51 protein-coding genes and 3 pseudogenes are annotated in these 56,089 nt (G+C 72.3%); 19 read left to right on the forward strand and 35 right to left on the reverse strand.

Annotated features, from left to right (window positions below; genetic code table 11):
- A pseudogene (locus ACIP94_RS23645) lies at positions 1-918 on the forward strand (hypothetical protein); the annotation flags it as partial.
- Positions 919-1,527: 609 nt separating this feature from the next.
- Here the strand turns inward: ACIP94_RS23645 and ACIP94_RS23650 are convergent.
- The gene (locus ACIP94_RS23650) at positions 1,528-2,322 is read right to left on the reverse strand and encodes an RNA polymerase sigma factor SigF (RefSeq protein ID WP_402428919.1); all 795 of its coding nucleotides are present in this window, start codon (positions 2,320-2,322) and stop codon (positions 1,528-1,530) included.
- 287 nt (positions 2,323-2,609) lie between these two features.
- On the opposite strand from ACIP94_RS23650, the gene ACIP94_RS23655 reads away from it, so the two are divergent.
- Together ACIP94_RS23655 and ACIP94_RS23660 are read left to right on the forward strand one after the other, a co-directional pair.
- Complete coding sequence (locus ACIP94_RS23655) at positions 2,610-2,981, forward strand: DUF2795 domain-containing protein (RefSeq protein WP_402428921.1); 372 nt, start codon at positions 2,610-2,612, stop codon at positions 2,979-2,981.
- A 271-nt stretch (positions 2,982-3,252) separates the two neighbouring features.
- Positions 3,253-3,783, forward strand: a complete 531-nt coding sequence (locus ACIP94_RS23660) for a type 1 glutamine amidotransferase domain-containing protein (RefSeq protein ID WP_402428924.1) — start codon at positions 3,253-3,255, stop codon at positions 3,781-3,783.
- 37 nt (positions 3,784-3,820) lie between these two features.
- Here the strand turns inward: ACIP94_RS23660 and ACIP94_RS23665 are convergent.
- Positions 3,821-4,191: pseudogene (locus ACIP94_RS23665) on the reverse strand (DUF6158 family protein).
- Between ACIP94_RS23665 and ACIP94_RS23670 the strand changes: the two are divergent.
- On the forward strand, positions 4,171-5,277 hold the full coding sequence (locus ACIP94_RS23670) for a Vms1/Ankzf1 family peptidyl-tRNA hydrolase (RefSeq protein ID WP_402428927.1): 1,107 nt from the start codon (positions 4,171-4,173) through the stop codon (positions 5,275-5,277). The pseudogene ACIP94_RS23665 and the gene ACIP94_RS23670 overlap by 21 nt on opposite strands.
- An 88-nt stretch (positions 5,278-5,365) precedes the next feature.
- On the opposite strand, the gene ACIP94_RS23675 is transcribed toward ACIP94_RS23670, so the two are convergent.
- Positions 5,366-6,985: an ABC-F family ATP-binding cassette domain-containing protein gene (locus tag ACIP94_RS23675; RefSeq protein WP_402428930.1), complete on the reverse strand. Its 1,620-nt coding sequence runs from the start codon at positions 6,983-6,985 to the stop codon at positions 5,366-5,368.
- Between the two features lie 145 nt (positions 6,986-7,130).
- On the opposite strand from ACIP94_RS23675, the gene ACIP94_RS23680 reads away from it, so the two are divergent.
- The 3 genes from ACIP94_RS23680 (at position 7,131) to ACIP94_RS23690 (ending at position 9,788) form a co-directional block, all read left to right on the forward strand.
- Positions 7,131-8,624, forward strand: a complete 1,494-nt coding sequence (locus ACIP94_RS23680; protein ID WP_402428932.1) for a bifunctional phosphatase PAP2/diacylglycerol kinase family protein — start codon at positions 7,131-7,133, stop codon at positions 8,622-8,624.
- Positions 8,625-8,754: 130 nt separating this feature from the next.
- Positions 8,755-9,576: a class I SAM-dependent methyltransferase gene (locus ACIP94_RS23685; RefSeq protein ID WP_402428935.1), complete on the forward strand. Its 822-nt coding sequence runs from the start codon at positions 8,755-8,757 to the stop codon at positions 9,574-9,576.
- Between the two features lie 41 nt (positions 9,577-9,617).
- Positions 9,618-9,788, forward strand: a complete 171-nt coding sequence (locus ACIP94_RS23690) for a hydrophobic protein (protein ID WP_402428938.1) — start codon at positions 9,618-9,620, stop codon at positions 9,786-9,788.
- A 54-nt stretch (positions 9,789-9,842) separates the two neighbouring features.
- Here ACIP94_RS23690 and ACIP94_RS23695 read toward each other — a convergent pair whose 3' ends face one another.
- The 14 genes from ACIP94_RS23695 to ACIP94_RS23760 form a co-directional block, all read right to left on the reverse strand.
- Positions 9,843-10,085, reverse strand: a complete 243-nt coding sequence (locus ACIP94_RS23695) for a gas vesicle protein K (RefSeq protein ID WP_402429086.1) — start codon at positions 10,083-10,085, stop codon at positions 9,843-9,845.
- Between the two features lie 164 nt (positions 10,086-10,249).
- Positions 10,250-10,438: a gas vesicle protein gene (locus ACIP94_RS23700; protein ID WP_402428941.1), complete on the reverse strand. Its 189-nt coding sequence runs from the start codon at positions 10,436-10,438 to the stop codon at positions 10,250-10,252.
- The gene (locus tag ACIP94_RS23705; protein ID WP_402428944.1) at positions 10,435-11,211 is read right to left on the reverse strand and encodes a GvpL/GvpF family gas vesicle protein; all 777 of its coding nucleotides are present in this window, start codon (positions 11,209-11,211) and stop codon (positions 10,435-10,437) included. The genes ACIP94_RS23700 and ACIP94_RS23705 overlap by 4 nt, the downstream gene beginning before the upstream one ends.
- Positions 11,208-11,534 (reverse strand): gas vesicle protein, encoded by a 327-nt coding sequence (locus ACIP94_RS23710; RefSeq protein WP_402428946.1) that lies wholly within the window; start codon positions 11,532-11,534, stop codon positions 11,208-11,210. Before ACIP94_RS23710 ends, ACIP94_RS23705 begins: the two co-directional genes overlap by 4 nt.
- A complete protein-coding gene (locus ACIP94_RS23715; protein WP_402428948.1) occupies positions 11,531-12,088 on the reverse strand; it encodes a hypothetical protein in 558 nt (185 codons plus the stop codon). The genes ACIP94_RS23710 and ACIP94_RS23715 overlap by 4 nt, the downstream gene beginning before the upstream one ends.
- Positions 12,085-12,351 carry a gas vesicle protein GvpG gene (locus tag ACIP94_RS23720; protein WP_402428951.1) on the reverse strand — a complete coding sequence of 89 codons (267 nt, stop codon included), beginning with the start codon at positions 12,349-12,351 and terminating at the stop codon, positions 12,085-12,087. Before ACIP94_RS23720 ends, ACIP94_RS23715 begins: the two co-directional genes overlap by 4 nt.
- A gap of 3 nt (positions 12,352-12,354) precedes the next feature.
- The gene (locus ACIP94_RS23725) at positions 12,355-13,113 is read right to left on the reverse strand and encodes a GvpL/GvpF family gas vesicle protein (protein ID WP_402428953.1); all 759 of its coding nucleotides are present in this window, start codon (positions 13,111-13,113) and stop codon (positions 12,355-12,357) included.
- Positions 13,110-13,529 carry a gas vesicle structural protein GvpA gene (locus ACIP94_RS23730; protein ID WP_402428956.1) on the reverse strand — a complete coding sequence of 140 codons (420 nt, stop codon included), beginning with the start codon at positions 13,527-13,529 and terminating at the stop codon, positions 13,110-13,112. Before ACIP94_RS23730 ends, ACIP94_RS23725 begins: the two co-directional genes overlap by 4 nt.
- Positions 13,530-13,609: 80 nt before the next feature.
- Positions 13,610-13,954 (reverse strand): gas vesicle protein, encoded by a 345-nt coding sequence (locus ACIP94_RS23735; RefSeq protein ID WP_402428959.1) that lies wholly within the window; start codon positions 13,952-13,954, stop codon positions 13,610-13,612.
- A gap of 58 nt (positions 13,955-14,012) precedes the next feature.
- Positions 14,013-14,933, reverse strand: coding sequence for a non-homologous end-joining DNA ligase (gene ligD, locus ACIP94_RS23740; RefSeq protein WP_402428962.1), 921 nt, complete (start codon positions 14,931-14,933; stop codon positions 14,013-14,015).
- 13 nt (positions 14,934-14,946) lie between these two features.
- Positions 14,947-16,818, reverse strand: a complete 1,872-nt coding sequence (locus ACIP94_RS23745; protein ID WP_402428965.1) for a transketolase — start codon at positions 16,816-16,818, stop codon at positions 14,947-14,949.
- Positions 16,815-18,152, reverse strand: a complete 1,338-nt coding sequence (locus tag ACIP94_RS23750) for an NAD(P)/FAD-dependent oxidoreductase (RefSeq protein ID WP_402428967.1) — start codon at positions 18,150-18,152, stop codon at positions 16,815-16,817. The genes ACIP94_RS23745 and ACIP94_RS23750 overlap by 4 nt, the downstream gene beginning before the upstream one ends.
- A gap of 177 nt (positions 18,153-18,329) precedes the next feature.
- Positions 18,330-19,415, reverse strand: coding sequence for an SDR family oxidoreductase (locus ACIP94_RS23755; protein ID WP_402428969.1), 1,086 nt, complete (start codon positions 19,413-19,415; stop codon positions 18,330-18,332).
- A 3-nt stretch (positions 19,416-19,418) separates the two neighbouring features.
- Entirely contained in the window at positions 19,419-19,922 is a 504-nt protein-coding gene (locus ACIP94_RS23760) for a phage holin family protein (RefSeq protein ID WP_402428972.1), read from the reverse strand.
- A gap of 133 nt (positions 19,923-20,055) precedes the next feature.
- Here ACIP94_RS23760 and ACIP94_RS23765 point away from each other — a divergent pair, with 133 nt between their 5' ends.
- Complete coding sequence (locus ACIP94_RS23765; protein ID WP_402428975.1) at positions 20,056-20,409, forward strand: VOC family protein; 354 nt, start codon at positions 20,056-20,058, stop codon at positions 20,407-20,409.
- A gap of 4 nt (positions 20,410-20,413) precedes the next feature.
- On the opposite strand, the gene ACIP94_RS23770 is transcribed toward ACIP94_RS23765, so the two are convergent.
- Positions 20,414-22,372, reverse strand: a complete 1,959-nt coding sequence (locus tag ACIP94_RS23770) for a DUF5107 domain-containing protein (RefSeq protein ID WP_402428978.1) — start codon at positions 22,370-22,372, stop codon at positions 20,414-20,416.
- A gap of 372 nt (positions 22,373-22,744) precedes the next feature.
- Here ACIP94_RS23770 and ACIP94_RS23775 point away from each other — a divergent pair, with 372 nt between their 5' ends.
- Positions 22,745-24,148 (forward strand): glutamine synthetase, encoded by a 1,404-nt coding sequence (locus ACIP94_RS23775; protein WP_402428981.1) that lies wholly within the window; start codon positions 22,745-22,747, stop codon positions 24,146-24,148.
- A 49-nt stretch (positions 24,149-24,197) separates the two neighbouring features.
- A complete protein-coding gene (locus tag ACIP94_RS23780) occupies positions 24,198-25,406 on the forward strand; it encodes an amidohydrolase family protein (protein ID WP_402428984.1) in 1,209 nt (402 codons plus the stop codon).
- A gap of 398 nt (positions 25,407-25,804) precedes the next feature.
- Here ACIP94_RS23780 and ACIP94_RS23785 read toward each other — a convergent pair whose 3' ends face one another.
- From ACIP94_RS23785 to ACIP94_RS23830, 10 genes are all read right to left on the reverse strand, one after another.
- Positions 25,805-26,368: a GNAT family N-acetyltransferase gene (locus tag ACIP94_RS23785; protein ID WP_402428987.1), complete on the reverse strand. Its 564-nt coding sequence runs from the start codon at positions 26,366-26,368 to the stop codon at positions 25,805-25,807.
- Positions 26,369-26,409: 41 nt separating this feature from the next.
- Positions 26,410-27,336: an LD-carboxypeptidase gene (locus tag ACIP94_RS23790; protein ID WP_402428990.1), complete on the reverse strand. Its 927-nt coding sequence runs from the start codon at positions 27,334-27,336 to the stop codon at positions 26,410-26,412.
- Positions 27,333-29,297, reverse strand: a complete 1,965-nt coding sequence (locus ACIP94_RS23795) for an LpqB family beta-propeller domain-containing protein (protein WP_402428992.1) — start codon at positions 29,295-29,297, stop codon at positions 27,333-27,335. Before ACIP94_RS23795 ends, ACIP94_RS23790 begins: the two co-directional genes overlap by 4 nt.
- Positions 29,298-29,310: 13 nt before the next feature.
- On the reverse strand, positions 29,311-30,633 hold the full coding sequence (locus ACIP94_RS23800) for a M20/M25/M40 family metallo-hydrolase (RefSeq protein WP_402428995.1): 1,323 nt from the start codon (positions 30,631-30,633) through the stop codon (positions 29,311-29,313).
- A complete protein-coding gene (locus tag ACIP94_RS23805) occupies positions 30,626-31,459 on the reverse strand; it encodes a M55 family metallopeptidase (RefSeq protein ID WP_402428998.1) in 834 nt (277 codons plus the stop codon). Before ACIP94_RS23805 ends, ACIP94_RS23800 begins: the two co-directional genes overlap by 8 nt.
- A 151-nt stretch (positions 31,460-31,610) precedes the next feature.
- Entirely contained in the window at positions 31,611-32,630 is a 1,020-nt protein-coding gene (locus tag ACIP94_RS23810) for a Gfo/Idh/MocA family protein (RefSeq protein ID WP_402429001.1), read from the reverse strand.
- Between the two features lie 24 nt (positions 32,631-32,654).
- Positions 32,655-33,557, reverse strand: coding sequence for a sugar phosphate isomerase/epimerase family protein (locus tag ACIP94_RS23815; protein ID WP_402429004.1), 903 nt, complete (start codon positions 33,555-33,557; stop codon positions 32,655-32,657).
- 1 nt (position 33,558) lies between these two features.
- On the reverse strand, positions 33,559-34,461 hold the full coding sequence (locus tag ACIP94_RS23820; RefSeq protein ID WP_402429007.1) for an ATP-binding cassette domain-containing protein: 903 nt from the start codon (positions 34,459-34,461) through the stop codon (positions 33,559-33,561).
- A 5-nt stretch (positions 34,462-34,466) separates the two neighbouring features.
- On the reverse strand, positions 34,467-35,543 hold the full coding sequence (locus ACIP94_RS23825; protein ID WP_402429009.1) for an ABC transporter permease: 1,077 nt from the start codon (positions 35,541-35,543) through the stop codon (positions 34,467-34,469).
- Positions 35,543-36,565, reverse strand: a complete 1,023-nt coding sequence (locus ACIP94_RS23830; protein WP_402429012.1) for a sugar ABC transporter substrate-binding protein — start codon at positions 36,563-36,565, stop codon at positions 35,543-35,545. Before ACIP94_RS23830 ends, ACIP94_RS23825 begins: the two co-directional genes overlap by 1 nt.
- A 319-nt stretch (positions 36,566-36,884) precedes the next feature.
- Here ACIP94_RS23830 and iolC point away from each other — a divergent pair, with 319 nt between their 5' ends.
- The 4 genes and pseudogenes from iolC to ACIP94_RS23850 all read left to right on the forward strand — a co-directional run.
- On the forward strand, positions 36,885-37,841 hold the full coding sequence (iolC, locus tag ACIP94_RS23835) for a 5-dehydro-2-deoxygluconokinase (RefSeq protein WP_402429015.1): 957 nt from the start codon (positions 36,885-36,887) through the stop codon (positions 37,839-37,841).
- Between the two features lie 92 nt (positions 37,842-37,933).
- Complete coding sequence (locus ACIP94_RS23840; protein WP_402429018.1) at positions 37,934-38,812, forward strand: deoxyribose-phosphate aldolase; 879 nt, start codon at positions 37,934-37,936, stop codon at positions 38,810-38,812.
- Between the two features lie 98 nt (positions 38,813-38,910).
- The gene (gene iolD / locus ACIP94_RS23845) at positions 38,911-40,818 is read left to right on the forward strand and encodes a 3D-(3,5/4)-trihydroxycyclohexane-1,2-dione acylhydrolase (decyclizing) (RefSeq protein ID WP_402429021.1); all 1,908 of its coding nucleotides are present in this window, start codon (positions 38,911-38,913) and stop codon (positions 40,816-40,818) included.
- Between the two features lie 28 nt (positions 40,819-40,846).
- A pseudogene (locus ACIP94_RS23850) lies at positions 40,847-41,057 on the forward strand (UTRA domain-containing protein); the annotation flags it as partial.
- 67 nt (positions 41,058-41,124) lie between these two features.
- Here the strand turns inward: ACIP94_RS23850 and ACIP94_RS23855 are convergent.
- Positions 41,125-42,279, reverse strand: coding sequence for a Gfo/Idh/MocA family protein (locus ACIP94_RS23855; RefSeq protein ID WP_402429024.1), 1,155 nt, complete (start codon positions 42,277-42,279; stop codon positions 41,125-41,127).
- Positions 42,280-42,389: 110 nt separating this feature from the next.
- Between ACIP94_RS23855 and ACIP94_RS23860 the strand changes: the two genes are divergently transcribed.
- On the forward strand, positions 42,390-43,403 hold the full coding sequence (locus tag ACIP94_RS23860) for a LacI family DNA-binding transcriptional regulator (protein WP_402429027.1): 1,014 nt from the start codon (positions 42,390-42,392) through the stop codon (positions 43,401-43,403).
- 28 nt (positions 43,404-43,431) lie between these two features.
- Here ACIP94_RS23860 and ACIP94_RS23865 read toward each other — a convergent pair whose 3' ends face one another.
- The 5 genes from ACIP94_RS23865 to ACIP94_RS23885 all read right to left on the reverse strand — a co-directional run bounded on the left by ACIP94_RS23865 (position 43,432) and on the right by ACIP94_RS23885 (position 51,201).
- Entirely contained in the window at positions 43,432-44,157 is a 726-nt protein-coding gene (locus ACIP94_RS23865; RefSeq protein ID WP_402429030.1) for a class I SAM-dependent methyltransferase, read from the reverse strand.
- 215 nt (positions 44,158-44,372) lie between these two features.
- Positions 44,373-46,856: a SpoIIE family protein phosphatase gene (locus tag ACIP94_RS23870; protein ID WP_402429033.1), complete on the reverse strand. Its 2,484-nt coding sequence runs from the start codon at positions 46,854-46,856 to the stop codon at positions 44,373-44,375.
- 172 nt (positions 46,857-47,028) lie between these two features.
- Positions 47,029-49,428, reverse strand: coding sequence for an MFS transporter (locus ACIP94_RS23875; protein WP_402429035.1), 2,400 nt, complete (start codon positions 49,426-49,428; stop codon positions 47,029-47,031).
- A 339-nt stretch (positions 49,429-49,767) separates the two neighbouring features.
- Positions 49,768-50,211 carry an SRPBCC family protein gene (locus tag ACIP94_RS23880; protein ID WP_402429038.1) on the reverse strand — a complete coding sequence of 148 codons (444 nt, stop codon included), beginning with the start codon at positions 50,209-50,211 and terminating at the stop codon, positions 49,768-49,770.
- Between the two features lie 45 nt (positions 50,212-50,256).
- Entirely contained in the window at positions 50,257-51,201 is a 945-nt protein-coding gene (locus tag ACIP94_RS23885) for an alpha/beta hydrolase (RefSeq protein ID WP_402429041.1), read from the reverse strand.
- 361 nt (positions 51,202-51,562) lie between these two features.
- Here ACIP94_RS23885 and ACIP94_RS23890 point away from each other — a divergent pair, with 361 nt between their 5' ends.
- The 4 genes from ACIP94_RS23890 to ACIP94_RS23905 all read left to right on the forward strand — a co-directional run bounded on the left by ACIP94_RS23890 (position 51,563) and on the right by ACIP94_RS23905 (position 55,385).
- Positions 51,563-52,633, forward strand: coding sequence for an Rv2578c family radical SAM protein (locus ACIP94_RS23890; protein ID WP_402429089.1), 1,071 nt, complete (start codon positions 51,563-51,565; stop codon positions 52,631-52,633).
- Between the two features lie 146 nt (positions 52,634-52,779).
- Positions 52,780-54,357, forward strand: coding sequence for an alpha/beta hydrolase (locus ACIP94_RS23895; protein ID WP_402429044.1), 1,578 nt, complete (start codon positions 52,780-52,782; stop codon positions 54,355-54,357).
- 55 nt (positions 54,358-54,412) lie between these two features.
- Positions 54,413-54,811, forward strand: coding sequence for a RidA family protein (locus ACIP94_RS23900; RefSeq protein ID WP_402429047.1), 399 nt, complete (start codon positions 54,413-54,415; stop codon positions 54,809-54,811).
- A gap of 40 nt (positions 54,812-54,851) precedes the next feature.
- The gene (locus ACIP94_RS23905) at positions 54,852-55,385 is read left to right on the forward strand and encodes a GNAT family N-acetyltransferase (RefSeq protein ID WP_402429050.1); all 534 of its coding nucleotides are present in this window, start codon (positions 54,852-54,854) and stop codon (positions 55,383-55,385) included.
- Between the two features lie 3 nt (positions 55,386-55,388).
- On the opposite strand, the gene ACIP94_RS23910 is transcribed toward ACIP94_RS23905, so the two are convergent.
- Positions 55,389-55,964 (reverse strand): adenylosuccinate lyase, encoded by a 576-nt coding sequence (locus tag ACIP94_RS23910; protein WP_402429052.1) that lies wholly within the window; start codon positions 55,962-55,964, stop codon positions 55,389-55,391.
- Positions 55,965-56,089 lie beyond the last annotated feature (125 nt).

The following is a 56,089-nucleotide window of genomic DNA, read 5'->3' on the forward strand; positions in this document are numbered from 1 at the left end:
CCCACCCCCACCCAGCTGCTGACCGTACAGCTGCGGCCCACCCCCACCCAGCTGCTGACCGAACTGCTGCGCCACGCTCTCGTCCAGCTGCTGACCGTACAGCTGCACCTGACCCGCCCCCGGCTGCTGGCCATACTGCTGCGCCAGGCCCTCGTCCATCCGCTGGCCATACTGCTGCGCCAGGCCCTCGTCCATCCGCTGGCCATACTGCTGCACCTGACCCACCCCCGGCCGCCGCCCGAACTGCTGCACCTGACCCACCCCCGGCCGCCGCCCATACTGCTGCGCCTGACCCACCCCCGGCCGCCGCCCATACTGCTGCACCTGACCCACCCCCGGCCGCCGCCCGAACTGCTGCACCTGACCCACCCCCGGCCGCCGCCCGAACTGCTGCACCTGACCCACCCCCGGCCGCCGCCCATACTGCTGCGCCGCGCCCGCCCCCGGCCTCCTGCCCTGCCCCCGCCCTTGCTGCGGCCCCGACCCGTCGCACCGGCCCTCATCCGCCCGCCACGCCGGCCCGTCGTCCAGCTCCGCACCCGGCTGCCGCCCGAACTGCTGGGACTCCCCCTCTCCCCGCTGCCCGTACTGCTGGACCTCGCCTCCCCCAGGCCGCCTCCCCTCCCCGTACTGCCTCCCGGGCCGCCGGTCCTGCTCCGACAGCCCGTCCAGGTACTCCCCTTCCGGGCTCGGCCTGGTGTAGCCCTGCTGCCCCGGTCCGGTCTTCGGCTGCCGCCGGCCCAGGGGCCGGTCCCGGCCGGCTGCCGGGCGGGTGCCGTCTTCGGTCTCCGTCAACGCGGTGTTCCCCGGCCTCTCGCCGCCGGGGGACCGCCGGCACCGTCCGTCCAAGCCGTGCTGCCCGTCACGGCGCTCGGCGGCGGCGCCGACGTAGGCGGCCCCGACGGCCGCAATCCGTGATGTGCCGCCGTGCCGTACAGCGGTGCCGCCCCCGCCTCGGCCGGCCGTCGCGTCGGCGCGGTCGGACGCGTCGTAGCCGTCGGGGCCGCTCGGGCCTCCGTCACCGCCGTAGGCACCGTGGCCGCCGTAGCCCCCGAGGCCCTCCGGCCTGCTCGGGCCTTCGTCACCGCCGTAGGCACCATGGCCCCCGTAGCCGTCATAGCCGCCGTAGTCGTCAGGTCGGTCGGCCGGGCCGCAGGACACCCCGGCCGTGGGCATGCCGCCGCGGTCTGCGGAGCGTGGGACGAGGGCGCCGGAGGAGTCGGCGGCGGGCAGAGATATCGCGCCCAGGGCGACCGCGGGCGGGCCGGCCACGCCCAGGGCGGCACCGGCCAGAGCAGTGGCGGACAGGACGCGCGTACTACGGCGCATACGAACTCCTTCGGCGGGGGGTGTTGCGGGCACGGTGGCCGTGCCCGCAAACCCATGACAGCCCGCCCGGCCCCGGCCCGCGCGCGGCCGTGCCCCATTCGCGCGACGGGGGCCTCCTCGCGGGTGACAACCGCGCGCCCGCGGGTCAGCCGGACGGCGAAGCCGGCCATCCCCTCCGGTACGGCTCTGCCGCGTCCGTCACGCGGCGTCCTTCATGACCTGATCCCTGAGACGGGAGCAGCAGCGGCTGATCAGGCGGGAGACATGCATCTGGGAGATGCCGAGCCGTTCGGCGATGCTGCTCTGCGTCATGTCGTCGAAGAACCGCATGTAGAGGATGGCGCGCTCCCGTTCGGGCAGGGCCTGCAGCCGCGGCTTGACTGCCTCGCGGTCGACGACGGTGTCGAGCGCCAGGTCGGGCGCGCCGAGGGAGTCGCCGAGCGAGTACCCGTCCTCGCTGCCCGGCACCTCGGCGTCCAGCGACAGCGCCGTGAAGCTCTCCAGGGCCTCCAGCCCCTCCCGGACGTCCTCCTCGCTCATCCTGGCGTGCTCGGCGATCTCGGCGATGGTGGGCCTGCGACCCGAGATGGTCCCCGACAGGTCCTGGCAGGCGAACCGGACCCGGTTGCGCAGATCCTGGACGCGGCGCGGCACATGCAGGGTCCACATGTGGTCACGGAAGTGCCGCTTGATCTCTCCGGTGACCGTGGGGACGGCATAGCTCTCGAACGCGTGACCGCGTTCCGGGTCGTACCGGTCGACGGCCTTGACCAGGCCGAGCGCGGCGACCTGGCGCAGATCCTCCAGGCTCTCACCACGGCTGCGGAACCGTACCGCGAGCCGATCGGCCATGGGCAGCCAGGCCTCGACGATCTCGTCGCGGAGCGCGTCGCGCTCGGGGCCTGCGGGGAGCGTGGCAAGCCTGCGAAAGGCCTCCGTGGTGTCGGGGGCGTCGTCGTGCGGGTGGTGCTTCACGCTCACTCGGTTGGGCATGGTGGATCGCAACTCCCTAGCTGGTGCCTTGGGTGGACGGTCAGCGTGGGAGGGCACCCGGGCCGGACGGGCACACCCGTGGCCGGTATCCACCGCTCCCACGGACGTGCCTCCTGTCCGAAGCACTGAGACAGCGCCTGCCCCGCCGCCTCCGCGGCAAACACCCGAGCACTCAGCGTCACCCGGATGGCCCCGGGGGACCGGGCCGCGGACCGGCTGCCGGGTTTCCGTGTCGATCGCGACCCACCGGGTACGCGACTGCCACCCCCGAACATCTGGAGGGAGTCATGCAGCGAGGCAGCGACCGGCTGAACGTTCACCGCGACGACGAGATGAAGCACGAACTGCAGGGACTGCTGCGGTCCGGTCACCCGACGCGGAGCGAGGAGTGGCACGACCCCGAGCCGGGTGCCGACGACGACCCGGCGATCTGGGCCGGTCCGGTGGTTCCGGGCGCCGGGCGCTCGGTGGCCGATGTGCGCTACGAGTTCGCACGGATCCTGGGGCGCACGGCCTTCCCGGCGCGTCGGGACGACCTGGTCGAGGAACTGCGCCGCAGGCACGCCCCGGACACCCTCGTCGAGACCGTGGCGCGGCTTCCGCGCTCGGCGCGCTACGCCAACGCCCAGCAGCTCGCCGAAGCCGTCGTGGAGGCATGAGGCGGCGAGGGAAGGCCAGGGTTCCCGGCCGGGGGCACTGCGGGCGTGGCCCCGCAGTGCCCCCGCGAGAGCCGGGGGACCCGGGAAAGGACCACAAGCACCACAGCGCATGGCTGATCCCGTCCGTCAGGACAGCCGACCGGCGCCGGACGGGTGCTACGCCGGATGGGTGCTACGAGGACAACCCGCTTCTGCCGTGCGTGCAGTTGGCCGGGGCCGAGGGGCACTGGGCCGCACGGCACGCGGAGGCAGAGAAAGGACAGTGAACATCATGCGTATCGCGTTCCTGACCGCACCCGAGGGTGTGGAGCAGGTCGAACTCACCGATCCCTGGAAGGCGGTGTCCGACGCCGGTCACGAGCCGGTCCTGGTCTCCACGGAGCCTGGCCACATCCAGGCGTTCAACCATCTCGACAAGGGGGACACCTTCCCGGTGGACGAGGTGGTCGGCCAGACGGACGTCGAGTCCTTCGACGGGCTCGTGCTGCCGGGCGGCGTGGCCAATCCGGACTTCCTGCGGATGGACGAGCGGGCCGTCTCGTTCGTCCGGTCCTTCTTCCAGCAGGGCCGTCCGGTCGCCGCGATCTGCCACGCGCCCTGGACCCTGGTCGAGGCGGATGTCGTACGAGGCCGGACGCTGACGTCGTGGCCGAGCCTGCGGACGGACATCCGCAACGCGGGCGGTACCTGGGTGGACGAGCAGGTGCGGATCGACCAGGGCCAGAACAAGCTGATCACCAGCCGCAAGCCGGATGATCTGAAGGCGTTCTGCGAGGCGATCCTGACGGAGTTCGGCGGTTAGGGCAGGGGGCCCGGCCGGGATACGGGGCCGGGCCGGCTCACCGAGCCGGTTCGGCTCCCTTGCACGGCTCGACATCGGCCGTTCCCCGCTCTCGCGCCCCGTTGCGCGTCCGGCTCGCCACGACCGGGCGGCGGGGATGGCGGCGCAGATACTCGCCCTCCAGCTGCGCCATGCGGTCGTTGTGCGCCCTCAGTGCGTCGTTCGAGCCGTGCAGCAGCGTGTCATGACGGGTGCGGTGGATCGTCTGCAGCTCCTTCATGAGCTGCTGGTCGGTCAGCCGGCCCGGGTCGACTCCGGTCATGGTGTACCCCGCTCGTCGTGTTCCTCGGTGCGGTCCGGGTACCCGCCCGGAAAGGCACTACCCCGAGCAGCATCCGGGAGGGAGCCATGGATCTCGCGTTCCTCCATCCACTCTACGAACATCCAGGCCCCTGGGCTTCCGTATACGTCGACACCTCCCGGCACACGGAGTCCACCCCCCATGAGCTCTCCCTGACCGCTCAGGCCCTCGCCCGGCGGCTGGCCGGACACGGCGCGGACGAGCCCACGTGCCGGGCCGTGCGGGAGGCGGTCGAGGATCTGCGCCACTCGCCGGAGCCGTACGGAAGGGCCATGTTCGCCCGTGCGGGGGAAGTGGTCCTGGACCCGCCCCTGGTCACCGCCCCGCCCGGCTCCTCGGCCGACTGGTCGCCACTGCCCCACACGGCGCCGCTGCTGGAGCTGGCCGGCGAGGATCCGGTGTGCGTGGTGGCGTACATCGACCGCAAGGGCGCCGAATTCGAGCTGCGCGGGGCGCTGGGCAGCCGGGAGGCCGGGCAGGTGGCCGGGCAGCAGTGGCCCCTGCACCGCGGAAGCACCGCGGACTGGTCGGTGCGTCACTTCCAGCTGCGGGTGGAGAACACCTGGGAGCACAACGCGGCCGAGATCGCGGACGCGCTCGCCGTCTGTGAGGAGGAGACCCGTGCCGACCTGGTGATCCTCGTGGGCGAGCAGCGCGAGCGCCACGCCGTGCGGGAGCGGCTGCCGCGACGGCTGAGGAACCGGGTGGCCGAGGCCCCGCACGGCGTGGGCAGCCGGCTGCTGGACGAGGACGTGGAGCGGATCCGGGACGAGCATGTGCGCCGGCGGGCGGACGAGGAGCTGGAGCGGTTCCTGGCGGCCCTGGCACCGGACGAGGAGGGACGGACGCGGGCGGTCGAGGGAGTGCCCGCGGTCGTCGAGGCGGCACGCGAACACCGGATCGACGAACTCCTGATCCGGCCGGACGGCCCGGACACCCGTCGTGAGGTGTGGGTCGGCGAGGACCCGGACCAGCTCGCGATGCGCCGCAAGGACCTCAGGGCGCTGGGCGAGCATCACGCCTGGCCGGCCCGCGCGGACGACGCCCTGGTGCGCTCCGTGGTGGAGACGCGGGCCGAGGCCGTGTCGGTGACGGGGCCGACGGCGGGCGAGGTGCCGACGGGCGGCGTGGGGGCGTTGCTGCGCGGGACCTAGACCGCGCGCCCCTTCCTACGGCGTACACCCCTGGCGCGCCCCCCCACGGCGTACACCCCCAGCGCGCCCCTCCCCACGGCGTACACCCCTAGCGCGCCCGCTCCACCCGCCGTTCGTCCCACACCGGCTCCGGCGTCTCGCGGAGCCGGCCGTCGCTGCCGAAGACCAGATAACGGTCGAACGAGCGGGCGAACCAACGGTCGTGGGTCACCGCGAGGACCGTGCCCTCGAACCCCTCCAGGCCCTTCTGGAGCGCCTCCGCGGACTCCAGGTCCAGGTTGTCGGTCGGCTCGTCGAGCAGCAGGGCGGTCGCCCCCTGAAGTTCGAGCAGCAGGATCTGGAAACGGGCCTGCTGTCCGCCGGAGAGCCGGTCGAAGGACTGCTCGGCCTGCGCGGTCAGCTCGTAGCGGCGCAGCCGGGACATGGCCGCTCCCCGGTCCTGGGAGTGCTCCCGCCACAGGATGTCGAGGAGCGTACGGTCCTCCAGCTCGGGGTGCGCGTGCGTCTGGGCGAAGTGCCCGGGCACGACGCGCGCCCCGAGCCGCCACTGCCCCGCGTGGGCCACGTCACCGCCCGCGAGCAGCCGCAGGAAGTGCGACTTCCCGGAGCCGTTGGAGCCGAGGACGGCGACGCGTTCGCCGTAGAAGACCTCCAGGTCGAAGGGCTTCATGAGGCCCGTCAGTTCAAGGCCCTCGCAGATGACGGCCCGGACGCCGGTCCGGCCGCCCTTGAGCCGCATTCTGATGTCCTGCTCGCGCGGCGGCTCGGGCGGCGGCCCGGCTTCCTCGAACCTCCGCAGCCGGGTCTGGGCGGCCTGGTAGCGGGAGGCAAGCTCATGGCTTACGGTCGCGGCCTGACGCAGATTCACCACCAGCCTCTTCAGCTGTGCGTGCTTCTCGTCCCAGCGTCTGCGCAACTCCTCGAAGCGCGCGAAGCGTTCCCGCCGGGCCTCGTCGTAGGTGGCGAAACCGCCGCCGTGCAGCCAGGCGTCGGCGCCGGCGGGGCCCGGCTCCAGCGACACGATCCGCTGTGCGGCCCGGGCCAGCAGCTCCCGGTCGTGGGAGACGAACAGGACGGTCTTGCGGGTCTCGGCGAGCCGCTCCTCCAGCCACCGCTTGCCGGGTACGTCGAGGTAGTTGTCGGGCTCGTCGAGGAGCAGGACCTCGTCGGTGCCACGCAGCAGCGCCTCCAGGACGAGCCGCTTCTGCTCGCCGCCGGAGAGGGTGCGCACCTGGCGCCACTGGGCCTTCTCGTAGGGGATGCCGAGCGCGGCCGTGGTGCACATGTCCCACAGCGTCTCCGCCTCGTAACCGCGCACCTCTGCCCAGTCGGCGAGGGCTTGCGCGTACCGGAGCTGGGCGGCCTCGTCGTCGACGGTCATGACGGCGTGCTCGGCGGCGTCCACGGCGCGGGCGGCCTCGCGGATACGGGGCGGAGCGACCGAGACCAGGAGGTCCCGCACGGTCGTCTCGTCCCGTACGGACCCTACGAACTGGCGCATCACACCGAGCCCGCCGCTGGTGGTGACGGTCCCGCCGTGGGGCCTGAGCTCACCGGACAGCAGCCGCAGCAGGGTGGTCTTCCCGGCCCCGTTGGGCCCGACGAGCGCGACGACGGCGCCTTCGCCGACCCGGAAGGACACATCACCGAGCAGTGCCCTCCCGTCCGGGAGGTGGTACTCGAGGTGCGCGGCTTCCAGATGACCCATGCGGCGCATTGTGGGCGGCCGCGAGGGGACCGGGCAAACGGATATCGCCCGCCCCCGGCCTCACCCCTGGTCCCTGCCGCCGGTATGTCACCCGGCCCCGGGCAGGGCCCCGCACGATTCGTTCATCCGGGGGTATCCGCGCCCCATGACCCCAGATGTCGACCTCACCACCCGCCCGCCGGGCCCGCATCCGTTCCGTGACCGGCTTCTCTCCCTGGACTGCCGTGTGTTCGAGGCCGTCGCCACCCGGCACTGGCCCGGGGCCGACCCCCTGCTCCCCCGCCTGAGCCGTGCCGCCAACCACGGTGTCCTGTGGTTCGCCACGGCGGCGGCCCTCGCCGCCACCCGGAGCCCCCGCGGACGGCGGGCCGCCGTCCGCGGTGTCGCCTCCCTCGCGCTCGCCTCCGCCACCATCAACACCGTCGGCAAGCGCTCGGTCCGTCGTCCCCGTCCCGTCCTGGACCCGGTACCGGCCGTCCGCCGGCTGAAGCGCCAGCCGATCACCACGTCGTTCCCGTCGGGCCACGCCGCCTCCGCCGCCGCCTTCGCCACGGGTGTCGCCCTGGAGTCGCGCGGCTGGGGTGCTGCGGTCGCGCCGCTCGCCGCCGCGGTCGCCCTCTCCCGCGTCTACACCGGGGTCCACTTCCCGAGCGATGTCCTCGCGGGAGCGGCCCTGGGCGTGGGGGCCGCCTATGCGGTACGGGCCCTTGTGCCCACCCGCGACCCGGTGCCGCCGCCCGGCCGCCCGCGTGTGGACGCGCCCGCGTTGCCGGACGGGGCGGGGCTGGTGGTCGTGGTGAACAAGGGTTCGGGGACCCCGGACCGTGTCCGTGCCCTGCAGGACGCCCTTCCGGCCGCGGAGACGGTGGAGTGCGAGCCCGCCGATGTGCGCGCCGGGCTGGAGAAGGCGGCCGCCCGTGCCCGCGTCCTCGGGGTGTGCGGCGGCGACGGCACGGTGAACGCGGCCGCCGATGTGGCCCTGCGCCACGGCCTTCCGCTCGCGGTCCTCCCCGGCGGCACACTCAACCACTTCGCGCTCGACCTCGGCATCGAGGAGGTCCATGACGCGGTGCGGGCGCTGAAACGGGGTGACGCGGTCCGCGTCGATGTGGGCCGGTTCTCCTCCGGCGAAACCCAGGGCTGCTTCCTCAACACCTTCAGCCTGGGCGTCTACCCGGAACTGGTGCGCGAGCGGGAGCGCTGGTCGTCGCGGATCGGCGGCTGGCCGGCCGGCGTCGTCGCGGCTGTGCGGGTCCTGCGTGGCGACCACCACCCCCTCCGCGTCGAACAGGACGGCCGGACGCACCCGTTGTGGCTGCTGTTCGCCGGCAACGGCACGTACCACCGCAGGGGGCTTGCTCCGGGGCGCCGTCACGACCTGGCCGACGGGAGGCTGGATGTGCGGGTGGTGCACGGCGGCCGCCGTCCCGCCACCCGGCTGCTGGCGGCCGCGTTCGCGGGCCCGCTGTCCCGCTCCCCCGTGCACTCGGCGGTCCGGGTGCGGCGTCTGCGTCTGGACGGCGTGGCCCCGGGCACGCTCCTCGCCTACGACGGGGAAGTCGGCGAGGCGGCGGGCCCGGTGACGCTCGAGAAGCTCCCCGAGGCCCTGACCGTCTACCGCCCGCTCCCCTTGCACTGACGGGGTCACCCCACCCCTTGTCCGCATGGCAAGACGCGGGTCTCATTATTCGGGTGAGCGTCTACGGTGATGCGTACCGCCCCGCGGCGCGGCCCTCGGGGCGGCGGGCCACCGGTACGAGGAGAAGAGGATGGGCATGCCGAAGGAGACCGCTGTCTACACGCACGGCCACCACGAGTCCGTGCTGCGCTCGCACACCTGGCGGACCGCCGCCAACTCCGCGGCGTACCTTCTCGACTCACTCAAGCCGCACATGCGGATCCTGGACATCGGCTGCGGCCCGGGCACCATCACCGCGGACCTGGCGGAGCTGGTCCCCGACGGCCAGGTCATCGGCGTCGACCGCGCACAGGGGGTCCTGGAGCAGGCCCGGGCCACGGCCGCCGCCCGCGGCATCACGAACATCGACTTCGCGGTCGCGGACGTGCACGCGCTGGACTACCCGGACGACACCTTCTGCGTGGTCCATGCGCACCAGGTACTCCAGCACGTGGGCGACCCGGTACAGGCGCTGCGCGAGATGCACCGGGTCACCCGTCCGGGCGGTTTCATCGCCGTGCGCGACGCCGACTACGCGGCGATGACCTGGTACCCGGCGTCCAAGGGCCTGGACGACTGGCTGGACCTGTACCGGCGGGTCGCCCGCGCCAACGGCGGCGAGCCCGACGCCGGACGGCGGCTGCGGTCATGGGCGCTGGCGGCCGGCCTCGCGGACATCCGGGCCACCTCCAGCACCTGGACCTTCACCACACCGCAGGAACGGGCCTGGTGGAGCGCGCTGTGGGCGGACCGCACCCTCGCCTCCGCCTACGCCGACCGCGTCGCCGAGGGTGGTCATGCGACGGCCGAGCAGCTCGCGGCCGCGTCCGAGGCCTGGCGGGAATGGGGACGGCGCACGGACGGCTGGTTCGCGGTGCTGCACGGAGAAATTCTGTGCCGAAAGGCCGACTGATTCGCGGATTTCGGGAAACCCGGTGAGCAGGAGGTCACACTATGGTTCCCGTTCTGCTGGTTCTTCTGCTGGCGCTGATTCTCTTCGGCGCCGGATTCGCCGTGAAAGTCCTGTGGTGGATCGCTCTGGCGGTGCTCGTGATCTGGCTCCTGGGATTCCTGGCGCGCGGTACGACCGCGGCCGGAGGAAGGGGGCGATGGTATCGATGGTGACCGGTCGGAGCAGAAGATCCGTCCGTCACCCGATCGCCGGTTGATCCCCGGCGATCACTCCCGGGGAAGCAATGTCCCCAGCGGCCCGAGGTCCAGATTGAGGTCCTCGGGCCGCAGTCCGTACCGCTCCCGGAGTTCGGTCATCCGTTCCTCGAGCAGCATCAGGGTGAGCCCGATGCGCTCCTCCTGCTCCTCACTCAGCTCACCGGTGTCGAACCGGCGCACCGCCTGCCGCTCCATGAGCTGGCGCAGCAGTTCGACGACGGTCAGCACGAGTTTCACCAGGTCCCGCTCCACCGTGTCGGGGTCGAGGTCGAGCCGGTTTCGTTGGTCGGGTCGATCCTGCCGGTCGAGCGGGTTGCGTTGCTCGAGTCGATCCTGCCGGTCGAGCCGGTTCCGTTGGTCGGGTCGGTCCTGCCGGTCGAGCGGGTTCCCTGGCTCTGGCGGGTTCTGTCGATGGGTCACGATTCCTCCGGCCACGGCGCGGACACCTGCGTGCCGACCGAGCTGATCAGCGCGTTGAGGTCGATACGGACGAGGTCGACGTCCGCGATGCGCAGGGTGAGGTCGCCGGTGATGACCACCCCGCCGGCCAGCAGCCGGTCCAGAAGGTCCACCAGGGCGACCTGCCGGTGCTCCAGGGCGGTCATGACCGGGCCCGTCCCTCTACGCCGGTGAAGGAGTACGCGGCCCAGGGCCCCGTCAGTTCCACGCGAACCCCGGGAATTCCGCTCTTTTCACGGTCCACTCTCTCCACGAACTCCTCCGAAGCGGAACGCGGCACCAGATAGGCCGCGTTGAGTACGTTGCGGCCGGACACACCGGAAAGCGCGGGATTCTGCGGAGCATGCAGCAGGGAGTCCTCGGCACATCCGGAAAGGGTGTCGTGCAGCCGGCGCGCGAACCTCTCCGTGTTTTCCCGCATTTCGTCCTGAGCGTGGTGACGCAGGCGCCGCTGACGCAGGTAATCACGGCCCGAGGCCGCTTTCCGGGGCTCCGGGGCCCCCTGCGGCCCATCCCCCGGATCCGCCGCCGCGTACACCTTGACGCCCCATTCCACCCGTCCGTCGAGCCGGTCGAGCGCACGGTGGAAGTCGTCCTCGCGTTCCTCCAGCATCGCGCGTACGCCGCTGTCGTCCCGGAACACGGTGGCGAGCCGCAGCGGCAGGGGTGTCGTGACGGAGGTGAGCGCGTCGATGACGCCCTGGTGGGCGCGGGCGGTCGTGGTGAGCCAGTCCAGGTCCTCCAGATGGGCCCTGAGCGGGTCCTCGGCGAAGTCCTCCTCCGGGACCGTGCTGACGATGGCGATCAGGTCCCGGTGGGGCAGTTGCCGGGGCGGCACCCCCGCGACGCCGGCGGGGCCGTCCTCGAGCGCCGCGCCGAAGGGACGGCAGACGGCGTACACATACCGCAGTCCGGTCATGACCTCTCCTCCTCGGCGGGCGCCCCCTCCAGTGCGGCCAGCCGGGAGCGCAACTCGGCGTTCTCCCGCGCGAGTTCCCTGTTCTGTGCGCCGGAGGACAGCGCCGGGTCGTTCTCCCACCAGTCGATGCCCATCTCCTTCGCCCGGTCGACGGAGGCGACGACCAGCCGGAGCTTGATGGTGAGCAGTTCGATGTCCAGCAGATTGATCCGGATGTCACCCGCGATCACCACGCCCTTGTCGAGGACGCGTTCGAGGATGTCGGCGAGGTTGGCACCGCCGTCGCGCGCGTAGGGATCCGGCAGTCGTCCCGGCGTGGTCATGAACGACCCCCTTCCTCCGGGTTTGCGTCCTCGTCGACGAACTCGGCGTACTCCAGGTCCTCCGGATCCTCGTCGACCAACTCGGCGTCCTGCGGGTCTTCCGGATCCTCGTCCGCGAACTCCGCCTCCACAGGACCCTCCGGATCCTCGTCCGCGAACTCCGCCTCCACAGGACCCTCCGGGTCCTCGTCCGCGAACTCCGCGTCCACCATGTCCTCCAAGGCTTCCACGTCCTCGTCCACAGGGTGGGCGGGGGCGCCGCTCCGGACGACATGGCGGCCTACGGCCAGGGCGAGGCGGGCGAAGCCGGGGCTGTTGCCGTCGGCGACGTCCTTGAGCCGCAGGCTGACGACGCCCAGCCGGCGCCCGAGGGCGGCGAGCAGGGGCTGGGCCCGCACCACCGCATACGCCCACGCCTCCGCCTTGAGCCGGTCGAAGGCCGGATCGTGGGCGCCCGCCGGGGTGCGGGCCGTCAAGGGCTGCCTCGACCTGCCGCTCCTGCGCCCGAGGGCGTAGGCGATGCCCAGGGCAAGGCCGAGTTCCAGTCGGTTCATCGCGCCGTACCGCCCGCTGCGCCGGGACCACCGCGTTCCATGGCGGTCTGCAGCCGGTCCAGGAGCTCGTCCTCCAGCCGGTCGAACTCCTGCTCGTCGATCTCGCCGGCCTCCAGCCGCTCCTCCAGGCGGGCCAGTTCGGCTCGTACGGCGGCCGGGTCGTAGTACTGGCGCTCGGCCTCGGCGAGCACCTGTCTCACCGCCCAGAAGCTGCCGCGCACAGGCGCGAACGGCAGCAGCAGCACCTCTCCGATCAGCCCCATCACTCACTCCGTGGCGGTCGCGGCGGCCGCGGGCTCGGCCGGCCCCGGCTCCACGAAGCTGTACGGCGGCAGCGGGCCGTTGACGCGCACATCGAGGTGCGGGTGGGCCTTGCGGACCTCCTCGACGGCGTTCAGAAAAGCGGCGGAGGCGTCACGGCCCACCAGGAACGACACATTGACCAGCCATCCCGTGGACTCGGGCCCCACACTCACGGCCTCGGCGACGGGCTCCAGGGAGCGCTGCACCTGGGTGGCGTCCTCGCCCTCGCGGGCCTGCACCGCGGCCGCCACCATCTCGCCCAGCCGCAGCCGGTCGTCGTAACTGCCGCCACCCGACTTGCGGTTCGCCTCGGCGAGGGCGCGGATGTCCGGGTTCTCGGACATCACCCGGTGCAGCACGGCCTCTTGGTCGTGGCTCGCCTTGATGTTGTACTCGATCCTGCCGGCCAGCGCGTCCAGCCGCTCCAGGTAGTGCTCGACGCGCTCCGCGAGGACATCGCTGACCGCATCGTCGTCCGCCGCGACACTGCCGAACCGCATGGGCAGCACGGATCCGCCCGCCGCCGCCTCGTTGAGCACGCTTTGGTGGGCGAGCAGGTCACGGCGCTTGGGGCGCAGTCCCTCGGGCGCGTCGCTGACGATCGCCGCCAGCTCACCCCGGGTCAGGACGCGCACGGGACGGGCCGGGTCGCCCACCCCGCCCATACCGGTGGGGAGCGAGGGGTGGGAGGCCGCGGCGATGCCGTAGACGTAGGTGCTCACTCCTGCTCCTCCTTCTTCTCCCGCGCGGCGGTGGACTTACGGGTCCGCGCGCGCGGCTGTCCCTCTTCACGGGCCTGACGGAAGGCGTCGGATATGGTCTCCGCGGCGCCGGAGAGCGCCCCCTTGGACTTGCCGCGCGCACCCGACTCGGTGACCTCACCGACCAGGTCGGGCAGTCCGGGGCTCTTGTGCGGGCCGGACTCCAGGTCGAGCCGGTTGCACGCCTCGGCGAAGCGCAGATACGTGTCCACGCTGGCGACGACGACCCGCACGTCGATCTTCAGGATCTCGATGCCGACGAGGGAGACGCGGACGAACGCGTCGATGACGAGCCCTCGGTCGAGCACGAGTTCCAGGACGTCGTACAGGCCGCTGCTGCCGCCTCCTCCAGTCTGCTGTGCCGGGACAACGGTCATGGCAAACGAACCTCCTTGCGGTCTGAAAACGGGACATGGGTGAGTACGAGGTACGGCTGCGGGTACGGGACGGCGGTCCGCTAGGAGCGGCCGCCCGTACGGGCGTCGGCCCTCCCGCGTTCATAGCGGCGCACGCGCCGGTAGCCGGTCAGCTCGCCGTCCGCGGCGAGATCCACCTCGTAGCTCGCGAGCAGGCTCATCGTGTCGGGGACCCTGGCGAGTTCCAGGACCTCGATCTGAAGGGTCCAGCCGTCCTCGGTGCGTTCGAAGGACGACACGGACTCGGAGGCCAGGCCCGTGAGCTCCGTGAACTGGGCGCGCGCCTGGCGCAGTACCTCCATGGTGCTCGGCCGGCCGGCCGGGCGGGCGTCGTCGTGGTCGTCGGTAGAGTCGTGCTTCTTCGGTGTACGTGGTGTGTTCGTCATGGCCACCTCTCCCCTCGTGTGGCCGCAACGGCGTTGGCCAAACCTGTGGGTCCCCGGTTCAGCCACGCAGTTCCCGCAGCCTCCGCCGGGCGGACCCGAGGGAGCGCCCCCTGCGCGGCAGATCCGCCCAGGGGTCGGTACGGGCCTGGTCCACCGCGTCGGTGATGGTCCAGCGGCGCGCGTTCACGTCCGGGTCGTCCAGCTGCTCCCAGGTGATGGGCATGGCGACCGGGGCGCCGGGCAGGGCGCGAACGGTGAAGGGAGCGACCGCGGTCTGCGCGTAGGCGTTGCGCTGCACATCGAGGTAGAGGCGGTCGCCCCGGTCCTTCTTGCGGGCGGCGGTGGTGAGGCGGTCGGGGTGGGCCGCGGCGAGGGTGTCGGCGACGTCCTTGGCGAATTCGCGTACCTCGTCGAAGTCATGGGAGCCGTCGACCGGCACGACGATGTGCAGTCCACGCGAACCGGTGGTCATCAGGCCCGAGGGCAGCCCCAGATTCCCGAGCAGCTTCCCCATCTGCCGTGCGGCTTCCCGTACGGACCCGAAGTCGTCGCCCGCCGGGTCGAGGTCGAACACCAGCCGGTCGGGCCGCTCGGGCCGGTCGGCGCGGGAGAGCCAGCGGTGCAGGGTGAGACAGGCCTGGTCGGCGAGGTAGGCGAGGGTGGCGGTGTCGTCGCAGACGGTGTGGCAGACGGTGCCGCCCTCCTTGGACAGCTCGGCGCGGTGGACCCAGTCCGGATAGTGGTCCGGGGTGTTCTTCTGCATGAAGCGGGGGCCGCCGACACCGTCCGGGTGCCGTTCCAGCATCAGGGGCCGCCCGCGCAGATGGGGCAGCATGCGGGCGGCGACGGAGCGGTAGTAGTCGACGAGGTCGGCCTTGGTGTACTCCCCGCCGCCCCCGTCGCCGGGGAACAGCACCTTCTCCGGCCGGTGGACCTCCAGTGTGCGGCGGCCCGCCCGCACGGTCCGTGTGCTGGTCATCTCGCTCCTTCGATCACGGCACCACCGCGTGTTCCACCAGCAGCCGGGCCGCGGCGGCGATCGACTCCGCGTCGATGCCCGCGGCGTGCAGTTGCTCGGCGGGCGTCGCCGAGCCGGGCATCGTGCGGACCGCGAGGCGCACCAGACGCGGTACGGGCCGCCCGTCGGCGAAGGCGTCGAGGACCGCGTCGCCGAGACCGCCCTCCTCCCGGTGGTCCTCGACGGTCAGCAGGCATCCGGTGCGTTCGGCGGCCTCGCGCAGGGTGGCACGGTCGACGGGCTTGACCGAGTACAGATCGACGACCCGTACGCGGATGCCCTGCCCGGCGAGGGCGTCGGCGGCCTTGAGCGCCTCATGGACGGTGACTCCCGCCGCCACGAGGGTGAGCCGGTCCTCGGCACTGGCGCGCAGCACCTTGCTGCCGCCGACCGGGAACTCCTCGGTGGGGCCGTAGATGACCGGGGTCTTGCCGCGGGAGGTGCGCAGATAGCGGATCCCCTCGCAGCCGGCCATGGCGGCGACCAGCTTGGCCGTCTGGTTGGCGTCGCACGGGTACAGCACGGTCGAGCCGTACACGGAGCGGAACATCGCGAGGTCCTCCAGGCCCATCTGCGAGGGCCCGTCCTCACCGATGGCACAACCGGCGTGCGATCCCACGAGGTTGATGCCGGAGCCGCTGATCGAGGCCATCCGCACGAAGTCGTGGGCGCGGGTGAGGAACGCGGCGAACGACGCGGCGAACGGCAGCCATCCACGCGCGGCCATGCCGACGGAGGCGGCGACCATGAGCTGTTCGGCGATGTAGCACTCGAAGTAGCGGTCGGGGTGCTCCTTGGCGAAGTACTCCGTGCGCGTGGAGTCGCCGACTTCGCCGTCCAGGGCCACCACGTCACCGCGGGCGCTGCCGAGTGCGGCGAGCGCCTGGCCGTAGGCGTCCCGGGTGGCGACCTCGTCACCGATGTCGTAGCGCGGCAGCTCCAGATGGCCGCCCTGGACGGCGTGCAGCATCCGGGCGGCGGGAGGCGGCTGGACCTCGATGTGCAGGTTCCGTACGCCGCCGAGTTCCTCGATCGCCTCCTCCGCGTCCGGCAGCGGCTTGCCGTGCAGGCCCTCGCGGTCCTCTACGGCGGCGACGCCCTTGCCCTTGAGGGTGCGGGCGAGGATCACGGTGGGCTGTCCGGTGGTGGACTCGGCCTCGGCGTAGGCGCGGTCGATGGCCTCGACATCGTGCCCGTCGACCTCGACCGTGTGCCAGTCGAAGGCCTTGAACCGGCGTGCGTAGGCGTCAAGGTCGTGCCCGTGGCGGGTGGGCCCGCGCTGGCCCAGCCGGTTCACATCGACGATGGCGACCAGGTTGTCGAGATGCTCGTGCCCGGCGTGCTCGGCGGCCTCCCACACGGACCCCTCGGCCAGCTCGCTGTCCCCGCACAGCACCCAGACCCGGTATCCGGTGCGGTCCAGCCGCTGCCCGGCCAGGGCGATGCCGACGCCGACGGGCAGCCCCTGGCCGAGGGAGCCGGTGGCCGTCTCGACCCAGGGCAGCTTGCGGGGCGTGGGGTGCCCTTCGAGCCGGCTGCCGAGCTTGCGGAAGGTCAGCAGCTCGGTCTCGTTGATGGCCCCTACGGCCCGGTAGGCGGCGTACAGCAGGGGCGAGGCGTGCCCCTTGGAGAGGATGAACCGGTCGTTGGCGGGGTGGGCTGGGCGCTCGAAGTCGTAGCGGAAGTGCTTGGCCAGCAGAACCGCCATCAGGTCCGCGGCGGACATCGAGGAGGTCGGGTGCCCGGAGTTCGCCGCCGCGGCGGCGCGGACACTGTCGACGCGCAGTTGCTGGGCGAGTTCGGTGAGCTGACGGGTACTCGGCTCGGTGCGCTGACGGGTGTTCATGACTCATCCTCCGTACCGGACTTTTCGGGGGCTCCCGGCACCCGGGCCAGTTCGGGCGACGCGGTGTCCAGTGGCACGTTCCAGGAGCGGACCAGCCCCAACTGGACTGCCTGGCGCGGCAGTACGGTGTCCAGAAGCCAGTCGGCGGCGACCCGGACCCTGTTGCCGGGCATCGCCGCCAGGTGGTAGCCGCGGGTGACGGCGCCCGCGAGCGGTCCGGACAGGGGGACGCCGAGCGGGTTGGCGGCAGCCTCGACGCCGCCGAGGTCCACGACGAACCCCAGGTCGCGGTGGCGGTAGGGGCGCCGGCCGCCGATGCCCAGCGAGGCCGCGACATTGACCGCGGCGACCTTGCCCTGCCGCCAGGCGTGCTGCGCCGTCATCGGCGTGTACTGGCCGGGCTTGTCGAGGTCGGGCACGGCGGCCGCGTCCCCGCAGGCGAACACGTCGGAGTGGCCCGGCACCCGCAGATACGGGTCGACCAGCAGCCGGCCGCGCTCCAGGGGGCGTCCCAGGCCCTCGACGAGCGGATCCGGGCGTACGCCGACACACCAGATCAGGGAGCGGGTGTCGATGAACTCCCCGTCCGTCAGCAGGACTCCGTCGCGGGTGGCCTCCTTCACGGAGACTCCCATCCGCACATCGACGCCGCGCCGGCGCAGGATCCGGTCGGCGGTGCGGGAGAGCCGCTCGTCCATCTCGGGCAGCACACGGGGCGCGATGTCCAGCAGCAGCCAGCGCGGGCGCATGCCCGCGCGCAGCGGCTGCTTGCGCACCAGTGCGTCGGTGAACAGCTTGCCCTGCGCGGCCACTTCCGTTCCGGTGTAACCGGCGCCCACCACCACGAAGGTGCAGCGGGAGGCGCAGTGCTTGGGGTCCTCGCCCGCGGCGGCCAGTTCCATCTGGCGGGTCACATGGTCGCGCAGGTAGAGCGCCTCGGGCAGGCCCCGGAAGCCGTGGGCGTTCTCGGCGACGCCGGGGATGGGCAGCAGCTTGTTGACGCTGCCGACGGCGAGCACCAGCCGGTCGTACCCGAGGGTGCCGCCCCGTCCCTCGGGGTCGGTGTAGTGCACGCTGCGCGCGTCGAGATCGATGCCGTCGGCCTCGCCGAGCACCAGGCGGACCTGGCGCAGGGTGCCGGCGAGGGAGACGGCGACGCGTCGCGGCTCCAGGATGCCCACGGCGACCTGGGGCAGCAGGGGTAGATACAGAAAGTAGTCCGTCGGGTTCAGCAGGGTGATCTCGGCCCGGTTGCGGGTCAGCCGGGAGAGGGTGCGGGCCGTGCGGTAGCCGGCGAATCCGGCACCGACGATGAGGATGCGAGGTCGACTCACGTTTCGCCTCCGGCGAGGTCGCGCGTATGTCGTCTGCCTGCCGGGCGCACAGTCGCCGCCCGTGGAGACCTTCCGCGTTTCCCCGGTCAGGACGCCCAAACCCGGCAGCCCCGGCGTTTCGCCCCCGCCCCCGCGGTCACCCGTCCGCAAAGCGAGGCGGCACGCCCCGCCCCGGCGTCAGCCGCGGCGGCGCAGGGCTCCGGCCGTCACGGCGGCGCCGAGGCCGCCGGCCAGCAGGCCGACGCCGATCCTGCCCCGGTTGCGGGAGAGCCATTCCTCGCCGCTGGCGGGCAGGGACTCCGCGTCGAAGCGCCCGTGCGCCCCGAAGTCGCGGCCGTGCGGGCCGTCCGCGGGAGACCACAGATTGCCCACGCCGTCGTACTCCGCCCTGTGCCGGCGCTCGTCCCGCTGACTGTCCCGCCGCTCGTCCTGGGGCTTGTCCTGCTGTGCGTCGAACCCGGTGCGCGCGAGGTAGCGGTCCAGCACCCCGGGAGCCACCGCGTTGGCGATCAGCGTGGCCACCGTCGATCCGCCCACCCAGTACTCCCGGCGCCGGGGGTGCCCGGCCGCATGCACGATCGCGCGTGCCGCCACCTCCGGCTGGTAGACGGGCGCCACCGGCCTGGCCCGCCCCGGCATCCGGCTCAGCACCCAGTCGAACTGCGGGGTGTTCATGGCCGGCAGCTGCACCATCGTCGTCCGGACCCGCGAACGGTCGTGCAGCAGTTCGCACCGCAACGACTCGTTGAAGCCCTGGATGGCGTGCTTGGCTCCGCAGTACGCCGACTGGAGGGGTATCCCCCGGTACGCGAGCGCCGAGCCGACCTGGACGATCGTCCCGTGGTTCTCGGGCAGCATATGCCGCAGGGCGGCCCGCGTGCCGAACACACAGCCGAGGTAGGTCACTTCGGTGACCCGGCGGAACTCGTCGGCCGTGATGTCCATGAACCGTGCGAAGACGCCGGCGAAGGCGTTGTTGACCCAGACGTCGATCCGCCCGAACGTGTCGGCGACCTGCTGCGCGGCATCCTCGACCGCCCTCGCGTCCGCGACGTCGACGGGCACCACCAGCGCCTCACCGCCGACGCGCCGCACCTCGTCGGCGGTCGCGGCGAGGCCCTCGCGGCCCCGGGCGAGCAGGGCGACCCGATCACCCCGGGCGGCGAAGGCCACGGCGGCGGCCCGGCCCACGCCGCCGCTCGCCCCGGTGACCACGACCGCCCTGCGACGCCTGGTCGGCGCTCCCGGCCACGGCCTGCTCATCGCTCACCGGACCCGTCGGCGGGACGCGTCGGCGTCTTCCTCCGGCACGGCCGGATCCGGGACGCCCGGCACATGCGTACCCGTGCCCGGCGCGCCGGGGACCGGGGGCGGCATCGGCGGGTACGGCATGCCGAGACCGCTCGGCGGCCCGGCGGGCGGCGTACCACCGACGACCCGGCCCGGGGCGGCATGGGCCCCGGCCCCGTGGTGGTGGCCGCCGGAGCGCGCGGCGCCGCGCAGCAGGTAGGCCGCCACGCCCAGCACCGCCGCCATGATCAGCGCGGCGGCCCAGCCGGGCACGCCGAGAGCCAGGGCCAGGCCTGCGGCGAGCGCCAGCGCGGCACCCGCGTACAGGCCGGTGGCGCCGGACGCGGCGTACAGCGCGGCGGTACGGCGCTGTTTGCGCGTCTGCTCGCGCAGCTCGTCGCGTACGGCCTCACGGGCCACCTGCGCCAGCTCGTCGGCCAGCTGCTTGTCCAGATGTTCCAGATGATCCAAGGGCTTCATGTCCGCCGGGTACCCGGGCCCCGGCGCGCATAACGCCCGCGCCCGGGCGCGCACGCCCCGGCCGAGGTGAAGAGCGGCCCGGATCCGGGGGAAACGATCTCCCGGCCCGGGCGTGCCCAACTAGGCTCGCGGCATGGAGATTCTGGGAGCCTCGCTGCGTGTCTGCGTCGACGACCTGGAGACCGCGGTCCACTTCTACGAACGTCTGGCGGGCAGCAGAGCTCTCCGTTTCGAACGCGGCGGTGTGCAGGTGGCCGCGGTGGGCTGTTTCCTGCTGATGAGCGGTCCCGCGGACGAGCTGGAGCTGTTGCGCAAGGTGGCCGCGACGATCGCCGTCGAGGACGTCGACGAGGCCCACCGGGTGTTGACCGAGCTCGGCGCCCGGGTCATCGCCGGCCCGGTCCCGACACCGGTGGGCCGCAATCTGATCGCGGCGCATCCTGACGGGGCGGTGTACGAGTACGTGGACCGCCGGCCTCCCGTGTAGCGGCTCACGTGCCGGGCCGCATCCGGAAGTCGTAGCGCGCCGGCAGCGGCTCGTCGGTGATCCGGGCCCACAGCTCGTCGATCACCCGGGCGCCCTCCCGCAGGTCCGCGACCTCGAATCCCTCGTCGAAGACGGCCCGCGCCGCCTCGCGGTTCCCCTCGGCGAGCAGCAGCCGCGCCTCGGTCAGCCGGAAGCGGCCGCGCTCGCGCGTCTCGGGGTGAAGGCGGTACCACACGGCCCGTGCGTCCCGGGTGCGGCCCACGGCCAGCAGCGCGTCGAGGGACTCGCGGCCGAGCGCCGCGGTGGCGGCCGTCCAGGTCTCGCCGTCGTCGCGGCGCTCCCGGCACAGGTCGTCGAAGGCCTCGGCATACCGGTCGGCGGCGCGCTCGTGGTAGCCGGCCTCCTGGTCGGCCACCGCGAGACAGCGCAGCAGCGGCCACAGGGAGGGGGCGAGCGGCAGGGCGCGCTCCCAACTGCGCACCGCCTGTGCGCGGTCGCCCGCATGCCACTGCGCGATCCCCAGGTGATACTCCGTCAGTGGCCGTGCGGGCGCGGTCTCCAGCATGTCGCGCCAGTGCGGCGCCACCAGCGTCTCCCCCGGCGGCCCGACCCGCCGTGGCTCGGGGAAGGAACCCGAGCGCAGCAGCTCCAGCCAAGGCGCCTGCGCGTCACCGACCGTCGCCTCGTCGAACGGGGTGCCCGGCAACTTGCCGCCCATGCGAAGGAGTTCGAGCGCGCCCCAGCCCGAGCCGGCGGCGAGCACCTCACCGGGTTCGGTGTCGGCGTACGGCCGCCAGGCCGCGTAGGCGGCGTCGACGCGCTGACGCGGCAGGCAGGCTTCCAGGCGTGCCTCGGCCGCGTGTACGACGCCGGGCCACTCCCCTTCGCGCTCGGCGTGCAGCGGCCCGTACGCCTCCAGCCATGCCACCTCGCACTCGGCCTCCAGTCGCAGATGCTCCAACTGGGTGCGGGCGAGCCCGGCCTGGATCTCGCAGTAGCCGCCGGTGCCCGGCTCGGTGAGCCACTCCTGCCAGCGGCGCCCGCCGGTGCCCGTCCCCCAGACGAACAGCTTGCGGCCGCGCAGCACATCGGTCGACGCCTGCACCAGTCCGTCGCCGTCCTCATCGAGCGCGGCGATCCAGCGGCGCCGCCCGTCGGGCACCTCGTAGAAGTAGTCGGCGGGATGGACGCTGTTCCCGGGGTAGGTGCGGTCGACACCGTCGTACGACGGCACGGGCACCCGGCGCAGCCGGCGCTCGTACCCGAAGTGGTAGGCCTCCCCGGCGGGTGCGAGCACCCGGCACTCCTCGGGTACGGCGATGTTGGACCACCAGTACACCGGCACCGGCCGGTCGTGCGGATTGCGGATCCGGACGCCGGCGTAGAGGAAGTCGGAGCCTTCCGGCAGCCACAGGTCGACCTGGAAGGGCAGGTCGCGCAGGCGCTCCCACTCCCACAGGCGCAGCATCTCCCCGCCGTCGGGCGCGGTGACGCGGGCCGCGTGCAGGGGTGAGCAGGACAAGGCGGTGTGGCCGGTGGCGCCGATGTTCCACTCGATGCCACCCGAGAACCAGGCGCCGTTGAGCGCGAAGCAGGCGGGCTGGAACACCGGGTTGCGGTAGAGGAGTTCACGGCCGGTCGGCTTGTGGAACAGGGATGCGACGCGTCCGCCGAGGCCGGGCAGGACGGTGGCGCGCAGCCGGTCGTTCTCGATGACGAGGGTGTCGAGGTCCCGGGGTGTGCGCCGTCTGCCGTAGCCGTCCCGGACCCGCGCGGGCAGCAGGCTGCGCAGCGGTTCGTAGCCGATCTGGCGGGCCATGTCGCGCGGCAGTTCGTCCCGGTCCCGGTCGTCGATGCGGTGGGTCTCGTCGAGCGGCCGCAGCGGGGGCAGCGGGTTGTCCGGCCCCAGTTCCGCGGCGGGCAGTGTCACTGCGTCACGTCGGATCGTCGTCACGACCGCCATGGAACCCGGCAGCCGACGACCTGACCAGGGGCTCTGCCGGTCAGGATTCCGCAAAGGCGGCCTGGCCGGGCCGCTGCCCGACGCGTCCGCCCTCCACGGCCGTCCGCCCTCCACGGCCCCGGCAGCCGGCGCCGGGTGCCCGCCGCGGGCGGCCGAGACGCGAGGGGGCGTGCGAGTGATGCGCCGTCAGCGATGGCCCGAGCCGGCTCCCGGCCATGGGGCGGGGGTTCTCTCGGTCTGGATACGACACAACGTGCGGCGACGGCGCGACCGACCCTCGGGACCGTCGATGTGCGCGATCCTGGGCCGGGTACACCGACGTCACGACCATCGGTGTGCAGGCTCCGGGCCGCAGCTTGCCGAGGAGGATGCATGACCACCCTTGCCGACCCCGTCCCCGGCGGACGCCCGGGCGACATCGATCGTGCCACCGCGCTGGAGACGGAACTGTCGGCACGAGGTGTGCACGGCGTTGTCCTGGCGTACATCGACACCGCCGGCATCGGCCGGGTGAAGACGATCCCGACGAACCGGCTCGCCTTGGCGACGGCCTGGGGTGTGGGGATGTCGCCGGTGTTCGACACCTTCCTCGCGAACGACTCCATCGTCTCCACGGACGTGCTGGGCTCGCCGGACGGTGATCTGCGCCTGTATCCCGACCTCGACCACCTGGTGGTCCTGTCCGGACAGCCGGGCTGGGCCTGGGCTCCGGTCGACCGGATCACCCAGGAGGGTGAACAGCACCCGGCGTGCAGCCGCACCTTCCTACGCCGTGTCGTCGCGGACGCCGCCCGGCGCCACGGCATCACGTTCAAGACGGCCATCGAGGTCGAGTGGACCGTCGGGCAGGGAGCCGCACCGGGAGACGGGTTCGTGCCAGCGGCCTCGGGCCCGGCCTACAGCGCCACCCGGCAGATCGAACTGAGTGACTACACCGTCGAGTTGCTGGCGGCGCTGACGGCCCAGGGCGTGGACGTCGATCAGATCCATCCCGAGTACGCGGCCGGGCAGTTCGAGATCTCGGTCGGTGCGCTCGACCCGGTGGCCGCCGCGGACCGGAGCGTGCTGGTGAGACAGACCATCCGGGCGGTGTCCCGACGTCATGGACTCAAGGTCTCCTTCTCACCGGCGGTTTCCGCGGAAGGGGTCGGCAACGGCGGGCACGTCCATCTCTCCGCCTGGCGCGGCGGCGTCAATCTGCACGCACACGGCGAGCGCCGCCACGGCATGACCGCGGAGGCCGAGTCATTCGCCGCAGGCCTGCTCGGCCACCTGCCCGCCCTCACGGCGGTGACCGCCCCGAGCCCTGCGAGCTATCTGCGGCTCAAGCCCTCGCAGTGGGCCGGGGTCTTCGCCGTATGGGGGCACGAGACCCGCGAGTCGGCGGTGCGCATCATCACCGGCACGGCGGGGATGCGCGGCCGGGCGGCGAATCTGGAGGTGAAGCCGGTCGACCTGGCCGCCAACCCGTACCTCGCGCTCGGTTGCCTCATCTCCGCCGGGCTCGACGGCCTGGAGTCGTCCTCTCCGCTGCCCGAGGAGGTCACCGGAGATCCCGCGCGGTTCACCGCCGAGGAGGCGGCGCTCCGGGGCGTGCGCCGCCTGCCGGCGTCGCTGGAGGAATCCGTCGGGAAGTTCCGCGAGGACGAACGGCTTCGCGCCGCGCTGGGGCCGGTCCTGGCGGACGCGGTGATCGCGGTTCGGCTCGGGGAGATCGCCGCCGTGGCCGGCCTCGACGACGAGCTCGTGGCGGCGGCGTACCGGTGGAAGTACTGAACGGAGCGGGACAGCAGACTCACCGAGCATTCCGGGAGGCCGCACAGCCGTGAGCAGCTCACCACCATCCGCCTCCGGGCCGGTCCACGAGACCGTCGCCGGTCTCTTTCTCGTGGATCACCACTGTCATGGGGTTCTCACCACCGATCCGAGTCCGGAGGAGTTCCAATCGCTGATCACCGAAGGGGACGTATGGCCCGCGAGCGGCATCACGTCCTTCGACAGCCCCGTCGGCGTGGCGATCCGCCGCCACTGTGCCCCTCTGCTGGACCTGCCACGACACGCTCCCGCCATGGAATACCTGGCACGGCGGGCCCAGTTGGGCTGGCGCGAGGTCAATCGCAGGTTCATCGCCGATGCGGGGACGGACGTGTTCTGCGTGGACACCGGCTATACCCCGGACCGTCTCACGACACCCTCCGAGCTCGCCGCTGCCACCGGTCGTCCGGCGGCGGCCGCCTACGACGTCGTACGCCTGGAGGCCGTCGCCGAGGCCGTGGCCGCCGAGGGAGTGGAGCCGGACGAGTACGCCTCCGTGTTCGTCGCGGCCGCGCGGAGGGCCATCGCCACCCGGGGGGCGGTGGCGGTGAAGTCCGTCGCCGCCTATCGCACCGGATTCGACGTGGATCCCAGTCGGCCGTCGGACGCGGACGTCACCGAGGCGGTACGGCGCTGGCTGGCCCCGGCGGGAACGGGCAGGTCAGGCGACGGAGCCGCGAAGGAGAACCACCCCCGTCCCCGCCTGAACGACCCCGTCCTCGTACGGCATCTGCTCTGGACGGCGGTGGACCTCGGGCTGCCCCTCCAACTGCACACCGGCTTGGGGGACAACGACATCCGGATGCATCGGGTGGACCCCACCCATCTCACCGACTGGCTGCACCTCACCTCCGGCACGATCGCCGTCCTGCTCCTGCACTGCTGGCCCTACCAGCGTCAGGCCGCCTACCTGGCCACGGTCTTCGAGCAGGTGTACCTCGACGTCGGGCTGACCCTGCACCACGTCGGCCCCGCCCGCGCCCGGGCCATCCTGGAGGAGGCACTCGAGATCACGCCGTTCCGCAAACTCCTCTACAGCTCCGACGCCTACGGACTCGCCGAGTTCTACCGGCTCGGAGCGCTGGCCTACCGGCGGGGTCTGACGGAGCTGCTCCAGGACCGGGTGGACGCGGACGAACTGAGCCTGCCCGACGCGCAGCGGATCGCCGTGTGGACGGGCCGCGACAACGCCTGTCGCGTGTACGGGCTGCCCCGGTGAGACGCGAGGGTTTCCACCGGTCCTCCCGAATCGCTCGTCGGACGGCGGCACTCAGCGCGAGACCACCGGCTACCGATGGCACAAAGGCGCATCCAGGGCAACCGGCCTCGGCACAGTCTGCTGCGGCACCGTCGTCACCGGCGCAGGAGGATGCCTCTTCCCCGGCTCTGCCCCCACCCACACCGTCACCGGCCGAGTAGCCACAGGCCGCCGCGCACGCCTGGCTGGTGCGGAACTTCTCGCCCAGGCAGCCCTGATCCAAGGCGATCTGACAGCCGCTCCACTACTGCGGCGACAGCAGCGAGGCCAGTGACAATCGGACTCGCGTGTGCCCGGACTCGCGTGTGCCCGGACCCGCGTGTGCCCGGACCCGCGTGTGCCCGACCCGCTGAGCGGCCTCACTTCCCCGAGGCCGCTTCGGCGCGGACCATCTCGGCGGTGATGGCCCAGCGTTCGTGGTCACGCCAGGCGCCGTCGATGTAGATCATGCCGGGTGAGTAGCCCTCGAGGCGGAAGCCGCAGCGCCGGGCGAGGGCGATCGAGGCGGCGTTGCCGGGCTGCGCGTTGATCTCAAGCCGGTGCAGTCCCATCGGCCCGAACGCGTACCGCACCACCAGACCGAGGCCCTCCGCCATCAGTCCCCGGCCGGCGGCGTGCGCGAAGGCGCCGTAGCCGAGTGCTCCGGACAGGAAACCGCCCTTGACGATGTTGTTGATGTTGATGAATCCGGCGATGGCCCCGCTGTCCTTCTCGCACACCAGGAACCCGGCCTTCGCCGGGTCACGGAGCAGCCGGCCGGCGTAGGCCGCGTAGGCCCCCGCGGTGTCCGGCGGGAAGAGCCAGGGGTGGTGCAGCTCCCTGCTCTCCCGCGCCCTGGCGGTGAATTCGGCCGCGTCCTCAAGGGTGAAGTGGCGAATGCCCACACGGGGGCCTTCGGCGAGAAATCCACGGGTCAGGGGCACACCGCCACCCTACGTGACCCGCCGGTCTCCGCGCCGTGCCGTCACGCCAGCGCCGGTTCGTCCAGCGTCAGCGTCCCCGCCTCCGCGTCCAGCTCGGCCCCCACGCCGAACGGGATCGTCAGCGCGCCGTCACCGTGCCCGAAGCCGAACTCCTCGGCCACCGGCACCCCCAGGCCGCAGAGCCGGTCGGCGAGGACCCGCCGCAGCAGCTCGTAGGATCCGCAGTTCTTCCAGGAGCCGAGCGCGATCCCGGCCACCCCGTCGAGCCGGCCGGAGCGCAGCAGCTGGGTGAGGGTCCGGTCGACGCGGTACGCCTCCTCGCCGATGTCCTCGATCATCAGCAGGCCTCCCCGGGCGCCGGACCGGGCGTGCGGGGTGCCCAGTTCGGCCGCGAGCAGGCTCAGGCAGCCGCCGAGGGTGACCCCGCGGGCGCGCCCGGGCACCAGCGCCGTCCCGCCGGTCGCGCGGATGGCCATCACGGACTCCGGCTCGAAGAGCGTGGCCCGCAGATGCTCCTGCGCCCGCGCGTTCTTCAGGAAGTCGAGGGCCGACACCATCGGCCCGTGCAGTGTCACGAGGCCCAGGCGGACCGCGAACGCCTCGTGCAGTGCGGTGATGTCGCTGAAGCCGACCAACGCCTTGGGCCCGGCGGCCCGCAGCGCGTCCCAGTCGAGCAGGTCCACCATGCGCTGTGCCCCGTACCCTCCGCGGGCGCACAGGACCGCGGCGACGTCCGGGTCGCACCACGCGGCCTGGAAGTCGGCGGCCCGGTCGGCGTCCGTGCCCGCGAGGTAGGGGAAGCCGGGGTGCCGGTCGAGGACGTGCGGGCCCACGACCGGGTCCAGTTCCCAGCCGCGCAGGAGGTCGAGCCCCGCGGCCAGCCGTTCCTCGACCACGGGCCCGCTGGGCGCGACAACGGCCACGCGGGCACCGGGGGCGAGTCGGGGCGGCCGTACGAGAGGGATCACGGCTTGAGCTCCAGGGTGGGTATGCCGGGCGGGTTCAGCCCGAAGACCTGCGCATACAGCGACAGCTCGGCCTCCAGGGCACGCACCATGGTCTCAGCCCGCCTGAATCCGTGCCCCTCGCCCTCGAAGGCGAGATAGGCGTGCGGGATGCGCCGCCCCGCCAGCCGGGCGAGGAACCGCTCGCACTGCGCGGGCGCGCAGATGGGGTCGTCGAGCCCCTGGAGCAGCAGGAAGGGGGCCGTGATCCGGTCGGCGTGCTCGACGGGCGACCGCTCGGCGTACCGGCCGGGCACCTCGGAGTAGGGCCCCACCAGGGTGTCCAGATAGCGCGACTCGAAGTCGTGGGTCTCCCCCGAGCCGAAGCTCTTCAGGTCGAGGACGGGGTAGATGATCGTGCCGCAGGCGTAGACGCCCGTCGATGTGAGGGACACGGCCGACGTCCAGCCGCCCGCGCTGCCTCCCCGCACCGCGAGCCGCGCGGGGTCGGCGGTGCCCTCGTCGGCGAGGGCGGCGGCGACGGCCGCGCAGTCCTCGACGTCGACGACGCCCCACTGTCCGCGCAGCCGGTTGCGGTACGCGCGTCCGTATCCCGTCGAGCCGCCGTAGTTCACCTCGACGACGCCGATCCCGCGCGAGGTGAAGTAGGCGATCTCCAGGTCGAGGACGAGCGGGACCCGGCTCGTGGGCCCGCCGTGGGCCCACACCACATAGGGTGGCCGCTCGTCGCCGGGCGCGGTGTGGCCGGGGTGGTGCGGCGGATACAGGTGTGCGTGGATCTCGCGGCCGTCGGGCCCGGCAAAGGAGCGGATCTGTGGCTCGGGGTAGTAGGCGGGGTCCACCGCGTTTTCGTGGGCGGCGCCGATGACCCGGGCGCGACCGGTGCGGGCGTCCAGCTCGACCACCTCATGGGCGGTGCGGGGGCTCGCGCCGACGGCGAGGATCCGGCTGTCGTGCGTGGCGAGCGTGGCGGCGAACTCGGTCCAGGGTCCGGCCGCGTCGACGACCTCGCCGCGGCCGGGGTCGAGGATCCCGAGCCGGCTCGCGCCCCGGCCGTGCAGGACGGCGATCAGCCCGCTGTCCAGCGGAGCGAACCACCGCAGGCCGACCTTCCACAGCGGCCCGGCGAACTCCTCCTCGCGCGGGCACAGCGGCACGCCGTCCCGGTACAGGTTCCACCAGCCGCTGCGGTCGCTTGCGTACAGCAGGGAGCCGTCGGCCGCCCACTCGGCCTGCGGGACCGACTCCTCGGGGCCGCCGGCGACGATGTGCGGGTCCCGGAACCTCCCGTCGCCGGTCACCTCGGCGACGATCAGCTCGGTGCCGTCCCACGGCATCCGCGGATGGTCCCAGGCGATCCATGCCGCACGCCGCCCGTCCGGGGAGAGACGGGGGCCGGTGACAAAGCGGTGCCGCGCCTCGGTGAGCTCCCGCACGGCCTGCCGGTCCTGCGCCGCGGAACCGTCCAGGGGCACGGCGACCGCCACCCGGCGCACGTCGGAGGGCCCCTCGCCGGTGAACTCCTCCAGCACGCACCAGACCTCACCGCGCTCGATGTGCAGTTGCGGGTCGATCCAGCGCAGTCCGCCGCCCACCGGCGACAGGGGGGTGAGCGGGCGCGGTCCGTCGCCGGGCGCCGCCGGCTCGTACGCGTACAGCCGCTGGTCCGCGAAGTCGACGAAGACCAGCAGCGGGCCCTCGGGGCGCATGACACCGGCCCAGGGGCGTCCGCCGTACTCCATGACCCGGCTGCGCACGTTCCACGGCGGGGGCAGCACCGATTCCTCCGCGCCGTCCAAGGTGCGCCGCACCAGCGTGCGGCGGCCGCCTTCCATGGGGCGCGGCTCCGTCCACCACGCCTCCTCGCCCACGAAGTCCACCGACTCCGGCTGCCCGTCGTGCGCGGCGGCGAGCGCCGCGTCGATGGGCGAGGGCCATTCCCCGTAGGGCAGGGTCCTCTCCATCTCTCCCCCTCCTCTATGCCGTCCGCAGAAAGCGGTCCAGGACCCGGACCCCGAAGTGCAGGGCCTCTACGGGGACGCGTTCGTCCACTCCGTGGAAGAGGGCCTGGTAGTCGAAGCCCTCCGGCAGCTTCAGCGGCGCGAAGCCGTATCCGGTGATGCCCAGGCGTGAGAACTGCTTGGCGTCCGTGCCGCCCGACATGCAGTACGGCACCACGTGCCCCTCGGGCGCGAACTCCTCCACGGCGGCGCGCATCCTGGCGAACGTCGGCGAGTCCACCGGCGCCTGGAGGGCGACCTCACGGTGGTGGAACTCCCAGTCCACGTCCGGTCCGGTCAGTTCGTCGAGTGTGGTACGGAACTCGTCCTCGCCGCCGGGCAGATAGCGTCCGTCGACTTGGGCGACGGCCTCGCCCGGGATCACATTGACCTTGTAACCGGCTTCCAGCATGGTCGGGTTGGCGCTGTTGCGGACGGTCGGCCGGACCAACGCGGCGGCCGGGCCGAGCTTCTCCAGGAGGCGGTCCATGGCGGCGGGGTCGTCGAGGCCGTCGAGGTCGGCCTCGAGGCCGTACAGGGCGGCGAGTTCGGTGAGCGCGGCCCGCACGGTCGGGGTGAGCCGCAGCGGCCACTCGTGGGCGCCGATGCGGGCGACCGCGGCGGCGAGCCGGGTGACGGCGTTGCTGCGGTTGGGCTTGGAGCCGTGGCCGGCGCGGCCGCGGGCGGTGAGCTTGAGCCAGGCGGTGCCGCGCTCACCCGCCGCGATGGGGTAGATCCGCCGGCCGCTACCGTCGTGGAACGTGAACGCCCCGGACTCGCTGATCCCCTCGGTGCAGCCCTCGAAGAGGTGTGCGTGCCGGTCCGCCAGGAAACCGGCGCCGTCCTGTGCGCTCGCCTCCTCGTCGGCGGTGAACGCGATGACGAGGTCGCGGCGGGGCCGCACACCCGCGCGTGCCCAGGCCGCCACGACCGCGAGGATCATCGCGTCCATGTTCTTCATGTCGACCGCGCCGCGCCCCCAGACGACGCCGTCGCGCACCTCCCCGGAGAACGGGTGCACGCTCCAGTCGGCGGCCTCGGCGGGCACCACGTCGAGGTGGCCGTGGACGAGCAGCGCGTCCGCGGACGGGTCGGTGCCCTCGATCCGGGCGACGACGTTCGTCCGGCCCTCGGTGCGCTCCAGGAGCGTGGGCTCCAGCCCCGCCTCGGCCAGCCGCGCGGCCGCGTACTCAGCGGCGGGCCGCTCCCGGCAGTCGCCGCCGCCGCGGTTGGTGGTGTCGATGCGGATGAGGTCCGAGGTGAACCGCACGACCTCGTCGAGTGCCCGCTGGTCAGCCATACTGCTCCTCCACCGCGGCCGAGACGATCGTGGTGACCGCCTTGAAGGTACGGATGCCCTCGTACATGGTGGCGCTCGTGTACGCCACCTTCCGCTCACCGATGCGGTCCACGCCCGGCACGACAGTGGCGGCCATGGCGAGATGCTCGGCGTCGAATTCGAGCGCCACGGTGAACGGACCCGAGGCCGCCGGCTCGTGACGCACCGCCAGGGCGGCCGCCTCCTTGGCGGCGGCGCGGATGTCGGCGGCGGTTCTGGCGGGAGTGCGGCACACGGCCGCGTATCGCGAGACGTGGTCCTTGACGGCGACCTTGAGCGCCTCCGGCGCGTAGCCGAGCGCGTCCTCGCAGGCCACGTCGTCGCCCGTGACCAGGATGACGGGCACGCCGTACTCGGCGACCACCCGCGCGTTCAGCAGGCCCTCGCTGGCGCGGACGTCGTTCAGCCAGACCCCGGTGATGGAGTTGGCGAGGTAGGTGTGCGCCAGTACGCCTTCCATGCCGGCGCCCGCGTGATAGCCGACGAACGCGATGCCGTCCACGTCGCCGTGCTGCACGCCCTCGACCATGGACAGGGACTTGTGACGGCCGGTGAGCATCTGCGCCCGCTCGTCGAGCCGGTCCAGGAGCAGATTGCGCATGGTCCAGTGCGCCTCGTTGATCAGCACCTCGTCGGCGCCGCCGTCGAGGAATCCGAGCACGGCGGCGTTCACGTCCGAAGTGAACATCGCCCGGCACCGCTCCCATTGCGGCGTCCCGGGCAGCACGTCGGCGGGCCAGGTCACACCGGTGGCGCCCTCCATGTCGGCGCTGATGAGGATCTTCATGGCTCGAAACCGTACGTCCTCGTGACGATGGGTGACCAGCCCTGTGGACAAGTGTCCTCGGCACGGCTGCCCGGCGCGAGTGACGGTCGCCGGCGTCAGGCGGCGCGCGTCGGCCGTGGCCGGGGCGGGAGCCGACCACGGCCGGGGCGGCTCAGCGGTAGAGCGCGGGCCGTTCGACCAGGCCGACCTCCATGCGGCGGCCCTCCCGCTGGGCGCGCACGCCCGCCTCGCAGACGGCCGCCGCGGCGTAGCCGTCCCAGGTGCTCGGCCCGGTGACCTCGCCGCGCCGGGTGGCGTCGACCCAGGTCTGCACCTCGTGGTCGTAGGCCTGCGCGAAGCGCTCCACGAAGTCCTGGGCGATGCTTCCGCCCCAGCGGCCCGCCTCGTGGAGAACCATGGCGTGTTCCTCGCCGATCCGGGCGGTGCCGCGCTCGCAGACCGCCTCGGCCCGCACCTGGTAGCCGAAGCCGCAGTTGACGAAGATCTCGACGTCGACGAGCGCGCCGCCATCGGTCTCGAAGACGAGGAACTGGGGGTCCGCGAGGCCTTCCGGGGCGTTGCGGGACGGTGCGGGGCGCAGCGCCGTCACCGCCGTGATCTCCTGGCCGAGCAGCCAGCGCGTCACATCCATCTCGTGCACGACCGAGTCGTTGACGAGCATCGCGTCGGTGAAGCCGGGCGGGCTGGCCGCGTTGCGGTGCCGGTTGTGCAGCATCAACGGCCGGCCCAGCCGGCCGCTGTCCAGCAGCGTCTTGAGCTTGAGGTACTCGGTGTCGTAGCGCCGCATGAAGCCGACCTGGACGCGCCGGTGGCCCAGTTTCTGCTCGGCCTCGAGGATCCTGAGCGCGGAGGCCGCGTCGGGGGTGAGGGGCTTCTCGCACAGCACCGGCAGGTCGTGCGCGAACGCCGTCAGCAGTGCGGCCTCGTGGGCGGGCCCCGGTGAGGCGATCAGTACGGCGTCGACGTCGTCCGCGGCCATGGCGGCGGCCGGGTCGGTGTAGGCGGTGCAGGCCTCGACACCGGCGGCGACGCTCTTGGCGCGTTCCGCGTCGACGTCCACGACGGCGCTCACCCGCGCCCCGCTCGTCACCTCGCTGAGGCGGCGTACGTGGTCGGCCCCCATCCGCCCGGTGCCGATGACGGCGACACCGAGCGTTCCACGCTGGGTCATGGTGGTCGATCCTCCCTTCAGGGGTCAGGCGCCGCAGGAGCGGAGGAACGCACGGGTGCGAACGGCGATGGGCAGCGGCTTGTCCGGCGGGCAGGGGTACATGTCCTGCTCGACGATGGCGAAGAGGTCGACTCCGAGGCCCTGGGCGGCCGCGAGGACCGGTTCCAGCGCGGGCACGCCCGCCGGGGGCTCGCACATCACACCCCGCTGCACGGCGGGCCCGAAGGGCACCCCGCCCCGCACGACGTCGGCGAGAATCTGCGGGTCGACCTGCTTGAGGTGCAGATAGCCGATGCGCTCGCCGTAGGTCTCGATGAGCTTGACGCTGTCGCCGCCGCAGTAGGCGTAGTGCCCGGTGTCCAGGCACAGGTTGACGAGGTCGCGGTCGGTGGAGTCGAGGAAGCGCCCGACGTGCTCCTCGGTGTCGATGTGGGTGTCGGCGTGCGGATGGACGACGATGTCGAGTCCGTAGGTGTCCCTGACCTCGCGGCCGAGCCGCTCCATGCCCCGGGCGAGGTGGGCCCACTGCTCGGCGGTCAGTTCGGACGGCTCGATGATCTCGGCGGTCTTGTCGTCCCGCCAGAAGGAGGGGATGACGACCAGATGCCTGGCGCCCATCGCCTGGGTGAGCGCGGCGACCCGGCCGACGTGCTCCCAGGTGGACTCCCAGACGTCCGGTCCGCGGTGCAGCGCGGTGAAGACGGTGCCCGCCGACACCTTCAGGTTCCGCTTGTTCACCTCGTCGGTGAGCCGCGCCGGGTCGGTCGGCAGATAGCCGTAGGGGCCGAGTTCGATCCAGGAGTAGCCGGCTTCGGCGACCTCGTCGAGGAAGCGTTCCCAGGGCACCTGCTGCGGGTCGTCGGGGAACCAGACGCCCCAGGAGTCCGGTGCCGAGCCGACCCGGATGCGGTCCAGGGCAGGGGTCATGTCAGGAGTTCCCTTCGGGAGTTGCCGCGACGGGTGCCTGGAGGTCCTCCGCGTCGGGGAGTCCCTCGACGTCGACGCCGCCGACCCGTGCCAGCTCGTGCTTGAGGGCGGCGAGTTCGGCGCCGCCGGCCATGTGGTTGGGCAGTTCTTCCAGACTGACCTGGCTCCGGTCGGCGCTCAGCTCCATGGTGCCCAGGCGCAGGACGCTGAAGTGGTCGCCGACCATATAGGCGTGATGGGGATTGTGGGTGATGAAGATGACGCCGAGGCCGCGCTCGCGGGCGGCCGCGATGTACTTCAGGACGACTCCGGACTGCTTGACGCCGAGCGCGGCGGTGGGCTCGTCCAGGATGAGGACGCGGGCCCCGAAGTAGACGGCGCGGGCGATCGCCACGCACTGGCGCTGGCCGCCGGAGAGGGTGCCGATGGGCTGTTCCAGGTCGTCGAGGACGATGCCCATGTTGCGCAGTTCGTCGTCCGCGGTCTTCTTCATCCGGGCGATGTCGAGGCGGCGGATCGGCCAGGGCCCCTTGGTCATCTCGGAGCCGAGGAAGAAGTTCCGCCATACCGGCATGAGCGGCACGGTCGCCAGGTCCTGGTAGACGGTGGCGATGCCGCGGTCCAGGGCCTCGCGCGGGGTCGCGAAGCGCACGGGTGCGCCGTCGACGAGGAACTCGCCCTCCGTGTGCTGGTGGAGCCCGGAGATGATCTTGATCAGGGTGGATTTGCCGGCACCGTTGTCGCCGAGGACGCAGGTCACCCTGCCGGGGCGGACGGCGAGGTCGACGCCGTGCAGGGCGCGGATGTTGCCGTACGACTTGCCCGCGCCGCGCAGTTCGACGAGGGGGGCCTGGCTGCCCGGGGCCGGCGTGTCGTGCTGGTGGCCGAGGTCGGCTCGCGTCATGGGGATCACCTCCGGGTCGCCGACTGGCGGACCCACAGATTGATGAGGGTGGCGCCGAGGAGCATCACCCCGAGGAAGGCCTTGAACCAGTCGGGGTTCCAGCCGGCGTAGACGATGCCCTGGCTGACCATGCCGAACATGAACGCGCCGAAGACCGGGCCGATGGCGGAGCCGTAGCCGCCGGTGAGCAGACAGCCTCCGATGACCGCGGCGGCGATGTAGATCAGCTCCTGGCCGACGCCCTCGCCGGACTGCACGGTGTTGAAGGCGAACAGCTGGTGCATGCCCACGAACCAGGCGCCGAAGCCGACCAGCATGAACAGGGTGATCTTGGTGAACCTCACGGGCACGCCGACGGCCCGTGCGCTGTCCTGGTTGCCGCCGACCGCGAAGGTCCAGTTGCCGTACTTGGTGCGCAGCAGGACCCAGGTCGCCAGGGCCGCGAAGCCGAGCCACCACAGGACGGTGACCTTGAACTGCACTCCGCCGATGGTGAAGGAGGAGGCGAAGACCGCCTTGGCCTGCTCGAAGCCGTCCATGTTGCTGATGTCGTCGGTGGCCACGTTACCGGTGATCAGTTTGGTGACCGCGAGGTTGACGCCCTGGAGGCCGAGGAAGGTACCGAGGGTGATCAGGAAGCTCGGCAGCCCGGTGCGCATCACCATCCAGCCGTTGAACGCCCCGATCGCGAGCGACACCACGAGGGCGACGACCACGCCCACCCACACGTTCATGGTCAGTTGGTAGCTCACCATGCTCGCGGTCAGCGCGGAAGTGATCACCGCCACGCCGGACGACAGGTCGAACTCGCCGCCGATCATCAGCAGCGCCACGGGCAGTGCCATGATCCCGATGGTCGACGACTGGTAGAGGACCGTGGCCATCGCGCTGCCCGTGCGGAACGTCGGCGCCGCGACGAAGAAGAAGACGAACACCGCGACGGCGCCGAGGAAGACGCCGACCTCGGGCCGGGCGAGCAGCCGGAGCGCAACGGATCGCTGTACGGTCCGGCCGTCACGCTCCTTGGGGCCGGAGGCCGGCGGTGAGGACACCGCCGGCACAGCCTGCCGGCTCATGGTCATCACCTCGTGCCCTTGACGGCGAACGCCGCGACGGCGCCCACGTTGGACTTGTCGACGAAGGCCGGGCCGGTCAGCACGGGCTGTTCGCCGCCGCCGCTGTAGTTGCCGTTGTTCTTCTCGAGCCACAGGGAGTCGACCGCCAGATAGCCCTGGAGATAGGGCTGCTGGTCGACGGCGAACTGGATGTCGCCCTTCTGGATGGCGTTGGTGAGGTCCTTGTTGAGGTCGAAGGTGGCGACCTTCGCCCTGCTGCCCGCGTCGCCCACCGACTGCACCGCGGTCAGGGCGTAGGGCGCGCCGAGCGTGACCACGTAGTCGATGGAGCTGTCCTGCTTGAGCTTGGCGGTGATCGTCGACTTCACGGACGGCATGTCGGTACCATTGACGTAGAGGATCTGCGTCTTGCCGCCGAAGGTCTTCTTCACACCGTCGCAGCGCTGGGTGAGCCCGACGTTGCCCTGCTCCTGGATCACACAGACCGCGTTCTTCGCGCCGACCTCGTTCAGCTTCTTGCCGAACGCCTCTCCCGCCACGCTCTCGTCCTGCCCGAAGAACTCCAGCAGTCCCAGCTTCTTCCAGTCGCTCACCCCGGAGTTCAGGCCTACCACGGGGATGCCCGCCTGGGTCGCCTTGCCCACGGCGTCCTTCATGGCGTCCGGCTTGGCGAGGGTGACCGCGATGCCGTCGACCTTCTGGTCGACGGCGTTCTGGACCAGGTTGGCCTGGTTGCCCGCGTTGGGGTCGCTGGAGTAGACGAGCTTGATGTTGTCCTTGGCCGCGGCCGCCTCGGCTCCCTTGCGGACGATGTCCCAGAAGGTGTCGCCCGGCGCCTGGTGGGTGACGAGCGCGACCGTCATCCGGGGGGTGGTGGCCTTGCCCGCGGCGACGCCGGAGCTCTTCTCCTCCGCCTTCTTGCCGCCCGAGCTGCTGGAGCAGCCGGCGACGAGCAGCGCGGACGCCGCGGCCAGCGCGACGAGTGGGGCGACTCTGAGGGAGCGGCGGGGGTGGAACGTGCGGTCCATCTTTCCTGCACCTCACTGTGCGGCCGGGGAAGGGGAAAAGCGAGAGGGACGGCGCCGGGCAAGGGCCCACACGGGGCCCGGACAGGCGTCCGGGCCCCGTGCCGGTGAACCGGCGGTTTCGCTGGGACGGGATACAAACCCCTGTCGCACCCGTCTGTCAATACTTTGTTAAGACATTATTTCAGAAGTAGGTCCGAATGTAAGTACAAACCCTTGACAGCGACTTGTCGCGCGGCCTACACCTGTGAGGCGTCCGGACCAGGGCGCCCCGCCTTCCGGAGCCCGACGGCCCGCACCCCCCACGCGAGGAGCGACGCGCATGCCCGAGCCCGCCGACTGTTTCGATCTGATCACCATGGGACGCATCGGGGTCGATCTCTACCCACTCCAGACCGGTGTGCCGCTTTCCCGGGTCGAGTCGTTCGGAAAGTTTCTCGGCGGCTCGGCTGCCAATGTCGCGGTGGCCGCTGCCCGCCTCGGACGAAGCACCGCGGTCATCACCCGGACCGGGAACGACCCCTTCGGCACCTATCTGCACCAGCAGCTCAAGGACTTCGGTGTCGACGACCGCTTCGTCACGCCCGTGGACGCGTATCCCACCCCGGTCACATTCTGCGAGATCTTCCCGCCGGACGACTTCCCCCTCTACTTCTACCGCCGGCCCAAGGCCCCGGATCTGGAGATCCACACCGACGAGCTGGACTTCTTCGCCATCCGCGCGGCCCGCATCTTCTGGATCACCGGCACCGGACTGAGCGAGGAGCCCAGTCGCTCGGCCACCCTCGCCGCCCTCAAGGCGCGCGACAAATCGGGCACCACCGTCTTCGACCTCGACTGGCGCCCCATGTTCTGGGCCGACCCCGAGACCGCCCGTCCGTACTACGCCGAGGCCCTGCGGCACGCCACGGTCGCCGTCGGCAACCTCGACGAGTGCGAGATCGCCACCGGTGTGCGCGAACCGCGGGCCTGCGCCCGGGCGCTGCTGGACGCCGGGGTGGACCTCGCGGTCGTCAAGCAGGGACCCAAGGGGGTGCTCGCCGTGCACCGGGACGGTACGACGGCCGAGGTGCCACCGGTCCCCGTCGAGGTCGTCAACGGGCTCGGCGCCGGGGACGCCTTCGGCGGCTCGCTCTGCCACGGACTGCTCTCCGGCCGGCCGCTGGAGAGGATCATGCGCTACGCCAACGCGGCCGGGGCGCTCGTCGCCTCCCGGCTCGCGTGCTCCTCCGCGATGCCGACCGAGCCGGAGGTCGCCGACCTCCTGGCAGACGGCTGACCGCCCGCCGAGGGCTTCTCCCCACGGCCGGTCGTCGCGCCCCGGGCCACCCGCCCCGGCCGGCCGCCGCCACCCCCTGAACGGAGCCTGACTTGACCCTCAGCATCACCGACCTGGCCACGGTGCGCGCCCGGCATCCAGAGGCCATCGCCGAAGCCGCCGCCCGCCGCGCGCGCCGCCCGCTGATCGGCGACAGCGGCCGCCTCATGATCGTGGCCGCCGACCATCCGGCCCGTGGCGCGCTCGGCGTCGGCGCCCGCCCCCTGGCCATGGCGGACCGTGCCGATCTGCTGGAACGCCTGTGCGTCGCGCTGTCCCGGCCCGGCGTGGACGGGGTGCTGGCCACCGCGGACATCCTGGAGGACCTGCTGCTCCTCGGCGTGCTGGACGGCAAGGTGGTCATGGGCTCCATGAACCGCGGCGGACTCGCGGGGGCTTCCTTCGAGATGGACGACCGCTTCACCGGCCACCGCGCCGAGGACATCGAACGGCTCCGCTTCGACGCCGGAAAGCTGCTGCTGCGCATCGACTACGACGACCCTGGCTCCCTCACGACCCTGGAGTCCACCGCCCGCGCCGTCGACGCCATGGCCGCGCGCCGACTGCCGCTGTTCATCGAGCCGTTCATGGCGCGCCGCGTCGACGGCCGGGTGCGCAACGACCTGAGCGCCGAGGCCGTCACCCGGTCCATCGCCATCGCCTCGGGTCTCGGCGGCACCTCGGCCTACACCTGGCTCAAACTCCCCGTCACCGATGACGCCGACGACATGGCCCGGGCGCTGGAGGCGTCCACGCTGCCCGCCGTGCTGCTCGGCGGCGAGGTCGGCAAGGACCAGGAGGGGGCGTACGAGCGATGGCGCAAGGCCCTGCGGCATCCCACCGTCCAGGGCCTGGTCGTCGGGCGGTCCCTGCTGTATCCCGCCGAAGGCGGCGTGGAGAAGGCGGTGGACACGGCGGTCGGCCTGCTGTGACACCGCTGTACCCCCCGCGGTGCGGCGGGCCGTCACATCCCGCACCCCACCCGCCCCGTGAAACGCCCGCGACAGAACCCGTCCCCCGTGAGGTCCCGATGAGCCACCCGAATCCGTCCGTGCGCCGCCTGACCGTCGCCCAGGCGCTGGTGCGGTTCCTGTCCGCGCAGTACACCGAGCGCGACGGCGCCCGGCACCGGCTGATCGCCGGCACCTGGGGCATCTTCGGGCACGGCAATGTCGCCGGCCTCGGCCAGGCGCTGCTGGAGGCCGGCGAGGGCACGATGCCCTTCCACCAGGGGCGCAACGAGCAGGCCATGGTGCACGCGGCCGTCGGCTACGCGCGCCGGCGCAACCGGCTGTCCACGCAGGCGGTCACCACCTCGATCGGCCCCGGAGCCACGAACCTCGTCACCGGCGCCGCGCTGGCGACCGTCAACCGCCTGCCGGTGCTGCTGCTGCCCGGCGACTACTTCGCCACCCGCCCCGCCGACCCCCTGCTGCAACAGCTTGAGCACCCGGTCGAGGCGGATGTGTCCGTCAACGACACCCTGCGCCCGGTCTCCCGCTTCTTCGACCGGATCACGCGTCCGGAGATGCTGATCCCGTCCGCGCTCCAGGCCATGCGGGTGCTGAGCGACCCGGCCGAGACCGGCGCGGTCACCCTCGCCCTGCCGCAGGACGTCCAGGCGGAGGCCTTCGACTGGCCGGAGGAGTTCTTCGCCGAGCGCGTGTGGCGCGTACGCCGCCCGGTGCCCGACCCGGTCGAACTCACCGCGGCCGTACGCGCGGTGCGCGCAGCCGGGCGTCCGCTGATCGTGGCCGGCGGCGGCGTCCACCACAGCGAGGCCGAGGAGGCGCTCAGGGCGCTGGCCGAAGCGACGGGCATCCCGGTCGCGTCCACTCAGGCGGGCAAGGGCTCGCTGCGTCACGACCACCCGGCGGACCTCGGCGGCGTCGGCCACACCGGCACCGCCGTCGCCGACGCCATCGCCCGCACCGCCGACCTGGTCATCGGCGTCGGCACCCGCTACAGCGACTTCACCACCGCCTCCCGCACACTGTTCCAGCGCCCCGGCGTGCGCTTCGTCAATCTCAACATCACCGCCTTCGACGCCCACAAGCTGGCGGCCCGCACGCTGGTGGCCGACGCGCGCATGGGCCTGGCGGCGCTCGCCGAGGGCCTGTCGGGCCATCGGGTGGGCAAGGCCTACGAGGCCGAGTACCGGGCGGGCAAGGAGCGCTGGGAGCGGGTGGTGGAGGCCGCCTACCGGGCGGAGGACGAGAACGCCGTGCCCACCCAGACCCAGGTCCTCGGCGCGCTGGACTCCGTGGTCGGCGACGACGACGTGGTCATCAACGCGGCCGGCTCGCTCCCCGGCGATCTGCACAAGCTGTGGCGGGCCCGCTCGCCGCATCAGTACCACGTGGAGTACGGCTACTCCTGCATGGGCTACGAGATCCCGGCCGGCATCGGCGTACAGCAGGCCGCCCCGGACACCCCGGTGTGGTCGCTGGTCGGTGACGGCACCTATCTGATGATGCCCACCGAGATCGTCACCGCGGTCCAGGAGGGCCTGCCCGTCAATCTGGTCCTCATCCAGAACCACGGCTACGCCTCCATCGGCGGCCTCTCCGAGGAGACCGGCGGCGAGCGCTTCGGCACCGCCTACCGCTACCGCACCTGGGGGTCCCCCCGGACGAAGTCCGGGGAAGGGACCTTCACCGGGGCCCCGCTCCCGGTGGATCTGGCCGCCAACGCCGCCAGCCTCGGCATGGACGTCCTGCGCGCCAAGACCGTAGGGGAGGTGCGCGAGGCCCTGGCCGCGGCGCGCGCATCCGACCGGCCCACCTGCGTCTACGTCGAGACCGATCCGGCACCGGCCGCTCCGCCCGCCGAGGCGTGGTGGGACGTGCCGGTCGCCGAGGTCGCCACGCGCGAGGCCGCCCGGGCCGCCCGCGAGAGATACGACCGGCACGTCGCCGGCCGACGGCACCACCTCTGACTCCCCCACCCCATGGCAGGACAGCCCCGGCATCACCCTGCACAGCGCCCCGCAGTCCGTCGGTGCCCGCTGCGCCACCGCGGGGGAGGCCGCGGCTGCCGGACGAGCCCGAGGGGGCCGCCCTGCCGACCATGCGGCGCACGGCGTACGACGACACGGGCCGCGCGGTGGAGTACGGCACCCGCAGCTACCGCGCCTCGCGCTACGCCTTGGACTTCCGGCTGCCCGTCCGCCCCTGAAGCGCTCGCTCCCGGCCCGCTGAGGTGTGGACGCGGACGACAGGACGCGCCCTTCGGGGCACCAGGGTCAGCCGAGCTCCACCCATGCACCCCGCCGCGCTGAGCGGCTCATGGCATCCAGGGCGGCGGCACTGCGCACGGCGTCGTCGAGGGTGGGGCCGTACGCCCTGCCCTCCGCGACCGAGCGCAGAAAGTGATACGCCTCGATGACCTTCAGATCGTCGTAGCCCATGGCGTTGGCCGCCCCGGGCTGGAAGGCGGCGTACGCGCCGTGGCCCGGGCCGACGTAGAGGGTGCTGACGGGCTGGTCCTGGTAGGCGGTGCCGCGGCTGACGCCGAGTTCGCCCATGCGCCGGAAGTCCCAGAAGACCGCGCCCTCGGTGCCGTGCACCTCGAAGCCATAGCTGTTCTGCTCACCGACGGCGACCCGGCTCGCCTCCAGAACGCCGCGGGCGCCGGAGGCGAAGCGCAGCAGGCAGTTGACATAGTCCTCGTTCTCCACCGGACCCGGCTCGCCGCCCGTCGCGCGGGCATGGCCGGCGGTGGCGCCGGTCGGGCGGGCCCGTTCGGGGATGAAGACGGCGGTGTCGGCGGCCAGCGACGTGATCTCGCCCAGGAGGAAGCGGGCCAGGTCCACCCCGTGCGAGGCGAGGTCGCCGAGGACCCCGCTGCCGCCCCGCGCACGCTCGTACCGCCAGGTCAACGCGGACTCGGGATGGGCGGCGTAGTCGCTGAAGAGACGGATGCGGGCATGGGTGACGGTGCCGATGCCGCCGGAGGCGATCAGCTCGCGGGCGGCCTCGACGGCCGGTGCGTTGCGGTAGTTGAAGCCGACCGTGCCATGGACACCGGCCTTGGCGACGGCGTCCGCGACCGCGCGGGCGTCCTCGACGGTCAGACCGACCGGCTTCTCGATCCAGAGGTGCTTGCCCGCCTCGGCCATGGCGACGCCGATCTCACGGTGCAGAAAGTTCGGCGCGGCGACGCTCACCGCCCGGACGCGGGGGTCGGCGGCGATCTGCCGCCAGTCGCGGACCGCGTCGGCGAATCCGTACTGCTCGGCGGCCTCCTCGGCGCGGCCCGGCACCTCGTCGGCCACGGCGATCAGTTCGGGCCGCAGGGGCAGTTGCGGGAAATGGTGCGGCAGACGGACGTACGCCTGGGTGTGCACCCGTCCCATCCACCCGAACCCGACGACGGCGACGCCGAGCGTACCCACCATGACTGCCCCTCGTTGGACCGGTCCAGAGCTTGTCCGGCCCACACTGCGCCCGGTTCCCGCAGTTGTCAATCCCTTTGACAAGGGTGTGGGCCGTATGGAACGGTCCAGCCATGAGACCGCCGACGATCCGTGATGTCGCCGAACGGGCCGGAGTGTCGAAATCGCTGGTCTCCTTGGTGCTGCGCGGCTCCGACCAGGTGCGTCCCGAGAAGCGGCAGGCCGTGCTGGCGGCCGTGGAGGAGCTGGGCTACCGCCCCAACGCCGCCGCGCGCAGCCTCAGCGAGCGGCGCACCCGCACGGTGGGGGTGCTGCTGCACGACATGCGCAACCCCTGGTTCGTGGAGCTGCTCGACGGCCTCAACTCCCGGCTGCACGACGCCGGGCTGCACATGCTGATGGCCGACGGCCGGCTCGGCCGGCGCCTCGGCGAGGACCTCACCCGTACGTTCACGGACCTCGGGGTCGACGGGCTGGTCGCCGTAGGCACCCTGCCACCGTCCGAGGCGCTGCGGACGGCGGCGGTGCGGACTCCCACCGTGGTCGCCGGGGCCCGCGAGCCCGAGCTGCCCGCGGTGGACATCGTCGCGGGCGACGACGAGCACGGCGCCCGGCTCGCCACCGAGCACCTCATCGGACTCGGCCACCGCCGTATCGCCCATATCGCCGGGCAGGGGGTGGTCGGGGAACTGCGCCGGCGCGGCTTCGAGACGGTCATGCGCGAACACGGCCTGGCGGACAGGGTGGTCGTGGAACAGGGCGACCTGACGGAGGAGGGCGGCTACCGGGCCGCGGTCCGCCTGCTGGCGGCCCGCGAACGCCCCACCGCCGTCTTCGCGTTCAACGACATGGCGTGTGTCGGCGCCCTCTCGGCGGCCGGGCAGCTCGGCCTCCGGGTACCCCGTGACCTGTCCGTCGTCGGCTACGACAACACCTCTGTCTCCCGTCTGCGCCACCTGTGGCTCACCACGGTGGACAACGGCAGCCACGACGTGGGCCGCCGCGCCGCCCAGTGCCTGCTCGACCGTCTCGCCGAGCCCTCCCGCCCCGCCGAACTGGTGCTCACCACACCCTCGTTGGAGATACGGGGGACCACGGCCGCACCGCAGCGGTCGGGGCGGCCCTGAATCGCCCCGCGGGGGGGCAGACGGCCCGTCAGGCGGTCCGGCCCGCCACGATCCACTTCGACGGCAGCTCGATACGGGTGCCGTCCGCCGTGTGCTCGGTGGTGACCAGCGGCAGTTCACCGCTCGCCAGAACCGTCAGGCCCGCGGCGCGCAGATACTCCGGCACGGCGGCATCGGCCACCTCACCGGGTGCGATGCCGTGCCGGAAGACCGGGGCGAGCTTGGCGGGCGGCCCCCCGGGCCCCTGCGCCAGGCCCTTCAGCACGATCCCGGCCGCCTCGGCGAGCTCGACGAGGAAGACCCGGCCGCGCTCCCCCACCAGCGCCGCGATGCCGTCGACGAGCGGCTGCCGGTCACCGGGCTCGCACTGGTGGAGCACGCCTCTCATATAGACGTTGGCGTCGCCGAGTTCGGCGTGCAGCGTCGTGGTCTCGCCCTGATCGGCCGCGTCCAGCACACGGTATCCGGCCGTGCCCGCGGGATCGGCCCGGCGGGCGTGGTCGAGGGCCGAGGCCGCCAGGTCAACGCCTACGACATTGGGGAAGCGGCCGGCGAGGAAGCGGGTCTGGGTGCCGTTCCCGCAGCCGAGGTCCAGGAGGGGCAACCCCGGGTCCGCCAGCAGCGGTGCGAACAGGGGCAGGTGGACGGCCACGGTGAGCGCCGGTTCCGCGTCCCAGAAGACGGCCCCCGCCTCAGCGGGGATCTCGCTCCAGTACCCCTCCCAGGCCTGTCGGTACCGACTCGTCACGCTCATGCCCAACTCCCCAGGGTGCGCCCGCAGCCCGCCGGAGGTGACGGGCGAGATCGGTCTATCGCGCCCGGAGCGGGGCGACAAGCGCCGGGCGCATTCCTTCACCGTTCATGCGAGCCGTGTACGCCTCGACGTGTCCTGACCGCCGTGCGTGCGCCCACCGCACAGGCTGGCGATGCCCCCGACGGAGCGTCAATTCCAGTCCTCCGGCGACCCGTTCAGCGTCGCGGCGCGCGCGGGAGCGTCAGTTCGAACCACACCGTCTTGCCCGCGCTCGTACGGCTGGTTCCCCACTCGCGGGCCAGTGTGCTGACCACCCGCAGCCCGCGCCCGGACTCGTCGCCGGGACCCGCGTGCAGCAGTGTGGGCAGGGTGTGCTCGTCGTCGTCCACCTCGCACAACAGGGTGTCGCCGCGCACCAGACGCAGTTCCACCCGGTGGCCGTGCGCGTGTCGTACCGCGTTGGTGACCAGCTCGCTGACCATCAGCTCCGCGTGGTACGCGAGCGTGCCGAGCCCCCACTCGTGGAGCTGTTCGCGGACCACCGCGCGGGCCCGGCCCACCTCGGCCGGCTCGGGGGCGAGCCGCCACACGGCGACGTCCTCGGGCTCGATGCCGTTCAGCCGGGCCATCAGCAGCGCCACATCGTCCTTGCGGCCGCCGCGGGTGTTGAGGGCGCGGATGATCGTGTCGCAGGCGTCGTCCATCGAGGCCGCCGGGTGCGCCGCGGACTCGCACAGCGTCGCGAGGCCGACCCCGATGTCCTCGCCGCGCATCTCGACCAGGCCGTCGGTGCACATCACCAGGCGGTCACCGGGCGCCACCGGCACCCGCACGGACTCGAACGGCACCCCTCCGACGCCGATCGGCGCGCCGGTGGGCAGCTCGAGCAGTTCGCTGCGCCCGTCGTCGGCGCGGACGATCACCGGTGGGATGTGGCCGGCGTTGGCGAGGTGCAGCTCGCTCGCGATCGGGTCGTAGACGGCGTACAGACAGGTCGCGAGGTAGGTGTCGCCGAGCCGCTGGGCGAGGTCGTCCAGGTTGCGCAGCAGTTGGGCCGGCGGCAGGTCGAGAGCGGCCATGGTCTGTACGGCCGTGCGCAACTGGCCCATCATCGCGGCCGAGTTGAGGCCATGGCCCATGACGTCACCGACGACCAGGGCGGTGCGTGCGCCGGGCAGCTTCACGGAGTCGAACCAGTCGCCGCCGACGCGTCCGAGCAGGGTGCCCGGCAGATAGCGGGTGGCGATGTCGCAGCCCGCTCTCCGTGGCGCGATCTGGGGGAGCATGGTGTCCTGGAGCGTCTCCGCGACGTTCTCCTGGTACGTGTACATACGGGCGTTGTCGAGCACGAGGGCGGCCCGGGCGGCGAGTTCGGCGCCGGTGACCCGGTCCATGTCGTTGAACTCGACGCGCTCGGGGTGGCGCAGCAGGATCATGAAGCCCAGCACGACGTTGCGCGCCTTCAGGGGCACCACGAGCATGGACCGATGGGTGATCAGGGGCCGGATGTCACGCTTGTCGAACTGCGCGGCGATGGCGTGCCCCATCTCCTCGCTGATGCGCGGTACGAGGACGGGCTCGCCGCTGGTCATGCACTGGAAGAACGGAGTGTGCGCCGGGAAGGGCATGGCCTCGCCGACCGGCACGACATCGTCCCAGCGGCCCGGCTCGTCGGTGTGTTCCAGGGCGACGCGATGCCACATGGTGGTGGTGTCGGGCACGCCGTCGGGGAACCCCTCGCCGGCGACGACCTGTTCGCGCAGATAGGTGCCGGCCACGTCCGTGAAGCGGGGCACGACGGCCTGGCTGACCTCGATGATGGTCCGGGCCAGGTCGAGCGAGGTGCCGATCCTGCCGCTGACCTCGTTGAGGAACTCCAGGCGCTCGCGCACCGCGACATACTCGAGGTCCTCGCCCTCGTCCTGGGGGCCGTCCGGCACCGGCTCGCCGACCGCCGCGGCCCGCGCCGCCCGCTCCCGGCGCGCCTTGCGCTCCGCGCGCCGGGCCACGCCCCAGTCGGGGGTGACGGGCACCCGGTCGTTCTGGCTGAACTCCAGGATGGGATAGCCCAGTTCGAGGACCTGCGCGACGATGCGGACACTCTCGCCGACGCTCATGCTGGGCAGGATCTCGGGCAGCCGCCGGGCGAGTTCCTCGGCGCCGGGGAAATCGGTGTGCAGGGCGAAGCCGGGCGCGATCCGCTCGGTCACCACCCCGTCGTCATGGCGCAGCGCGTCCGCGTCGGCCGCCAGCACCAGCAGCCGTTCGGGTCCGGGGCCCACCAACGGGTAGGCCCACCACAGCACATCGGCCCTTCCCGGCCCCTCGCCCGGGGCGGCCCGCATCGCGCCGCCCCGGCGATCCGGCACGGTGAGGCGGGCGCGTCCCGCGGCCGGGTAGGACAGCCGCCCGTCGAGCGAGGACCCCAGTCCGGGGCCGAGTCCGTCGTACGCCGCGTACTCGCCGTAGGGGGCGGTCCCGTCGTTCTCGGGCAGGGCGCCGGAGACGGGCAGAAGATCGAGGGCGGGCCTGCCGACCGCGTCCTCGCGGGGCGTGCCGAACAGCATCCGCGCGCCCCGGCTCCAGTGGGAGACCAACCCGTCGCGGTCGACCACGACCACGGCGAGGGGGATACGGCCGGCCGCGCCGTCCCCGGCGGGATGGCCGGGAGGCCTGCCCTTCTCGGTGCCATGGTCCATGCCCAGGCCCTCTCTCCCCGCATCCGCAAGATCTGTGCGCACCACCACCGTACGGCGACGCCCGGGGCCGTGGGGGGTATTACGCGAATTGACCGCGGGGCGCCTCCGGCGCTCAAGGGGGCGCACAGGGCCGTGTCTCACCGCGGCTCGGCCGGGTGAGCAGGGCGTCCCTTCAGTCCTCGTGCCCGAGCTGAAGGTCGCGTTCCGTCCGGCCGCCCCCGGCGACCTGGAGCACGGTGGCGACCGGCGGGTACCCCGCGGCGATCACGGTGTACTCCCCGGACGACAGGTCGACGAACCGGAACGTTCCGTCGGCCCCCGTCGTCAGCGTGTCGACGACATTGCCCGCCGCGTCGAGGAGCGTGACCCGGGCGTCCTCGACCGGCCGTCCGCCGCCCGCGCGCACGGTGCCGCGCAGCACCGCCCCGCCAGCGAGTTCGACATCCTGCCGGGTCTCGCGGGAGGCCTGCACGGTGACGGGCAGCGCGGCCGGGCGGAACGCGGGCGCACTGGCGGCCAGGGTGTACTCCCCGGCCACCAACTCCGAGATGACATAGCCGCCCTCGCGCCCGCTGCGCGTACTCGCGACCACCTCCCCATGCACATTGGTGAGCGTGACGGCGGCGTCGCGCACCGGCGTGCCGTCGGCCGTCAGCACGCTGCCCGCCAGCCGGCCGGCGCCGCCGAGCACGACGTCCAGTTCCACGGGGCGCTCGCCCACGGTCACCGAGACCGCCTGCGGCTGATGGCCGCCGGCCGCGGCGATCAGGACGTAGGACCCCGATCCCGGCGTGGACAGCGCGTACCGCCCGTCCTCGCCGCTCGCGCCGCGCCCGATCTGCTGTCCCGCGACGTCGATGAGGGTGAGCGCCGCACGCGGCACCATGGTCCCGTCGGGGTGCTGGACCGTGCCGCAGACAGGCACCCCTGCGGCGTAGGGCGAACGCGCCGGCGGGACCTGGGAGGCGGGCGGGCACTCGGCGGGGGCGGCGTTGTGGGACACCAGTGGTTTCTCCTTGAGGAAGAAGGCGATGAGCAGGCCGAGGACGAGCACCGGCACGAGATAGAGGAAAACCCTCGGCATGGCGTCGGCGTAGGCCTCGATGTACGTGTCGCGCAGTGCGCGCGGCAGCGCGTGGACGAGCTGCGGGGTGATGGACTCGGGGTCGGGCAGTCGGGTGCCGCCACGCGGCGGGAGGCGTTGCTCCAGCGCGTCGGAGAGGCGGTTCGCGAAGAGCGTGCCGAAGACGGCCGCGCCCACGCTTCCGCCGATCTGCCGGAAGTAGTTGTTGGCGCTGGTCGCGGTGCCGAGGTCGGTGGGGCGCACGGAGTTCTGCACGGCGAGGACCAGCACCGGCATCACCATGCCGATGCCCGCTCCGAGGACCGCCATCCAGATGCTGTACTGGAGCCGGGGCGTGTCCACGGCGAGCCGGGACAGCAGCCACATGCCGACGGCCGCCACGGCGGTGCCGAGCAAGGGGAAGACCTTGTACCGGCCGGTGTGGCTGACGAGTTGGCCGCCGATGATGGAGGCGCCGACGATCCCGGCCATCATCGGCAGCATCAGCAGCCCGGACTCCGTGGCGCTCGCCCCGTCGACCATCTGGAGGAAGGTGGGAAGGTAGCTGGCGGCGCCGAACAGCGCCACCCCGACCACCAGGCCCACCAGGGCGGTGACGTTGAAGACGGCGTCGCGGAACAGCCGCAGCGGGATGAGGGGTTCGGCGGCGAACCGTTCGGCGAGCAGGAAGAGGGCGACGGCGAGCGCCGCGCCGGCGCCCAGTCCCAGGATGACGCGCGAACCCCACGCGTACTCGGTGCCGCCCCAACTGGTCAGCAGTACCAGGCAGGTGGACGCGGCGGCCAGCAGCAGGGTGCCGGGCACGTCGAGCCGGCCCTTCGCGGCGGGCTTCGGCAGTCTCAGCACCACGGTGACGACGGCCAGGGTGACAAGGCCGAAGGGCACGTTGATGTAGAAGCACCAGCGCCAGGAGAGATGGTCGGTGAAGTAGCCGCCGAGCAGCGGCCCTGCGACGGAGGCGAGGCCGAAGACGGCGCCGATCAGGCCCATGAAGCGGCCGCGTTCACGGGGCGGGACGATATCGGCGATGATCGCCTGCACACCGATCATCAGCCCGCCGGCTCCGACGCCCTGGACGGCGCGGAAGGCGATCAGCTGGTCCATGCTCCCCGCCCGTCCCGCGAGGGCGGAGCCGACCACGAAGGCGGCGATCGCGAACTGGAACACGCCCTTGCGGCCGAACAGGTCCCCGCACTTGCCGTAGACCGGCAGTCCCACGGTGGAGGTCAGGAGATAGGCCGTGATGGCCCAGGACATCCGGTCCAGGCCGTGCAGTTCGCCGACGATCTTCGGGAGCGCGGTGGCCACGATCATCTGGTCGAGGGCCGCGAGCAGAAGCGCGAGCATCAGCCCGACGAAGACGAGGCGCACCCGGCGGGGACCGAGCGGCATGGGACGTTGGGCAGCGGCCGGCTCCTGGGGCGCGTCCAGGAGCACGGGCGGCACGGCCCGCTCACTGTCCACGTCCATCACCGTCGTCCCGCCCACGTACCGCTCCCCTCGTCGCCGCTGCGCCGCCCATTTCTCGCATTGCGCGACAACTGGGTTCAAGCGCGGCGATTTGCGGGGGAACGGAGCGGTCCGGAGGTATCCGCCGGTCGGAGCCCTACGGCGTACAACCGCGCCATGCGGAAAACCACTCGAAACGGTGAGCGTGAGATTCAGCCGGACGACTGACGGAGTGCGCCCCGGGGGCTTGGGTTCGGGGCTTGGCGCCCCGGAGCGCACAAGGGGTCACGACGAAGCAGGGGGCTCACGCCGGTCGCGCGCGTTGCCGCCGCACGCCCGCGCCATACGGCCCCCTGCGTCACGCCACCGTTTCGCGCGTCACTTCTCCACCTCAGCGGCCAGCTTCGCGAGTTCCGCGTCGTAGATCCGGGTGAGACCCTTGGGGGCGAAGGTCTTCTCGAAGAAGCCGCCGATGCCGCCGGCACCCTTCCAGGTGGTGGTCACCACGACCCGGGAGCGGCCCTCACCGGCAGGGCTGACCCGCCAGGTGGTCACCATGGAGGAGTTGCGGTCCTTCTCGACCAGCTCCCCGTCGCTCGGCTCGCTGACCTCGAGCAGGCAGTCACGGACGCGCTTGCTGGTGGCCTGGAGCTTCCAGTGCACGAGGGTGCCCTCGCCGTCGCCGCCCTCGCGCACCTCGTACTCGCTGAACTGCTCCGGCAGCAGCCGCGCACGGGCGCCGCTGTAGTCGGCGAGGGTGTCGAACACCCTCTCCGCGTCCGCCGCGATGATCCGCTCCGTCGTGGCCTCGACCTGCGCCATGACCATCCTCTTCCTGTACGTGTGATGGTGGTGTCCGCCATCCCATCACACCCTCGGCACGGTGACGGACGGGGACGCCGCCACCGGACGATCGTCCGCGGCCGGCCGGCCGCGCCGGGCGCGGAGCGCCGCGAGACACTCCTCGAAGAAGCCCAGGGCGCGCAGATGGTACGAACGCGCCGCCCAGCCCAGGCTGATGTTGTGGCCGGCGTCCGGCTGGTGCTCGACCCGGAGTTCGGGTGCCGTGGCCAGCCGGGCGGTGATCTCCGCGATGTCCCGCTCCCCGTGCAGCCACCACGCCTCGTGCTCGGCGAAGGTCATCCGCAGGGGTACCCGGACGCGCGGCGCGAGGTCGTCGAAGATCCCCGGCCAGCGGGCGACTTCGTCCGCCTCGCGCACCGGCATGGGGGCCACCAGAGTGCCGAGCGAACGGAACGTGTCCGGCGGATACAGCCGCAGCGGGCCCCAGTTGCGTCCCCAGGAGGAACGGCTGAGGACCCGGGGCAGCTCGGCCGGTTCGATGTCGTAGCGGTAGCCGCAGCCCGACACGTCGAGGGCGAGCGGCCGGGGACTGTGCGCGGCGGTGACGAGGGCGAGTTTGCCGCCGTAGGAGTGGGCCAGCAGAAAGAACCCCGCTCCCGTGGGGTACCGCTGCGCGAACCGGTCCATGAGCGCGTCCAGCACCTCGGCCTGCTCGGCCAGGGTCTGCCCGGCGGGCAGCCGCTCCGCGGACAGTCCGTAGCCGGGCCGGTCCAGGGCGAGCACCGTGAAGCCGAGGCCGGCGCCGAGCGTCAGCAGGGAAAGGTCGGGGTGGGCCTGCCCGTCGAAGTAGCCGGCCCTCATGCCGCCGCCGTGCACGGCGACCAAGGTGGCCCGCGGCTGCCCGTCCGGCGGTTCGGCGAGCAGACAGGACAGGGTGACGCCCGCGGCGTCCAGGGTGAGGGGGCGCACGCCCGCGGACAGGGGCTGCGACCGATTCGGCGTCTCCACCCGTCCGTCATGCCACAGATCGCGGCAGGGAAGACGAAGGACGCGCCGACCTTACCGTCGCGCACTCACCGACTCGGGACGCCTCGGAGAAAAATCCGCAGGTCAGAGCCGAGGCACCGGGAAATCAAACTCCCCATCGAATCCACTCCGCGATCACGGCCGAGTGTGCCCTCCACCCTCCACCCTCGCCCTGCGCTCTCCTCGGTCGCCCTCGCGCACCGGGTCGGGCTCGTGTCCGGCACCGGCTGACGCCGGGCGGGAGATCCCCGGGCGCGGCCCGGAGGCCTTGGGCTTCGCTCGCCCCTCGCGATCATGGGAACGTATGTTCTATTGTGTGGCCAGTGCTACCGAGGAGGTGCCCATGCGCTGGGACCATCTGGCCGAGAACCCCGCCACGGCCCGCGACGCCGCACTGTTCGAGGCGGACGCGGTGACCACCCGCACCTTCGACAGTCCGGAGTTCCGCGGGATCACCTTCCACGAGGTCCGGGCCCGCTCGATCGTGAACCGGGTGCCGGGCGCCTCGCGTATGCCGTTCGAGTGGACGGTCAACCCTTATCGAGGGTGTACGCACGCCTGCGTGTACTGCTTCGCCCGCAAGACGCACAGCTATCTGGACCTCGACACGGGACTCGGCTTCGACTCCCAGATCGTGGTGAAGGTCAACGCCCCCGAGTTGCTGCGCGCCCACCTCGGCTCGCGCCGCTGGCATGGCGAGCACATCGCGATGGGCACCAATGTCGACTGCTACCAGCGCGCCGAGGGCCGCTACCGGCTGATGCCGGGCATCATCTCGGCCCTGCGCGACCACGCGAACCCGTTCTCCATCCTCACCAAGGGCACCCTGATCCTGCGCGATCTCGACCTGCTCAAGCAGGCGTCGGAGGTCACCGACGTCGGCATCTCGGTCTCCGTCGGCTTCGTCGACCAGGAGCTGTGGCGCACCGTCGAACCGGGCACCCCGGCACCGGAGCGCCGACTGGACGTGGTGCGCACCCTGGGCGAGCACGGCATCGGCTGCGGTGTGCTGATGGCCCCGGTGATCCCGTTCCTCGGCGACGACCCGGCCCAACTGCGCGCCACCGTCAGGGCGATCGCCGCCGCCGGGGCCACCTCGGTGACCCCGCTGGTGCTGCATCTGCGCCCGGGCGCCCGCGAGTGGTTCATGGCCTGGCTGGAGCACCGGCACCCGTGGCTCGTACGCCGTTACGAGCGGCTGTACGCGGAGGGCGCGTACGCCCCGAAGTGGTACCAGCGCCGGATCACGCGCCAGGTGCACGAACTGGCACGGGAGTACGGCATCGGGCCCACGCCCGCGGGCATGCCGCGCAGGATCCGGCGGCCCGAGCCCACGGCGCCCGGCCCCACACCGACCGGGCCGGCCAGGTCGGAGCAGACCGTGACCGGGCCGACACAACTCTCCCTGCTGTGACCATGTCGCAGGGCATCCGAGGGCTTCCGGCTACCCAATCGGGTCAAGCGCCGCCAGAACACGCTCTTTGGGACGTCCCTTTCCGGGAGCATGCGGCGAGGACCTGACAGCCGTGGTCCACCCCCCTCCGTCCTGGGAGGACTGATATGAGAAAAGGCGCAGCCGTGCTGTGCGGTGCCGCCCTCATGATGGCCGGAATGCTCCCCGCGGTCCCGGCCGACGCGAGCCCGCCGCGTGCCGCGGCCACCGTGCAAGCGGCCGAACCCATCTGGAAGAACTGCGCCACCGCCACGCGCCCGACGCTCCAGTGCGCGTCCGTGACGGTGCCGCTCGACTACGCCAACCCGCGCGGTCGGCAGATCACGGTGGCGCTGTCGCGCGTCCCGCACACCGCGAAGACATCCCAGGGGCCGCTGCTGGTCAACCCGGGCGGACCCGGCGGCAGCGGTCTGAAGCTCGCCGGATTCGTCGCCTCCGCGCTGCCCAAGGCGGTGGCGGCGCAGTACGACGTCATCGGCTTCGACCCGCGCGGCGTGGGCAGGAGCGAACCGGCCCTCAACTGCCGCCCCGGTCACTTCGACCCGGTGCGCCCGGACTCGGTACCCACTACCCCCGCGCTGGAGCGGGCCAACCTCGCCCGCACGACGGCCTTCGCCCGGGACTGCGCCCTGAAGTACGCGAGCGTGCTGCCCTACATCAATACGATCAGCGCCGCCCGGGACCTGGACACGATCCGGCAGGCGCTCGGGGCCGAGAAGGTGAGCTACTTCGGCTACTCCTACGGCACCTACCTGGGCGCCGTCTACGCCAGGCTCTTCCCGCAGCGGGTGCGCCACCTCGTACTCGACTCCATCGTCGACCCCACGGGCGTCTGGTACGACGACAACATCCAGCAGGACTACGCGTTCAACGACCGTCATCTGGCGTTCCTGGCCTGGGTCGCCCGGCACGACGGCACCTATCGGCTCGGCACCGACCCGGCCGTGGTCGGGGCCAAGTGGTACGCGATGCGGGCGGCCCTGGCCAAGACCCCTGCCCGGAACACGGTGGGCGCCTCCGAACTCGAGGACACCTACATGCCGGGCGGCTACTACAACGGCTACTGGCCGCGCCTGGCCACCGCGTTCGCGGCCTATGTGAACGACGGGAACTCCGGGCCGCTGGTCGACGCCTACCACGCCCTGGGCGCGGTCACCGCCTCGGGCGACAACGGCTACAGCATCTACGCGGCGGTGCAGTGCCGTGACACCTCCTGGCCGCGCGGCTGGGCGCAGTGGCGCAAGGACACCTGGGCGGTGTACGACAAGGCGCCGTTCATGACCTGGAACAACACCTGGTACAACGCGCCGTGCGCCTTCTGGCCGACGACCGGGCTCCGGCCGGTGAACGTGGCCAATGACGCGCTGCCGCCGACACTGCTGTTCCAGGCGACCAACGACGCGGCGACCCCGTACCACGGCGGTGTGACGGTCCATCATCTGCTGCGCCGCTCCAGTCTGGTGGTGGAGGAGGGCGGCGGCAACCACGGCATCTCGCTCAGCGGGAACTCCTGCCTCGACAAGTACCTCGCGGCGTACCTCACCGACGGCACGGTGCCGCGCGGCAGCGGCGGGATCGACGCGGTGTGCCCCAGGCTGCCCGATCCGGAACCGACGACCGCCAAGACGGCCGGCGCCTCCGGACGCGGCTCGACACTGCACGGGCTGCTCGGCTTCCACGGCTGAGCGGCCCGCCCGGCCCGTCGGGGGCGTTGTCACACCCGTGGTCCACCATGGAGCCATGAGTGAGCTGACCCGAATCCCCGCCCCCGACGGGGTCGCCCCCGCCGCCGCGTACACCCATGTCGTCATGGGCACCGGACGCTTCGTCGCGATCTCCGGCCAGCTCGCGCTGGACGAGCACGGGGGGCTCGTCGGAGAGGGCGATCCGGCGGCACAGGCCCGGCAGGTCTTCGAGAATCTGCGCCACTGCCTGGCCGCCGCCGGGGCCACGTTCGACGACGTGGTGAAACTGACCTACTTCGTCACGGACATGGCGTATCTACCGGCGATCCGCACGGCCCGCGCCGCCCACATACCCGGGGACCGCCTGCCCGCCTCGTCGGCGGTGCAGGTGGCGGCGCTGGTGGGCCCCGAGTTCCTCATGGAGATCGAGGCGTTCGCGGTGCTCCCCGAATAACCCGTGGCCCGGCATGGCCGCGCCCGTCTACGGTTCCTCCATGGACGGCCGGCTGCTCATCCGCGACATGGCGTTCGCCGACTGCCGACGCGTGAGCGAGATCCGCGTCGGCGGCTGGCGGACCGCCTACCGGGGACTGATCCCCCAGCCGTATCTCGACGCGCTCGACGTGGACGCCGACACCGAGCGGCGCCGTGCCCGTCTCGCGGAGGGCGACGGCCGGGTGGTGAACCTGGTCGCCGAACTGGACGGCGAGACGGTCGGGTGGGCCGCGCACGGACCGTACCGGGAGGGCGAAGTCCGCACCGGGGACGCCGAGTTGTACGCGATCTACGTGGCCCCGGGCCTGCTCGGAGGCGGCATCGGCCGGGCCCTGCTCAGGGAGGCGGTCCGCAGGTGCACCGGGGCCGGACACCCGCGCATGTATCTGTGGGTGCTCAAGGACAACGTGCGCGCCCGGCACTTCTACGAGCGGGCCGGCTTCCACGCCGACGGCACCGAGGAGCCATTCGAGGCGCACGGGGTGGCCGTGCCCGAGTTGCGGTACGCGGCCGTACTGCCGCTGCCCGGCTGAGGCTCAGCGCCGCGCGGGGATGCGTGCGAGTGCGTGCACCGCGGCCTGGGCGAGCGCCGGATGGGCGAGCGCCTCGTTCAGCACGGATCTGGCGCGGGCGTCGCCCAGTTCACCGAGCCCCTCCACACACGCGAGCGCCACCTTCCGGTAGGGATCGTGCGGCCGCAGTCTGCGCTCCAGGGTGGTGATCAGGGCGGGCACGGACTCGGGGGCGCGCAGTGCGACGAGCAGGCGCACGGGGTGGAGTGCGTAGGCGACCCGGAGTTCGTTGGTGGCGAGGGCCGCCGCCGCGCGGGCGGTGCGCGGATCGCCGAGCCGGGCCAGCGCGTGGGCGGCCGACGCACAGCGCGGGGGGTCACGGTGGTTGAGCAGGAGAACCAGGGTCTCGAACGCCCTTCGGTCACCTGCGACACCGAGCCGGAAGGCCGCCAGCTCACGTGCCCACAGCGGCTGTCCGGGCTCGGTCAGCACGGCGGCCAGCTCATCGAGCCCGTCCGTGGCGACGAGCCGCCCGTACACGGGCGAGGAGCCGGCCTCGACCCGTAAACGCTCCGTGAGCGATCGCAACGCTTCGTCCATGAAGCGAGAGTAGGGGCGCCGACCGTGCCTGGGGACCTACATCACAAAGTCGAGGGGTGGCGCGCTCGTTACCCGCGGGTTAAGCTCATTCGAGCGAGTTACCCACTCGCCGCTTGTGGTGGTTT

The organism is Streptomyces sp. NPDC093261 (assembly GCF_044753645.1).
GTDB lineage: Bacteria > Actinomycetota > Actinomycetes > Streptomycetales > Streptomycetaceae > Streptomyces.

Coding starts and splice junctions, on each gene's coding strand:
- ACIP94_RS23650 (WP_402428919.1), bottom strand. CDS start 2,322: ATGCCCAACCGAGTGAGCGTGAAGCACCACCCGCACGACGACGCCCCC.
- ACIP94_RS23655 (WP_402428921.1), top strand. CDS start 2,610: ATGCAGCGAGGCAGCGACCGGCTGAACGTTCACCGCGACGACGAGATG.
- ACIP94_RS23660 (WP_402428924.1), top strand. CDS start 3,253: ATGCGTATCGCGTTCCTGACCGCACCCGAGGGTGTGGAGCAGGTCGAA.
- ACIP94_RS23670 (WP_402428927.1), top strand. CDS start 4,171: ATGGATCTCGCGTTCCTCCATCCACTCTACGAACATCCAGGCCCCTGG.
- ACIP94_RS23675 (WP_402428930.1), bottom strand. CDS start 6,985: ATGGGTCATCTGGAAGCCGCGCACCTCGAGTACCACCTCCCGGACGGG.
- ACIP94_RS23680 (WP_402428932.1), top strand. CDS start 7,131: ATGACCCCAGATGTCGACCTCACCACCCGCCCGCCGGGCCCGCATCCG.
- ACIP94_RS23685 (WP_402428935.1), top strand. CDS start 8,755: ATGGGCATGCCGAAGGAGACCGCTGTCTACACGCACGGCCACCACGAG.
- ACIP94_RS23690 (WP_402428938.1), top strand. CDS start 9,618: ATGGTTCCCGTTCTGCTGGTTCTTCTGCTGGCGCTGATTCTCTTCGGC.
- ACIP94_RS23700 (WP_402428941.1), bottom strand. CDS start 10,438: ATGACCGCCCTGGAGCACCGGCAGGTCGCCCTGGTGGACCTTCTGGAC.
- ACIP94_RS23705 (WP_402428944.1), bottom strand. CDS start 11,211: ATGACCGGACTGCGGTATGTGTACGCCGTCTGCCGTCCCTTCGGCGCG.
- ACIP94_RS23710 (WP_402428946.1), bottom strand. CDS start 11,534: ATGACCACGCCGGGACGACTGCCGGATCCCTACGCGCGCGACGGCGGT.
- ACIP94_RS23715 (WP_402428948.1), bottom strand. CDS start 12,088: ATGAACCGACTGGAACTCGGCCTTGCCCTGGGCATCGCCTACGCCCTC.
- ACIP94_RS23720 (WP_402428951.1), bottom strand. CDS start 12,351: ATGGGGCTGATCGGAGAGGTGCTGCTGCTGCCGTTCGCGCCTGTGCGC.
- ACIP94_RS23730 (WP_402428956.1), bottom strand. CDS start 13,529: ATGACCGTTGTCCCGGCACAGCAGACTGGAGGAGGCGGCAGCAGCGGC.
- ACIP94_RS23735 (WP_402428959.1), bottom strand. CDS start 13,954: ATGACGAACACACCACGTACACCGAAGAAGCACGACTCTACCGACGAC.
- ligD (WP_402428962.1), bottom strand. CDS start 14,933: ATGACCAGCACACGGACCGTGCGGGCGGGCCGCCGCACACTGGAGGTC.
- ACIP94_RS23745 (WP_402428965.1), bottom strand. CDS start 16,818: ATGAACACCCGTCAGCGCACCGAGCCGAGTACCCGTCAGCTCACCGAA.
- ACIP94_RS23755 (WP_402428969.1), bottom strand. CDS start 19,415: ATGAGCAGGCCGTGGCCGGGAGCGCCGACCAGGCGTCGCAGGGCGGTC.
- ACIP94_RS23760 (WP_402428972.1), bottom strand. CDS start 19,922: ATGAAGCCCTTGGATCATCTGGAACATCTGGACAAGCAGCTGGCCGAC.
- ACIP94_RS23765 (WP_402428975.1), top strand. CDS start 20,056: ATGGAGATTCTGGGAGCCTCGCTGCGTGTCTGCGTCGACGACCTGGAG.
- ACIP94_RS23770 (WP_402428978.1), bottom strand. CDS start 22,372: ATGGCGGTCGTGACGACGATCCGACGTGACGCAGTGACACTGCCCGCC.
- ACIP94_RS23775 (WP_402428981.1), top strand. CDS start 22,745: ATGACCACCCTTGCCGACCCCGTCCCCGGCGGACGCCCGGGCGACATC.
- ACIP94_RS23795 (WP_402428992.1), bottom strand. CDS start 29,297: ATGGAGAGGACCCTGCCCTACGGGGAATGGCCCTCGCCCATCGACGCG.
- ACIP94_RS23800 (WP_402428995.1), bottom strand. CDS start 30,633: ATGGCTGACCAGCGGGCACTCGACGAGGTCGTGCGGTTCACCTCGGAC.
- ACIP94_RS23805 (WP_402428998.1), bottom strand. CDS start 31,459: ATGAAGATCCTCATCAGCGCCGACATGGAGGGCGCCACCGGTGTGACC.
- ACIP94_RS23810 (WP_402429001.1), bottom strand. CDS start 32,630: ATGACCCAGCGTGGAACGCTCGGTGTCGCCGTCATCGGCACCGGGCGG.
- ACIP94_RS23815 (WP_402429004.1), bottom strand. CDS start 33,557: ATGACCCCTGCCCTGGACCGCATCCGGGTCGGCTCGGCACCGGACTCC.
- ACIP94_RS23820 (WP_402429007.1), bottom strand. CDS start 34,461: ATGACGCGAGCCGACCTCGGCCACCAGCACGACACGCCGGCCCCGGGC.
- ACIP94_RS23825 (WP_402429009.1), bottom strand. CDS start 35,543: ATGACCATGAGCCGGCAGGCTGTGCCGGCGGTGTCCTCACCGCCGGCC.
- ACIP94_RS23830 (WP_402429012.1), bottom strand. CDS start 36,565: ATGGACCGCACGTTCCACCCCCGCCGCTCCCTCAGAGTCGCCCCACTC.
- iolC (WP_402429015.1), top strand. CDS start 36,885: ATGCCCGAGCCCGCCGACTGTTTCGATCTGATCACCATGGGACGCATC.
- iolD (WP_402429021.1), top strand. CDS start 38,911: ATGAGCCACCCGAATCCGTCCGTGCGCCGCCTGACCGTCGCCCAGGCG.
- ACIP94_RS23855 (WP_402429024.1), bottom strand. CDS start 42,279: ATGGTGGGTACGCTCGGCGTCGCCGTCGTCGGGTTCGGGTGGATGGGA.
- ACIP94_RS23860 (WP_402429027.1), top strand. CDS start 42,390: ATGAGACCGCCGACGATCCGTGATGTCGCCGAACGGGCCGGAGTGTCG.
- ACIP94_RS23865 (WP_402429030.1), bottom strand. CDS start 44,157: ATGAGCGTGACGAGTCGGTACCGACAGGCCTGGGAGGGGTACTGGAGC.
- ACIP94_RS23870 (WP_402429033.1), bottom strand. CDS start 46,856: ATGGACCATGGCACCGAGAAGGGCAGGCCTCCCGGCCATCCCGCCGGG.
- ACIP94_RS23880 (WP_402429038.1), bottom strand. CDS start 50,211: ATGGCGCAGGTCGAGGCCACGACGGAGCGGATCATCGCGGCGGACGCG.
- ACIP94_RS23890 (WP_402429089.1), top strand. CDS start 51,563: ATGCGCTGGGACCATCTGGCCGAGAACCCCGCCACGGCCCGCGACGCC.
- ACIP94_RS23895 (WP_402429044.1), top strand. CDS start 52,780: ATGAGAAAAGGCGCAGCCGTGCTGTGCGGTGCCGCCCTCATGATGGCC.
- ACIP94_RS23900 (WP_402429047.1), top strand. CDS start 54,413: ATGAGTGAGCTGACCCGAATCCCCGCCCCCGACGGGGTCGCCCCCGCC.
- ACIP94_RS23905 (WP_402429050.1), top strand. CDS start 54,852: ATGGACGGCCGGCTGCTCATCCGCGACATGGCGTTCGCCGACTGCCGA.
- ACIP94_RS23910 (WP_402429052.1), bottom strand. CDS start 55,964: ATGGACGAAGCGTTGCGATCGCTCACGGAGCGTTTACGGGTCGAGGCC.